Here is a 56,837-nt window from a genome sequence, read left to right as displayed (position 1 = left end):
ACGACTACGTCTGGCCCCGCCGGACCACGCAGGCCGCCTACCGGTACGCCCGGGGCAGTGGCGGCCGGGTGGTCGGGCACCATTTTCTGCCGCTGGAGACCCACGACTACGCCGAGGTGCTGCGGCGGATCGAGCACAGCGACGCCGACGCGGTGCTGATGCTGCTGGTCGGGGCGGACGCGGTGCGGTTCAACCGGGCCTTCGCCCGCTCCGGACTGGATCAGCGGTGTCTGCGGCTGAGCACCCTGATGGACGAGAACATGCTGCTGGCCAGCGGTGCGGCCAACACCGCGCGGCTGTTCAGCACGGCCGGTTTCTTCGCCGGCCTGGTCACTCCGGAGAACCTGGACTTCCACGGCGCCTTCGCCCGCCGGTTCGGGCTGGAGGCGCCCCCGTTGGGCAGTCTCGGTGAGTCCTGTTACGAGGGGGTCATGTTGCTGGCCGCCCTCATCGCCAAGGCCGGCACGTTGGACGTCCGGGCGGTGGAGGCCTCCGCCGAGGTGGTGTCGTACGACGGGCCGCGCGGGGAGTTGCGGCTGCGTCGGCGGCATGTGCGTCAGCGCATCTACCTGGCCGAGGCCGACGGCCTGGATTTCACCGTGGTGGCCGAACTCTGATCCGACCGCAGGGCATCGACCGGAGCGTGATGCGACCGTGCCTTGACAGGTCCGGAGATCGGCCACATAAGATACTTCCTGCGTGAAGTATCCGGCGTGGAACCGGATCTCGCCCACCGTTGGACGACAGTCGACAATGCACTGTGGCCGACGGCCGAAAAATGTATGCCGGTAGCCCCTGAGCCGATTTCTCTTCGGCGGGCGCCGGCATTTTTTGCGTCCGCTGGATCGCCGTTACCTGACAGCGGAAACAGTCTATTGAGGATTGGGAAACATCCGCGCAACGAAACGGATCGAAGCTTTCCCTGCCCGATATCCGAATCGGCGCCCGGTCGGTGTCCACCCGCCCGCCGGGCACCGCGATGTTTCACCGGACCGCACCGCAAAACCGCAGCTCGACACCCTCGACCCGGGACCGGCGCTCGTTCCCGGGCAACTGACTCCACGCCTTGAGGTGCGACGCAGGGAGATTTGATGACACTGTTGCGGGGACGACGCATCCTAGCGGGTGCCATGACCCTGGTCGCCGCGGCCACGCTGGCCGCGTGCGGCAGTAAAACCACCGACGAGAAGGTCTCCTCCGGCGTCACCGCCGACACCTCCGGCGACACCGTCAAGGTGGGCCTGCTCAATTCCCTGTCCGGCACGATGGCCATCAGTGAGGTGACCGTCCGGGATTCGATCATGTTGGCGATCGAGGAAATCAACGCCGCCGGTGGGGTGCTCGGTAAGAAGATCCAACCGGTTGGTGAGGACGGCGCCTCGGACTGGCCGACCTTTGCCGAGAAGGCCGAGAAACTGATCCGCGAAGACCGGGTGGCGGCCGTGTTCGGCTGCTGGACCTCGGCCAGCCGCAAGGCCGTCAAGCCGGTGTTCGAGAAGAACAAGGCGCTGCTGTTCTACCCGGTGCAGTACGAGGGACTGGAGCAGTCGCCGTACATCTTCTACACCGGGGCGACAACCAACCAGCAGATCGTGCCCGGCCTGGAGTACCTCAAGGCGCAGGGCACCAAGTCGATCTACCTGGTCGGCTCGGACTATGTCTTCCCGCGTACCGCAAACAAGATCATCAAGGCGTACGCCGAGGCCAACGGCATGAGCGTGCTGGGGGAGGACTACGCCCCGCTGGGCTCCACCGAGTTCGGCACGATCACCAACAAGGTGAAGTCCTCCGGGGCGGACGCGGTCTTCAACACCCTCAACGGTGACAGCAATGTCGCGTTCTTCAAGGAGTACAAGTCCGCCGGGCTGACCGCGGCCAGTATGCCGGTGGTGTCGGTGTCGATCGCCGAGGAGGAGGTCAAGAGCATCGGCACCCAGTACCTGGAGGGCCAGCTGACCGCCTGGAACTACTACCAGACCACCCCGGGGGCGGCCAACGAGAAGTTCGTCGCCGCGTACAAGGCCAAGTACGGGGCGGACAAGCCGACCAGCGACCCGATGGAGGCCGCCTACGTCTCGGTCTACCTGTGGAAGGCGATGGTCGAGAAGGCCGGCACCTTCGAGGTGGAGCAGGTCCGCAAGGCCTCCGACGGCATCACCTTCGAGGCACCGGAGGGTCTGGTCACCGTGGACGGGGCCACCCAGCACATCGCCAAGACCGCCCGGGTGGGCAAGGTCGGCCCGGACGGCCTGATCACCGAGGTGTGGAACTCCGGCAAGCCGATCACCCCGGACCCGTACCTCAAGAGCTACCCCTGGGCAGGCGGCCTCAGCTGACCGGTCCTGGTCCGGTCGGCCCAGCGCCGACCGGACCGACCCCACCCGGGCCGCCGGCAGGCCCGGCCCGGGTGGGCTCCCCTCAGCAGTACGGAGTAACCACCGTGACAGTTCTCATCGGCCAACTCTTCACCGGCGTCAGCATCGGAGCGGTGCTGCTGCTCATCGCCCTCGGCCTGGCCCTCACCTTCGGCCAGATGGGGGTGATCAACATGGCGCACGGCGAGTTCATCATGGCCGGCGCGTACACCACCTATGTCCTGCAACAGGTCATCACGGCGGCCGGCTGGTCCCTGCTGATCGCCCTGCCGGTGGCCTTCGTGGTGGCCGGGGCGATGGGGGTGCTGCTGGAGTACCTGCTGATCCGCCGCCTCTACGCCCGCCCGCTGGACACCCTGCTGGTCACCTGGGGTGTCTCACTGATCCTGCAACAGCTGGCCCGGGACATCTTCGGCAGCCCCAACGTGCAGACCCGCGCCCCGCAACTGCTCACCGGCAACATCGCTCTGCCCGGCGGGATCACGGTGGCCAACAACCGGCTGTTCATCCTGGCCCTGGCCGCCGCCGCGGTGGCCGCCCTGACCGTCGGGCTGCGGGTGACCCCGCTGGGCCGCCGGATCCGGGCCGTGGTGCAGAACCGCGACCTGGCCGCGGTCTCCGGCATCCCCACCGCCCGGGTGGACCGGATGACCTTCTTCATCGGCTCCGGCCTGGCCGGGGTAGCCGGGGTAGCGCTCACCCTGCTGGGCCCGATCGGTCCCACCATGGGCACCAACCTGATCATCGACGCCTTCCTGGTGGTCGTGGTCGGCGGGATCGGTCAGCTCAAGGGCACCGTGATCGTCGCCTTCGCCCTGGGCGTGCTCCAGGCCACCGGCGAGTACCTGACCACCCTCAGTGTCGCCAAGGTGATGGTCTTCATCGCCATCGTCGCCTTCCTCCAGTGGCGGCCCCAGGGCATGTTCACCCTGCGAACCCGGAGCCTGGCATGACCACCGTCGCCCGTGATTCCCGTACCGTCGTCGATTCCACGCCGCCACCGGCCAAGCCGGCGGCCGGACCGTCGCGGCACCGCTTCCGGGCCGCCGCCGGGTTCGCCTTCGGTGCCGCGGTGCTGTTCGCCGTGGCGCCGCTGGTGCTGTCGGACTTCCGGCTGTCCCTGCTGGCCAAGTATCTCTGCGTGGCCATGGTCGCGGTCGGCATCGGCCTGGCCTGGGGGCGCGGCGGAATGCTGGCCCTCGGCCAGGGGGTGTTCTTCGGCCTGGGTGGCTACGCGATGGCCATGCATCTCAAGCTCGCCGACGCGGGACCGGGCAACATGCCCGACTTCATGCTGCTGTACGGGCAACTCGACGAGTTGCCGCTGTGGTGGCGCCCCTTCGCCAGCCCCTGGTTCGCCCTGCCCGCCACGGTGCTGCTGCCGATGGGGGTGGCCTTCGTACTAGGGTCCCTGGTGTTCCGGCGTAGGGTCCGGGGCGCCTACTTCGCCATCCTCAGTCAGGCCCTGGCCGCCGCCATGGTGATCCTGCTGATCGGCCAGCAGGGCACCACCGGCGGCACCAACGGCCTCACCGACATCCAGGGCTTCTTCGGCTACGACCTGGACGACCCGGTCAACCAGCGGATGGTGTACTTCATCATCGCCGGTACCCTGCTGGCGCTGCTGGCCCTGGCCCGGCACCTGATGCAGTGCCGCTACGGCGAACTGCTGGTGGCCGTACGCGACGGCGAGGAACGGGTCCGTTTCCTCGGGTACGACCCGGCGGTGGTCAAGCTCGTCGCGTACGTGGTGGCCGCCGGCATGGCCGGGCTGGCCGGTGCGCTGTTCGTGCCCGCGGTCGGCATCATCTCCCCAGCAATGATCGGGATCGTCCCGTCGATCGAGTTCGTCATCGGGGTGGCCGTCGGTGGGCGGGCCACCCTGCTCGGCCCGGTGCTCGGCGCGGTGGCGGTGGCCTGGGCGCGTACCGCCCTGTCGGAGCGGTTTCCGGGCGGCTGGACGTACCTTCAGGGTTTGCTGTTCGTGGTGGTGGTGGCGTTCCTGCCCGGCGGCCTGGCCTCGCTGATCGGCCTGCTCCGGCGGGACGAGGGCAAGCGGCGGTTCGGCCGGCTGCGCCGGACCCGCCGCCCGGAAGGGCAGGTGTCGTCATGACCGAGCAACTGCACGGGCTGTACGTGCGGGATCTGCGGGTGAGCTTCGACGGCTTCACCGCGGTCGACGGGGTGAGCCTGGAGGTGGCGCCGGGGGACCTCCGGTTCCTGATCGGTCCCAACGGTGCCGGCAAGACCACCCTGGTAGACGCGGTGACCGGGCTGGTCAAGGCCACCGGCTCGGTACGCTTCGGCGAGCGGGAACTGCTCGGCCGCCCGGTGCACCGGATCAGTCGCCTAGGGGTGGGGCGCACCTTCCAGACCTCGACGGTGTTCGAGGAACTGACCGTCCTGCAGAACCTGGACATCGCGGCGGGGGCCCGGCGTGGCTGGGGCACCCTGCTGCGCCGCCGACACGGCATCCCCGATGAGGTGGCCGAGGCCCTGGAGGTGATCGGCCTGGCCGGTCGGGCCGACCAGCTCGCCGGCACCCTGGCCCACGGCCAGAAGCAGTGGCTGGAGATCGGCATGCTGCTGGTGCAGGATGCCCGGCTGCTGCTGCTCGACGAGCCGGTGGCCGGGATGAGCCACGAGGAACGCGACGCCACCGGTGAGCTGCTGGAGCAGGTCAGCCGGGATCGGACGGTGGTGGTGATCGAACACGACATGGACTTCCTGCGCCGGTTCGCCCGGACGGTCACCGTGCTGCACGCCGGGCGGGTGCTCAGTGAGGGCACGGTCGCCCAGGTGCAGGCCGACCCCCGGGTGCAGGAGGTCTATCTAGGCCACCCGGTCGAGGGCGGCCCGACCCCTGTGGAGGCATGATGTTCAGTCTGCGTGGGGTGCACGCCGGCTACGGCCGCAGCCGGGTGCTGCACGGCGTCGACGTCAGCGTGCCGGACGACGGGGTGGCCACCGTGCTGGGCCACAACGGGGCCGGCAAGTCCACCCTGCTGCGGGTCGCCGCCGGACTGCTGCGCCCCAGTGCCGGACGGGTCGAGTTCGACGGCGAGGACATCACCCGGCTCGCCCCCCACCAGCGGGTCGCCCGGGGCCTGGCGTACGTGCCGCAGGGTCAGCAGTGTTTTCCGCACCTGACGGCGGCGGAGAACCTGCGCCTGGTCGCCGACGGCCGCCGCGACGGTGCGGCGGCCACCGCCGAGGTGCTGGACCTGTTCCCGGCGCTGCAACCGCTGCTACGCCGGCGGGCCGGGCTGCTCTCCGGCGGGCAACGCCAGCAACTGGCCATCGCCCGGGCGTTGATCACCCGACCTCGGATGCTGATGCTCGACGAGCCCACCGAGGGCATCCAGCCCTCCGTGGTGGCCGAGATCCAGGACCGGATCGTGGCGTTGATCGCGCAGACCGGCTTCAGTGTGCTGCTGGTCGAGCAGCACCTCGGGTTCGCGCTGAAGGTGGCCGACCGCTACCACGTCCTGGAGTCCGGCCGGGTCACCTCCGCGGGGGAGGGCGGCGGCCAGGCCGAGCACGATGTCCGGGCGGCGCTGGCCGTGTAGAAGGCTGATCGACTCCGTTTCGCCGTAGTGGCGGTGTTCGGCCGGGGCTGTCACCGCCATCGGGTCGAAACGGCGGACATCCACTTCCGCTGTCGACCACTACCGCATAAGGTGTCCCGTGGAAGCGCTCCCACGGTCTGTCGGGCAGGGCCGTTGTGTCGACGTTCCTCGTCACCCACCACAGAGGAAGTCGCATGTCCGCACGGAGAAAACTCCAGGCCCTGGCCACCACGGCCGTGGTGCTGCTGGGCCTGGCCGCCGCCACCCCCGCCGCCTCGGCGGCCCCCACGGCCGGCACCGCGAGCGCCGCCGCCCCGGCCAACGACTGGCTGCGTACCGACGGCAACAAGATCGTCGATGAGGACGGCAACCAGGTCTGGCTGACCGGGGCCAACTGGTTCGGTTTCAACGCCACCGAACGGGTCTTCCACGGCCTGTGGTCGGCCAACATCGAGAACATCACCCGCCAGATGGCCCAGCGCGGCATCAACATCGTCCGGGTGCCCATCTCCACCCAGTTGCTGCTGGAGTGGAAGGCCGGCCAGGCGATCCGGCCGAACGTCAACACCTACGTCAACCCGGAGCTGGAGGGCATGAACAACCTCCAGGTCTTCGACTACTGGCTGCAACTGTGCGAGAAGTACGGCCTGAAGGTCATGCTCGACGTGCACAGCGCCGAGGCCGACAACTCCGGGCACACCTACCCGGTGTGGTGGAAGGGCACCATCACCTCGGAGCTGTTCTACCAGGGCTGGGAATGGGTCACCGCCCGCTACCGCACCAACGACACCATCGTCGCGATGGACATCAAGAACGAGCCGCACGGCACCCCCAACGACCCGCAGCGGGCCAAGTGGGACTCCAGCACCGACCAGGACAACTTCAAGTACGCCTGCGAGACCGCCGGCAGGCGGATCCTGGCCATCAACCCGAACCTGCTGATCCTCTGCGAGGGCATCGAGGTCTACCCCCGTCCCGGGGCCACCTGGAACTCGCCGAACACCAACCCGGACCGCAGCCCCAACTACTTCTACAACTGGTGGGGCGGCAACCTGCGCGGGGTCGCCGAGCACCCGGTCGACCTGGGCGCCCACCAGGACCAGCTGGTCTACTCCCCGCACGACTACGGACCGCTGGTGTTCGAGCAGCCCTGGTTCGCCGGTGACTTCGACCGGGAGTCGCTGACCAACGACGTGTGGCGGCCGAACTGGTTCTACATCCACGAGCAGAACATCGCCCCGCTGCTGGTCGGCGAGTGGGGTGGACGGCTGGGCCAGGACGCCCGGCAGGACCGCTGGATGGCCGCGCTGCGCGACCTGATGATCGACAACGGCATCCACCACACCTTCTGGTGCCTCAACCCCAACTCCGGTGACACCGGGGGTCTGCTGCTCGACGACTGGAACAGCTGGGACGAGACGAAGTACAACCAGATGCTCAAGCCGGCGCTGTGGCAGCACAACGGCAAGTTCGTCGGCCTGGACCACCAGGTGCGCCTGGGTGGTGCCAACTCCACCACCGGCATCAGCCTGGCCGAGCGGTACGCCGACGGCCCCGACCCGACGGACACCACCGCCCCGACCGCGCCGGGCCAGCCCACGGCCACCGAGGTGACCGCCACCGCCGCCACGCTGAACTGGGCCGCCTCCACCGACAACGTGGGCGTCACCGCCTACGAGGTGCTGCGGACCACCAGCGGCTCCGGTGGGGCCGGCGTGGTCACGGTCTCCGGCACCAGCTACCGGGCCACCAACCTGACCGCCTCGACCAGCTACACCTTCACGGTACGGGCCCGGGACGCCGCCGGTAACGTCTCGACGGCCTCACCCCCGCTGACCCTGACCACACCGGCCGACAACGGCGGTGGTGGTGACCAGGGCTGCGCCGCGACCTACCGGGTGGTCAACTCCTGGCAGGGCGGCTACCAGGCGGAGGTGACCGTACGCAACCCCGGCACCACGGCGATCAACGGCTGGACGGTCAGCTGGACCGCCCCGGCCGGCACCACCATCTCGTCACTGTGGAACGGGCGGTTGACCACCTCCGGCACCTCCGTGACGGTGCGCAACGAGCCCTACAACGGCCAACTGGCCGCCTCGGGCAGCACCACCTTCGGGTTGACCGGCAACGGATCGGGCGTGCCGAGCGCGCTCACCTGCGCGGCGTCCTGACCCGGTGAGCCGGGACCTCTGCCCCACCCGCCCCCGGGTGGGGCAGAGGCCGTCCGGAAAAGCGGTCCTCCCGGACGGCCCCGCGCGGCCCGGGCCTGGGTGGGCCGCGTCTAGGCCAGCCGGATGGCGTCACCGTCGACGGTGACGTTAGCGGCCGGCAGTGGAGCCCGGGCCGGTCCACTGCGTACGGAACCGTCGGCGATGTCGAACACGCTGTTGTGACAGGCGCAGGTGATGACGCCGCCGTCGACCGAGGTGACCGTGCAGCCCTGGTGGGTGCAGGTGGCCGAGAAGGCCTTGATGTCGCCCTCGGTGGGCTGGGTGACCACCACCCCGGCCGAGGCGAAGATCGCACCTCCGCCGACCGGGATGTCGGCGAGGGTGGCCAACGCCGGGGGAGCCGGGCTGTCGTCCGGGGCACCGGATCCGGAAGGGTCGGCGCTGCCCCCGGGAGCGGTACTGCCCCCGGGAGCGGCGACCGGTGGCGGGGCCGCCGCCGGCTGGCCGTACGTCGCGCAGCCGGTCAGTGCGGCCACTCCCGCCGCGCCGGTGCCGGCCAACAACGCCCGTCGCGACCGGCAGCAGCCGGCCTGATCGTGGTTCATCTCTGCCTTTCGAAGATCAGAACTGGATGCCGAAGGTGGTGAAGTACCACACCGACGAGGTCAGGAAGATGCCGATCAGGGCGACGAAGACCACCCCGCCGACCACCGGCAGCACCCAACCGGCCAGGCCGCGTTTGGGCAGGGTGAGCATCTTGGTGGCGAACGCACCGAAGAAGAAGCAACCCAGCAGGGAGTGCATCAGGGTACGGGTGTCGTAGCCGTCGAAGCCGAGGGCGTACAGGCAGTGCACCGCGACCGGTACGGTCAGCAGGAAGGCGATCCGCCCCGACCAGCGGTGCGCGGCGCCGGCCCAGGAGGGGGAGAACCCGCCGAGCCGGCCCCACATGGACAACGCCGACAGTAGTTGGATCACCGCGAAGAAGGCTGCCCCGGTGCCCAGCCACACCTTCACCGTCAGGGGTGAGGAGAAGCCGGCCACGTTGACCGCGATGCCGGTCGGGGTGTGGGTGCGGCCGTAGACCCCCAGGGCCACCGCCACCCCCGCCCCGACCACCAGCGGCACCACCATGGAGGGACGCCGTCGGGACTCGCTCGGTGCCGGGCCGAATTCGCGGATCACCTCGATGTCGGGTGCCGACGGGTGGCGGGGCACCGTGCGCACATTGCCCTGACGGTGCTGGGACATCACCGCCCTCCGGGGATTACCGGCTCGGCGACGATGGTCACGTCGTTGACCACGGTGCTGAAGAAGGCCGGGTCCAGCGGCGGAGCAGGGATCGGCTTGCCGTTCCAGGTGACGATGCCGATCTGGGTACCGTCCGGCAACATGATCCAGCCGCCGTCGATGCCGGCCTTGCGGCCCTCCTCGGTCACCCGGTAGATCGCCGGGGCGGTGCCCTCGCCGGACTTGACGACCGGCTCGTCGGCCTCCTCGTCGGCCTTCTTGTCGTCCGGCCGGGCGGTGAACTTCCAGCGCCGAACCCCCACGATCATCTCGCCGCTGGCGCTGTCACCGCGGATGATGCCGGTCAGCTTGGCGTCCTTGCCGGTCAACTCGATCTTGCCGTCGCGGACCGTGCCGGACAGCCACAGCTCCATGCTGCGGCCGTCGCACACGTACGCCTCGGCCTTGCCGCCCTTGACGGTGATGGCGATCGTGGCGCCGTTCTCCAGCTGGCCGATCCAGTTCTGCTCGACCGAGGGGGCCTCGGTGTCCTCCGGCGACTCCTCCGGCCCGTCCGGCGGCTGGATGTTGGCCGGTCGGCTGCTGTCCGGGTCGGGTTGTTCCTCCTCCACCGGGGCCTCGTCGTCGACGTCCACCTCGTCCTGCGGCGGTAGGGCGACAGCCGACGGGGCGCTGTCGGCGCTCGGTTGGGTGCTCGGCGGTGATGCCTGCGCACTCATCGTGAACAGCACGGCAGCCGTCACCGCCCCCGACAGGAGGGTGAGCAACGGGGTCAGGCGCTTCATGGGCCACTCCCTTCGCCATCAGGTACGGCAACGGAAGTGGATCGGTTCAACACCGGCCGGGAAAGGTTCCCACCGATGCCGGAGTGCTCAGACGGTGATCCGGGTGACCGGTCGGCGGGCGGGGGCTTTGCGGGGCCCGGCGGAGCGGGCCCGCACGGCCTCGGCCGGGGTCACGTCGACCCGTACCACCTCGCCCGCGGCGGGATCCTGGGCACGGAGCTGGGTCAGGGCCTCGTCCAGGCTGGCGAAGATCGGGAAGACCCCGTCGAGCTTCATCGTGTGCAGCACCGTACGGATGAAGCGGGAGGGGGCGGCCAGGCAGAGGCGCTGGCCCCGCTCGCGTACCTCCCGGTGGGCGCGGACCAGCAGACCCAGCCCGACCGAGTCGATGACCTGCACCCGGGCCAGGTCCACCACGACTGTCCCGGCCAGGCCGACAGCCGCACGCAGCGCGGCCCGCAGTTCCTCGGCGGCCTCGGCGCTCAGGGCAGCCGCCCCGGTGAGCGCGGCGACCTCCGCACCGTTGCCGGCACCGGACTCGGGCCCGCCACCCGGTGGCAGGGTGCTGCACCGGGGGCAGCGGTGCGGACCGGTGGCGAACGGGGAGCCACTCCAACCGTGATCGGAGACCAGGGTCCAGACGACCTCGGCATCGGGCAGCACGGCGGCCATACCGGTGGTGGTGTCGCCGCACATGTCGCAGATCAGGGTCATCAGGTTGTCGTCCGGTACGACGGTCATCCTGTTTCCTCTCCGGTACTGGCGGTGCGAGGGGACGGGACAGGGATCTCGGTGCCTTCGGCGGTGGGGCGGATCCGGTGCGGGGCTCAGCGGGAGTCTGAGTGTTCCTTGCTTGCGGTGGCAAGCACGATCACCACGCCGGCCGTGGCCAGACCGGCCTGGCCGATCAGGCCCAGCAGGGTGAGCCCACGGAACCCGAGGAGCCAGGCGCTGATGGCGCCGAGCAACGCGGCAGCGGCACCGATGGTCATGGTGAGCCAGACCGGGACGTTGGACCGGCCGGGAACGATGAACCGGCCGAGCACACCGGCGGCGAGGCCGACGGCGACGGCTGCGACGATCCCGGGGACGGTCATGCTGCTCCTAGTCCTGGCAGTGGCGGGGTCCGCCGGCTCAGTTCCGCGCGGTGACGGCCGCCCGGCCGTACACCCTCGGGTGACCGGTGGCATCCACGGCCGGGTCGCCGGACCCGGCCCCAGGGGCGGCGGTCACGGCAGAGGCCGGCCCGCCGTCGGTGTGCACCGACAGGATCTGGTGCAGCCGGGCGGTCTGGAGGATGCGGGTGATGCGGGGGTTGGGATCGCGTATCGACAGCACCCCACCGGTGCGGACCAGTCGGCGGTGTACGTCGAGCAGCAACCCGATGCCGGCCGCGTCGATGTGTCGACAGCCGGAGAAGTCCACGATCACCTGCTGGGGTTGCAGGGCCAGCAGTCGGTCGAACACCGCGCCGGTCTCCGGCAGGCAGGCCAGGTCGAACTCCGTGATGGCCACCTCCACCAGCGGCACGGTGCACTCGGGGCGTCGTGGCGTGGTCACGTCGCTGCCCCCTCTCCGGCGCTCCCCAGGTTGGTCTCACCCTGCCCAGCGGGGTTGGCGGGCATTGCGCGGACGTATGACAGTTGCGTGACAAAACACCCTTGCGGCGGTGGTGGTTGGTCGGTCGGCGAGGGCTTGGGGATGATTCCCGGTATGACAGCGGTACTGGTGATCGAGGACGACGACCGCATACGGCTGGCTCTGCTGCTCGCTCTGGAGGACGAGGGCTACCAGGCGCAGGGTGCGGCCACCGCCGAGGAGGGGCTGCGGGTGCAGCGCCGGACCCCGGCCGACTACGTCCTGGTCGACCTGATGCTGCCCGGAATCGACGGCTTCGAGTGCATCCGTCAGATGCGGCGCGACGACGACGTGCCGATCGTGGTGGTCAGCGCCCGGGACGACACCCACGACATCGTCGCCGCCCTCGAGGCCGGCGCCGACGACTACGTGGTCAAACCGGTGGCGATCAAGGAGTTGACGGCCCGGCTGCGGGCCCTGCGGCGGCGGGCCCGCACGGTGAGCCCGGTGGAGGAGCCGGTGCCGGTGCTGGTCTTCGGCGAGCTGGAGGTCAGCCCCGAGGCCGGGGAGGTCCGCCGGGCGGGTGAGCCGGTGGCGGTCACCCGTACCGAGTTCCGGCTGCTCTGCGAGCTGGCCGAGCACGCCGGGCGGGTGCTGTCCCGGCAGCAGCTGCTCAGCCGGGTCTGGGGGTACGACAGCGGGGACGAGCGGCTGGTCGACGTGCACGTCGGCCGACTGCGCCAGAAGATCGAAGCCGACCCGGCCAACCCCAAACACCTGGTCACCCTGCGCGGGCTCGGCTACAAGCTGCAACGATGAGACGTCTAGGACTGCGCGCCCGGGTCACCACGGCCTTCGCCGTCGGTGCCCTGCTGCTGTCGGCCTCGATGGCCCTGGTCTCCTACGAGCTGACCCGCCGTACCCTGCTCGACGAGCGGGAACGCGCCGTGCTGCGGGCGGCCTACTATGACGCGGCCGTGGTCCGGGCCGGACTCGACACCGACAACCCGGACGCCGGAGAGGCCCTGCGGACCCTGGACACCGGCACCAGCCGGCGGGCGGTGCTGCATCTCAACGGCGACTGGTACGGCCGGGCCGCCGACAACGGCCTGACCGCCGCGATCCCCGGGCGACTGCGGGAACTGGTCAGCGCGGGGGAGCCGGCCGTGCAGCGCATCCGCGTCGACGACCAGCCGGTCCTGCTGGTCGGGGTGCCGTTGTCGGAGTCGGCATCGTTCTACGAGATCGCCTCCCTGCGGGAGCTGGAGCAGACCTTCCAGGTCCTGGCGTTGGCGCTGACCGCCGTGGCGATCATGGTGGCCGGCTCCGGGGCGGCCCTGGGCTGGTACGCCACCCGACACGGCCTGCGTCCCCTCACCGCGGTCGCCAACGCCGCCGAGCGGATCGCCGCCGGTGACTTCACCACCCGGCTGACACCGGACACCGACCCGGACCTGAACCGGCTGTCGACCTCCTTCAACCGGATGGTCGACGAACTGGCCCAGCGCATCGACCGGGACCGGCGCTTCGCTGCTGATGTCAGCCACGAGCTGCGCTCCCCGTTGCAGACCCTGGCAGCGGCGGCAAGCGTGCTGTCCCGGCGCCGGGACAACCAGGACGAGCGGACCGCCACTGCGGCCCGGCTGGTGGCCGACGAGATCGACCGCTTCCAGCAACTGGTCAACGATCTGCTGGATCTGGCCCGCAGCGACCAGTCGGTGCACCGGCAGCCCGTGGACGTGGCTGAAGTCGCCCGGCAGGCGTGCCGGGACCGGGGACTGCCGGAGACGATCGTGCAGGTGGCTGCGGACACCCCGGCGACCTGGCGGGTCGACCAGCGTCGGGTGGCGCAGGTGCTGACCAACCTGCTCGACAACGCCGAACGCCACGGCGCCGGTGCCGTGGGGGTGCAGTTGTCGCGGACGGGCGACACCGGCATCGTCGAGGTCGACGACGAGGGGCCGGGGGTGCCGGTGGAGGACCGGGAGGCCATCTTCGACCGCTTCGTCCGGGGCCGGGCGGCCAACTACCGGGGCGACGGTGACGGCACCGGCCTGGGGCTGGCGCTGGTCGCCCAGCACGCCGCCGCCCACGGGGGCGGAGCCTCGGTCGGGGACCGCCCGGAGGGTGGCGCCCGGTTCCGGGTCACCCTGCCCGGGAGTGTGTCATGACCGGCAACCGGGCCGGAGTCGCCGTGGCGGCCCTGCTGCTGGCCCTGGTCGCCGCGTGCGGGGTGCCCGGTGAGGATCGGCCTCGTGCGGTGACCCCGCCCCCCGGCCCGCTGCCGTCGACGGCCACCGCCGCCCCGACCACGGCGGAGACCGGCGCGGTGACCGAGGTGCTCTACTTCTCCCGCGACGACAAGTTGGTGCCGGTGACCCGCCGCATCGACGAGGTGCCCGCGGTCGAGGTGCAGTTGCGGGACCTGCTGGCCGGGCCCACCCAGGCGGAGCGCGACGACGGCCTGACCAACGCGCTGACCGGGGCGTTGAGCAACGCCGAGGTGGAACTCCTCGACCGGCAGGCCCGGGTCACGGTCACCGCCACGGTCGCCGAGACCGGGAGCACCCACGAGATGCTGGCCTACGGGCAGATCGTCTGTACGCTGACCGCCCGCGCCGATGTCAACACGGTGGTCTTCCTGCGTGATGGTGCCCCGCTGAGCGTCCCCCGGGGAGACCACTCACTGTCACCTGATCCCCTGACCGCCGCCGACTACGCGGCCCTGATCACCCCGCGGTGAGGGGGCCATGACGGATTTCCCCGGCTGTCCGGGGGCGGGCCGGCGTCGTGTCGGCGGGGTGGGCCGGTGCCGCACGCGGACAGCGACGACTCGTATCCTTTCCGCGAGTCGTCGTCGTGGCTGACGAGCAGAGAAAGGGACAAGGTGTGAACGATCAGGCCGAGACGTTGGAGTTCCAGGCCGAGGCCCGTCAGCTGCTGCAGCTGATGGTCCACTCGATCTACTCGAACAAGGACGTGTTCCTCCGCGAACTGATCTCGAACGCCTCCGACGCGTTGGACAAGTTGCGCCTGGCGGCGTTGCGTGACAAGGACCTCGCCGTCGACACCGATGACCTGCACATCACCATCGAGGTCGACCGGGAGGCCCGCACCCTCACCGTGCGGGACAACGGCATCGGGATGACCCGTGAGGAGGTCGTCTCCGTGATCGGGACGATCGCCAAGTCCGGCACCGCCGAGCTGCTGCGCCAACTGCGCGAGGCCCAGGACGCGGGGGCCTCCCAGGAGCTGATCGGGCAGTTTGGGGTCGGCTTCTACGCGGCGTTCATGGTCGCCGACTCCGTCGAGCTGACCACCCGCCGGGCCGGCGAGAGCGGTGGTACCCGGTGGGAGTCCACCGGGGAGGGCACCTACACCATCGCCGCCCTGGAGACCGCGCCCCAGGGCACCGCGGTGACCCTGCACCTCAAGCCGGCCGACGCCGAGGACAACCTGCACGACTACACCGCGGAGTGGACGATCCGCGAGATCGTCAAGCGGTACTCCGACTTCATCGCCCACCCGATCCGGATGGCCGTCGAACGTCCCGGCACCGACGGCGCCGAGGCCACCACCGAGACGGTCACCCTGAACTCGATGAAGGCGCTGTGGGCCCGCCCTCGGGGCGAGGTGGAGCCGGCGGAGTACCACGAGTTCTACAAGCACATCGGCCACGACTGGGCCGACCCGCTGGAAACCATCCACATGCGGGGTGAGGGCACCTTCGAGTACGAGGCCCTGCTGTTCATCCCGTCGCACGCGCCGATCGACCTGTTCTCCCCGCAGGGCCGCCGGGGTGTGCAGTTGTACGTCAAGCGCGTCTTCATCATGGACGACTGCGACGCCCTGATGCCCAACTACCTGCGCTTCGTCAAGGGCGTGGTGGATGCCCACGACCTGTCGCTGAACATCTCCCGGGAGATCCTCCAGCAGGACCGGCAGATCCGGGCCGTACGTCGTCGGCTGGTCAAGAAGGTGCTGGCCACCGTCAAGGACCTCAAGACCGGGCAGCCCGAGCGGTACCGCACCTTCTGGACCGAGTTCGGTGCCGCCGTCAAGGAAGGGCTGATCGACGACACCGACAACCGGGACACCCTGCTGGAGATCCTGTCGGTGGCCTCCACCCAGGACCCGGCGGAGCTGACCGACCTGGCCGGCTACGTCAGCCGGATGAAGGAGGGTCAGAGCGACATCTACTACGCCACCGGCGAGAACCGGGCCACCATCGAGAACTCTCCACACATGGAGGCCTTCCGGGCCAAGGGCTACGAGGTGCTGCTGCTCACCGACCCGGTCGACGAGGTCTGGGTGGAGCGGGTCGGCAGCTACGACGGCAGGACGCTGCGCTCGATCGCCAAGGGCGAGGTGGACTTGGACACCGAGGAGGAGCGCACCGAGGCCGAGGCGGAGCGGGAGCGCCAGCGCACCGAGTACGCCGACCTGCTCACCTGGATGGGCGGGGTGCTGGCCGACTCGGTCCGGGAGGTACGCCTGTCGTCGCGGTTGACCACCTCCCCGGCCTGTGTGGTCGGTGACGCCCACGACCTGACTCCGACCCTGGAGAAGATGTACCGGGCGATGGGTCAGGAGCTGCCGAAGGTCAAGCGGATCCTGGAGATCAACCCGGGTCACCCGCTGGTGACCGGGCTGCGCAAGGCGTACGAGCAGGATGGTGCCAACGACTCCCTGGCGGAGACCGCCGAGCTGCTGTACGGCACGGCGTTGCTGGCCGAGGGCGGTGACCTGACGGACCCGTCGAGGTTCGCCCGGATCCTCGCCGACCGCCTGGCCCGCACCCTGTAGCCGCTGGATCGTCTGCGGACTGAGTGTCCGATTCGGGGTCGGGTGGCCATGGTGTGGCGGCACACCCACCCGACCCCGAATCGGATGGCCCTGCCAGCGGCGATGGACCGCCGCCCTCGACTCGGTCCTGCCTGTGGCACCACACCCACTGTGAACTACGTGTAAGTCAGCTGTCCGTTATAGATCTTTCATCTGCTTCAGCCGTCGATTTCTAGCCGACCGGTGAAAAGATCGTCACCAGTCCGCGTCCACAGAGGACCAACAAACGAACCGGGATGCTCCGACGGGCGCGACTTTGCCATCCGCTTGCCCGTTGTCGACGACATTGGCACACACGTACGGTTACGACGCCAGCCGCTCGGGTGACCAGTCGGACGAAAGTCAGGGCAATCGCAGCTGGGCTGGCGGAACCGAAATCCATGCCATGCAGTAGCGAAAGTTGGGCAATATGAGGCGTTTTGTGGCGGTAATGGCGGTCTTGGCGGTGGCCGCAGCGGGATGTGGGCAGGCCGAGACGTCCAGCTCGCCGGCGTCCACGCCGACCGCATCGACGAGTTCGGCACCCCCCACCGCGGCATCCCCCAGCGCTGCCCCGTCCGCGGCGGCGATCGACACCTCCATCAACGAGGAGCCGGTGGACGGTTCGGACCCCGCTGCCGTGAAGACGGTCGACGTCAAGGCGCAGCCGGCGGCGCAGGTCCCAGCCGCCGCCTCGGGGTACTACAAGCTCAAGACGGTGTTCCGCGGCGAGGACGAGTGCCTGGAAGGCAACCGGATCGACGGCAACTCGACCCTCGCCGGTGCCGCGTTCCAGGACACCTGCCAGGACGTGGACGGGCAGGCGTGGAGTTTCACCAAGCGCCCGGACGGCTACTACACGCTGCGGACGAAGTTCCTCGGCGAGGAGAAGTGTCTGGAAGGCAACCAGCGCGCCGGGAAGGTCCTCGGCGGCGCCGCATTCCTCGACACCTGCCAGGAGGTCACCGGCCAGCAGTGGAAGTTCGTCAAGGCCGGCGACAACCTCTTCCGGCTTCAGACGAAGTTCCGGGAGAAGGAAGGTGAATGCCTGGAAGGCAACCGGCTCGCGCCGGAGTCCGTCCTGAAGGGCGCGGCGTTCATGGACAAGTGCCAGAACGTCACCGGCCAGCTCTGGTACGTCACCGCGATCCCCGCCTGACGCCATTGCCCCGATCGGAGGGGTCCGGACCGCGGTCCGGACCCCTCCGCGCTGTGCTGCCGGCCGGCACCGCAGGGTCCAGGCCGCGCAAGCTGGGCCGTTCAGGTGGGCACGATCCGTCGGGCCTCGGCCGAGACCTCCGCGGGGTACGGCGGGTCGGCGTCGAGGATGCGGTGGGCGATGCCGGTCCGCAGCGCGGCCACCCTGATGCCGCCCGTGCCGTCCGCGACGACGTGGTCGGGGTCGACCTCCGCGAGGGCGGTCACCGCGACCGCGTAGATCTCCCGCACGGCATCCTGGGGTGGGTTTTGCAGCGCCATCGTCAGTTCGCCGGAGGTGATCCGGCTGCGCAGTCGGGTGTCCCAGAGGTGGACGAAGGATGCGATGTCGGCGACGAGGGCGAGGTCACCGAGTTGTCGAGCCTCGGCGGTGACCACGGCCAGCCAACGCCAGGGTCGGTCGATGCCGAGGTCGCCGGTCTGGTGGATCAGGCGGACATTGCGCATCAGTTCATCGAGATCGGCGACGCCCCCACCGGCCTGGACCACCGCCGTACCGGCCGTGCACATCCGGTCGTCGTCGCCGAGGCCGGCGAGGAAGGCGCTGACCACCTGCCGCGCGGCCGCCAGGTCGCCCGGTGCCAGGGTAGGTGGTGGCGGATACGGCAGTTCTGGCGGTGACTGCTGCGGCAACTGCCGGCGCCGTCTGAAGATGCCCATGTGACCACTCCGTCTCGTTCCGGTCTGCCGTCCACTCGTGGTGGGAACAGGGATTCTGACGGCGGGTGCCCGGCTGGAAACCCACCGTTCTGTCGATTGTCAGTGGATCATCGGCTGCTCCACAGTCGATCTACAGGTGCTACCGTCCCACATGGACGAAGCCGTGCCACCGCACATCGGAGAGCCCAGGTGACCGACGCATCCCCGCTCAGCGCAGCCATCCAGAGCGACATACCCCACTCCGCTCGACTGTGGAACTACCTGCTCGGCGGCAAGGACAACTTCGCCGCTGACCGGGAGGCCGCCCAGCAGGTACTGGCCTACATGCCGGAGCTGGTGCAGTCGGCCCGGTTCAACCGTGATTTCCTCGGCCGGGCGGTGCGACACCTGGTCGGGGAGGCCGGGGTCCGGCAGTTCCTCGACATCGGCACCGGGCTGCCCACCGCGAACAACACCCACGAGGTGGCCCAGTCGGTCGCTCCGGACACCCGGGTCGTCTACGTCGACAACGACCCGATGGTGCTGGTGCACGCGCGTGCCCTGCTCACCAGCGATCCGCGGGGCGCTACCGACTACATCGACGCCGACGTGCGCCAGCCCGACCACATCCTCGCCGAGGCCCGGCGCACCCTGGACTTCACCCGGCCGGTGGCGGTCATGCTGCTGGGCATCCTGAACTTCGTGGTCGACGATGCCGAGGCCAACCGGATCGCCCGGCGGCTGATCGAGGCCCTGCCCGTCGGGGGGTATCTGGTCATCTCCCATCCCACTCGGGAGGTCAACCCCGAGGCGGTGGACCGGGCGATGGAGTCCTGGCGGGCCGGGGGTGGCGCCGAGATGGCCGTGCGTACCCCGGCGGAGATCGCCGGCTTCGTCGAGGGCCTGGAGATCCTCGAACCGGGCCTGGTCACCTGCTCCCAGTGGCGGCCGGACGGCAACGACACCACCCCGGTCTCCGAGTACGCGTTGGTCGCCCGCAAGACCGGCTGAGGCGGCCCTGCGGCTCAGGCTCCGGTCGGTGTCGGCCACGGTGACCGCGTGCCGTCCCGACCGGGTCGGGTCCGGCCCGGCCGGGACAGGCGGCCGGAGGCCAGAGCGGCAGCGGCCAGGCAGACGACGGCGGCCAGGACCAGCGGCATCCGGGCACCCAGCAGTACGGCGGCGGCACCGAGCGGAGTGGCCAGCGCGATCGGCCCGAACATGATCGTGTTGGCGGTCGCGGCGGCACGACCCAGTAGTTCGCCCGGGCTGTGGGTCTGGACCGCGGTGACGGCTGCGACGAGCGCCCAGGGCAGGCCGACACCGGCCACCACCGAGGCGGCCAGCACCGCCGGCCACCACGGTACGCAGCGACCCAGGCAACTCGCCGCGAACAGGGTCGCACCGACCACGGCCACGGTGGTCGGGTCGAACCGGGTGATCAGCCGGCCGACCACCAGCCCGCCGACGATCGAGCCGGCACCCTGGGCGCTGAGCAGCACCCCGAGAAAGGTCGCCGGCAGGCCCAGCTCGACGGTGACGATCTCGTATCCGGCGGCCGTGGTGAGGGCCTGCATCCCGATCGCGGTAGCGGCCAGGGTCACCGGCCGGCGGATCGACGCCGAGCCGAACAGGACGGCCAGACCGGCGCGGGCGGCGCCACCTCGGCTTCCGGTGACCGGCGGGGTCCGGGTCAGGCGCAACGCCGCGTACCCGACGGCCACCAGCAGCGGCAGGACGGCGGCCAGCAGGGCGACGAGGTGTCCACCCCGCCAGGCGTACAGACCGGCCCCGGCCAGCGGGGCGACGAGTTTGACCCCCTCCTGGGCGCTGGACCGCCAACCGTTGACGTGCCCGAGTGCAGCGGGGGAGAGGGCGGCGGGCAGGATGGCGCTCTCTCCGGCGTCGATGACGACATAGCCGACGCCGTACGCCCCGCAGACGGTGAACAACAGCCACAGCTGAGCGGGTCCGTGCACCGCCAACAGGGTGGGCAGCACGGCGGCCAGGGTCAGGTTCGTCGCGATCAGCAGCCCTCGGCGGGGCATCCGGTCTACCAGGGCGCCCAGCCACGGGCCGGCGAGGGTGGGGGCGTACACGCAGATCCCGGCGAGCGCGGCGAGCCCGCTGGACCCGGTGAGGTCGAGAATCCAGATGCCGGCGACCAGGGCCATCGCGCTGCCGCCGAAGCCGGACACCACGGAGATGGCCACGAGCAGGGCCGCGTTGCGCCGCATCACGCCTCCAGGATTGAGTCGATCTGACTCATAGCCTCGATCCTGAGCCCGGCGGAGGCAAGACTGGCAAGGGGCCGTCAACGAAGCATTGACAGGCCGGTGTGCAGTTCGGCGGTGATGATGCGGACCGCTCCGGGCAGTCCGTGGCCTGCGTCTGTGAGGTCGGCGGCGACATGCCGGGCCAGGTCGTGCAGAGCGCCCGGTTCGGCGTCCAGGGCGAGCAGGACGGTGTGCCGGGTGAGGTTGGCGCCCGGAAACCTGCCGTCCCACCGGCGGTCCGCCTCGATCCAACGATGCAGTCCGGTGAGCGTGGCGCGCAGCCCGGCGACCTCGCCCGGCCAGCGCCGGTCGGCCACCGCGCGGCGGGCCCGACGGCCGGCGGCAAGCCGCTGACGCCGCTGTTCGGCGGCCTGGCGGCTGCTCAGGCCGAGGGCCTCGGCCACCTGGCGCCAGGTCGCTCCGCCCTGCCGGGCCTGGTCGATGAGGTCCAACTCCTGCTCGTCCAGGCATTGACGGGCTGCCGGGAGGTCGGCCAGTCGGTGCAACGGATCAGGCACCCGTCAACGCTACATTGACGGGCGCTCGCGTCGCCGCGCGCTGTCCGCGACGCCGCGACCGGTCGATCACCGCGCGGGTCAGATTGTGCGGCCGACCGGTTCCCACGCCGGGGCAGGCAGGAGCTGTCCGTGACACCGCGAGAGGGCAGGCGCTGTCTCGCAGCCCGCCCCTCGTGAGCGGCGCGACTGCGACTGAGGCGTGGCTCAGGCGGCGGCGGAGTCGCCGCGTGACTGCTCGCCCGGCCACGAAGGCAGGGTGTACGGCGCGGGCCAGGTGGTCTGCCGCTCGGGGGTCTGCGTCGAGCCGCCCTGGGCGAGTTTGAGGGCCCGCTGGGCCTGCTCCCAGGGCCGGCAGGGCCACTCCTGTCCGGCGCACAGCAGGTGCTCGCAGCCGCCGTCCTCCGCAGGAGCGTGCGCATCGGCGACATCCAGAGCGAGCCGCCACAGCAGCGGATCGGTAACCTGCTCCGGGCGTTCATGGGTGTGACTGGGCCGATTGCCGGCATTGTCGGACACGGGTGATCCCCCCTTGCACTCAAGCTTCCTTGCTCTTGCCTCTCCAGTCTGCACGCAGGTCAAACACCTCGCCTTGGACGGTTGGCCGAGGTGGGGGTGATCACCCGCCCATACTTCGGGACGATTGACAGATGACCTTCAGCGGGTGAAAGTTGTCCGCGACCTGATCACTCCTACTGGTCCGGTGTGTGACGCTGCGTAGTCGGTGATGCGGGCGGTGTACACATCGGACGCCTTCGCCGAGGCGACCTGGGGAGTCGTGTGCGGCCGAAGGCAGTCGCCTAACCCCCACCGCACACCGAGAAGGGGCGACAAGCCTCATGTCCGAATTCCGTACCAGTACCCGGTGGCGACGCCGGGTACCCATGGCGGCCGCGCTGGCGGCCGGCGCCGCGGTGCTGCTGCTGGTCAACCCGGCGGCCGCCGTCGTGTCCCAGAACGCCACCACCGGAGTCAGCGAGGTGCCTGAGGACCTCGGCCGGCTGGCCGACGAACAGGCCAACGTGGTCGAGGTGCTGCTGGCCGACAAGGACGAGTTGGATGCGCTGGTGGCCACCGGCGTCGACCTCGACCACCACGTCCACCAGAGCGAGGACGGCATCGTCGTCCACGCAGTGGTGACCGGCAACGAGGTGGCCACTCTGACCGCCGCCGGATTCACCTTCGGCGAGGTGCTGCACACCCCGGCCGACTCCGCAGCGCGGATCGCCGAGCGCGAGGCGACCATCGCCGCCCACCTGGCCGACAACCAGGAGTTCATGCAGGGTGGCGAGGGGATGGCGGCCCGGGCCGCCGCCTCCGACGTCAAGATCATCCGGGCGGACTACTACACCAACGGCACCGACGAGGTGCTGTCGGTGGAAGCGAAGTGGGCGGGCGGCCAGGACGCCAACACCGCCCTCACCGTCTCCCGGGACAGCGGGCCGGGCACCGAGATGGGCTCCGGCGGTACGCAGAACATCAACCGCTTCATGGACGCCGGGGTATACATGTACCACCGGGGTGCGTCGATCGTGACCAGCCGGCCGGAGTACGTGCAGATCACCAGCCCGACCGGTGACGTGGCGGTGGCCAAGGTCAAGGAGTGGCTGCCGATCTCCGGTGACGCCCCCGAGGGCCCGGGCTACCAGAAGGACTTCGTCAACAGCTACCTGACCCCCACGGAGCTGTACGACCGGATCCACACCCTGGCCGCCCAGTACCCGGCCATCTCCGAGATCGTCGAGCTGCCGCACAAGACCAACGGCTACCGGCGCAAGGCACAGGCCGTGCTCGGCAGCGGCAACGCCAACCGGGTCGGCATCGACTCGCTGGCCTGGGGCCACGAGGGCGGCAACGACATCTCGGTCGAACTGGTCGACCCCGGTGCCGCCGACTCGGCGCTGACGGTGACCGTCACCGGCAACGACGTGCGGGTCAGCCTGGCCACCGACGCCTCCGGCGCGGTCACCAGCACCGCCGCGCAGGTAGCCGCCGCGCTCAACGCGGAGGCGGGCACCCTGCTCAAGGCGTACACCTATCGGGGTAACGAGGGCGCCGGGGTGGTCGCGCCGGCCGCGCCGACCAAGCTGTCGGACGGCCTCTCCGCACCGGAGTCGGTCTCCCGCGAGCCGCACTCCGTCTACGCCATCCGGATCGGCAAGCACCGCGACGGCTCCAAGCTCGGCGTCCTGGCCTACGCCCAGGAACACGCCCGTGAGTGGGTGCCGCCGCTGGTGACCATCGAGACCGCCGAGCGGCTGCTGCGCAACTACGAGCAGGACGCCAACACCCGCGACCTGATCGACAACCTGGACATCTGGATCGCTCCGTCGGTCAACCCGGACGGTGGTCACTTCTCGTTCTACGACTTCAACTCGCAGCGCAAGAACATGACCAACCACTGCACGCCGGAGACGAACGGGGACTTCCTCGGCCGTACCTCCTGGGGTGTTGACAACAACCGCAACTACACCGAGTACAGCCTCTTCGACGGCTACTCGGGCGCCTCGCACTCCTGCACCAGCGGCTCGTACGCCGGGCCCAGTGAGCTGTCCGAGCCGGAGAACAGGAACGTCGACTGGCTGGCCTCCCGGCCGAACATCAAGTTCTCGATGAACCTGCACTCCTCCGGCAACTACTTCATGTGGTCGCCCGGCGCGTACGCGACCCCGGGTCGGATCTCGGCGCCGCGGCCGACCCTGGCCGAGGAGTCGCTGTTCTGGGGTGCCTCGTCGCGGATCCTCACCGCGATCAAGCGGCACCGCAACCTGGCCGTCACCCCGGCGCGGACCGGTCCGGTCGCCGACGTGCTCTACTCGGCGGCCGGCAACTCCGGTGACATGCTCTGGTACAAGTACGGCATCTACGCCTGGAACTTCGAGGTCGGCACGTCCTTCCAGCCGCCGTGGGAATCGGCCAAGGAAGAGACCATGGAGTTCTCCAACGGTCTGGTCGAGATGCTGCGGGTGGCCCGCGACTACGACACCGACACGGCGGCCCCGACCAGCACGATCACCGTCGAGCCGAGCGCCACGGCGGGCATGGTCGACGTCACCTTCGACACCAGCGAGCCGGCCGCGGTCTTCTACACCGTCGACGGCAGCCGGCCCACCCTCGAGTCGACCCTCTACGGCTCGGCCGGCGTGCGTGAGGGCGGGGAGACCCTGACCCTGCCGAACGGCACCACGGTGAACTGGTTCTCGGTGGACTCGAAGGGCAATGTCGAGAACGGCTACGTGCCCGACGGCACCGGCACCAACCACAACACGACGAAGGCCTGGGACCCGGAGGCACTGCGGGTCACGGTGACCACCCAGGTGCGGTGTGTGGCCGGCAAGGCGTACGTCGCGGTGCAGGCGCACAACCAGAACGACGCGGCCGTCAGCATCTCCCTGGAGAGCAGCTACGGCACCAAGGCCGCCGTCAACGTCGCGCCGGGCGCGAGCACCTTCCAGCAGTTCAACACCCGGTCCGGCACGGTCTCGGAGGGCTCCGCCTCGGCGCACGCCACCGGTGCCCTCGGCGGCGAGACGGTGACCACCACGGTCACCAAGGGGTACGCGGCCGTCAACTGCGCCGACCCGCGGCCCGCCCAGTAACTGACAAGCGACGACGGAGAAATTGATGAACACATGGAGCCGTAAGCGGCTGCTGGCCGCCGGTGCGTCCGGTGCCCTGCTGGCCGGGGTGGTGGCGGTGGGTTCGCCCGCCTTCGCCGAGCCGGGTGACGAGGCCGGGGTGGAGGTGACCGTCGAGATCGAGGAGATCCGGGAGCCGGGTGTGCTCGCCATGACGGTCGCCGCCGACTCGGTGACCCTGACCGAGGACGGGTCGACGCTGCTGGTCCGCCAGTTCACCGGCAACCTGCCGACGGTGACGGTCACGGACACCCGTACGCCGGACGAGGTGCCCGAGGGTGCCGCGTGGGCGGTGCTGGGTAGCGCTACCGATTTCGTCGGGGACGCCGACCAGGACCCGATCGGTGCCGGGCACCTGGGTTGGAAGCCGAAGCTGATCGACGGTGGGGACACCGGTCTGGTCAGCGAGGGTGAAGAGGTCGTCACCGTCCTGGACGAGCCGACTCAGCCGGGTAACAACGTGGGTCTGGTCGACCAGGAACTGCTGGTCTCGACCTTCGACTCCGGTGCGGTGACCCCTGGCGAGTACACCGTCGACGCGGATCTGTTCCTGCGTACTCCGGCGGATGTCGAGGCCGGTGCGTACACCTCGACGCTGACCCTGTCCCTGTTCGAGTAGGAAACCGACGATGAGGGCCGCCCGCCCCGGGCGGCCCTCATCCCGGTACGGCGACACCCGCCCACCGGCAGCGGCCGACATCCTGGCCGTTACCGGTGGGCCCCGGCGCGGCTCGCAACCGGTGCCCGCCATGATGGGACCGTGAAAATCCTGTCCATCCAGTCCTCGGTCGCCTACGGCTACGTCGGCAACTCGGCCGCCGTGTTCCCGCTGCAACGGCTCGGGCACGAGGTCTGGCCGGTGCTGACGGTGCACTTCTCCAACCACACCGGGTACGGCGCGTGGCGCGGCCCGCTGCTGGCCCCGGCCGATGTCGCCGAGGTGATCGCCGGCATCGCCGACCGTGGTGTCCTGGGCGACGCCGACGCGGTCCTCTCCGGCTACCTGGGCGACCCGGCGATGGGGTCGGTGATCCTCGACGCGGTGAGCCTGGTCAAGACCGCCAACCCGGACGCCGTCTACTGCTGCGACCCGGTCATGGGCGACGTCGGCCGGGGCATGTTCGTCCGACCGGGCATCCCGGAGTACCTGCGCGACGTGGTGGTACCCCGAGCCGACATCGTCACCCCGAACCACTTCGAGTTGGAGTTCCTCGCCGGTCGCCCGACCGAGTCGATGGATGATGTGCTGGCGGCGGTCGACGTGGTCCGGGCGACCGGACCACGGCACGTCCTGGTGACCAGCGTGCTGCACAGCGCCGTGCCGGAGGGGTCGCTGGAGGTGGTGGCGGTCTCCGACGAGGGCGCCTGGGCGGTGACCACCCCCCTGCTGCCGATCTACCCCAACGGCGGTGGTGACGTCACCGCCGCGCTGTACCTGGCGCATCTGCGCACCAGCGGCTCACCGGCCGTCGCGCTGGAGCGGACCACCGCCTCGATCTTCACCGTGCTGGAGGCGACGATGGCCGCCGGTACCCGGGAACTCCAGTTGATCGTCGCCCAGGAGGCGATCGCCGACCCGCCGACCCGCTTCCCGGCCCGTCGCCTGCGGTAGCCGCTCAGGCCGGAGGCCACCGCCCCGGGATGGGGAGGTGGCCTCCGGATCGTTCGAGTGCTCCGACCGCCACCGCCGGAGACCAGCCGATTGGTGATCACCTCGGCGGGCCGGTGCGGTGGCGGCCGATCAGGCTAGCGGCAGGAGTTCAGCACGCCCACCACGCCGACACCCGGGTTCTTCAGCGGCAGCTTGGTCGACGAGGCCGGGCAACGCGGCACGGTCACGTCGTAGATGCCGCGGCCGAACGTGGCGGCGGTCAGCTGCCGGCTCGGCTCGTGGTAACGCAGGTACATCACCGGAGCCTGCGGCAGGTTCTTGCCGAGGTTGGCCCACTCCCCGCCGTTCCAGGCGGAGAGGAAGACACCGACGTCGGTGCCGACCATCAGCAGACCGTCGGAGGTCGGGACGATCGAGTTGACCGGAGCGTCGGGCAGGCCCTGCCCGATGTTGATCCAGGTCTGCCCACCGTCGCGGGTCATCAGCACGTGCGCCCGGTCGCTGCCGGAACGGAAGGCCGAGAAGGTCGCGTACGCGATGTTGGCGTCCTTCGGGTTGACCGCGATCCGGGTCACCCAGGTGCCCGGCAGCTGCGCCGAGTCGACCTCGGTCCAGGTGGCGCCGAGGTCACGGGTCCACCAGACCTTGCCGTCGTCGGTGCCCACGTAGATGGTGTTGCTGTCGCTGGGCGCGACGGCGACCGTGGTGATCGTGCCCCACGGGTAGCCGGACGGGTCGTTCGGGCCACCGTTGGTCAGGTCGGGGCTGATCGGGGTCCAGGTACGACCGTTGTCCGTCGACCGGTTGAGGATGTTGCCGGCGTAGTACATGACGTTCGGGTCGTTCGGGTCGAACAGCAGCGGGGTCAGCCAGTTACGCCGCTGCGAGGTGGTCTGGTTGGTGCCGATGGTCTGCCGCGGGGCGAAACCGCCGTTCTCCGACCGGTAGCAGGAACCGTACTGGCTGCACCCGAAGACGATGTTCGGGTTCTCCGGGTGGATGATGGTCTGCAGACCGTCACCACAGCCGATGGCCTGCCACGGGCCGAGGCGGCCGTTGTAGCCCCGGTTGCAGCCGTTGTCCTGGGCGCCGGCGACCTTCAGGGTCGGGTCGGTCTCCGCCACGTCGACGGTGTAGAACTGGGTGTACCGCTCGTCGGTGGCCTTCACCCAGCCGCCCGCGCCGTTCTGCTCCGAGCGGTAGACGCCGCCGTCGTTGCCGAGGTAGACCCGGCCCGGCACCTTCGGGTCCCAGCGCATGACGTGCTGGTCGGCGTGCGGACCGCGCACCGAGGAGAAGCTCTGCGCGCCGTTGGTGGAGCGCATCAGGTTCACACCCATCAGGAACAGGTGGTCGGCGTCGGCCGGGTCGACCCAGATCTTGCCGAACCACCAGCTGAAGGTCGACTGCGAAGCCTGGCTCGTGGTGACCGGCATCTGCGTCCAGCTGTCACCACCGTTGTCGGAGCGGTAGAACGCCCGGAACGGGCCGATGGCGGTGCCCACGTAGGCGTAGAGGCGCTGCGGGTTGCTCGCCGCGACGGCCAGGCCCCAGCGGCCCTGGTCGGCGTCGGTCGGCAGACCGTTGGTCATCCGCTGCCAGGTCTCACCGCCGTCGTTCGAGCGCCAGAGGCTGGAACCGGGGCCACCGTAGGTGCGCTGGTGCGGCTCGCGCAGGTGGTCCCACATCGCCGCGTACACCCGGTTGGGGTTGCTCGGGTCGATGATCACCTCGGTGGCGCCGGTGGTGCCGTTCAGCGGGGCGAGCACCTGCCGCCAGTTGTCACCGCCGTCCTCGCTGAGGTAGACGCCGCGCTCACCGCCGGGGATGAACAGGTTGCCGCTGGCCGCCGCGAAGATGCGCTTCTCGTTGGTCGGGTCGATGGCGAGCCGGCCGATGGCGTGGCTGTCGGTCAGACCGACCCGCTTCCAGGAGCCCCCGCGGTCGGTGGAGCGGTAGATGCCGTCACCACCGAAGGTGATGGAACCACCGCCGGGCTGGGCCTCACCGGTGCCGGCGAACAGGACACCGTCGCTGGTCATGGCCAGCGCACCGATGGGCTGGGACCAGCTGTCCGGCCAGACCGGGGTGAAGACGTCGCCGGCATCGCTGGACTTCCACACGCCACCGGAGGCGGCGGCGATGAACAGCTGGTCCGGCACCTGCGGGTCGACCACGAGGTCGGGGACCCGGCCACCGATGTTCAGCGGCCCGAAGAAGTCCCACTGCTGGTCGCCGAGCTTGCGGTAGCTGTTCTTGGTCCGCACGGCGAGCTGCTTGGCCTCGCCCCGGGCGTTGGCGTACTGGGTGGCCGACAGGCTGGTGCTGCCATCACTCAACCGCTGGGCGGTCATCCACTCGTCCGGCACCTCCATCGGGCCGGTGGGCAGGTTGGTGGCCAGCGACGGTTCAACAGCGGGGGGTGGGCTGGACGACGCGGCCAACGCGACCGTGGCGAGCAGCCCGACCACAGCTGTCGCCGCCAGTCCGCGATAGTGCCTCGCGAACGTAAGTTTCATGGGGGTCTCTCCTGATCCGGACACGAACGGTCCTTGCTGCGCACGCTAGATCGCTGGTCGGTGCCAGTCACCGAGCATCTGTCGGGAGAACCCCCGGTCCGGTTAGGACATCTGTCGAGAGGTCATCCGCCGCTGCGGAACTCGGGCAGACCGGCGTCCTCGGAGTCCGGCCCCACCACGACCGTCAGGCTGGAGCCGTCCGCACAGAGCGCCGAGGCACGAAGGTACATCCGTCGAGCCTCGGTCCGGGCCAGCACCTCGGTCTCGAAGACCTCGTCCTCGACGCGCAGCACCTCCAGGTCCGTACGCTGCTCGTAGTGGGCGCGAACGTCCAGTGGAGACATCCGCAGGGTCGCCTCCACGGTGGTCAGCACCCCCTGCCGCACGACGTCGGTGACCCGGGAGCCTTCCGGCAGGGCCAGACCCGGTACGTCGGCCTCGACCTCCGGATCGTCCATCGGCACCCGGTCACAACTGGGCAGATTCGCCAACAGGTCGCGACCGCCGCCGGTGGGCGCCGCCGAGCCGTCACCACAGGCGGCCAGCAGGGGGAGGACGACGACGGTGGCGACCAGTACCCGCAATCTCATCGCAGCAGGATGCCAGCTCATCGCAGCACCCGCCAGCGTCGTACGACCAGCAGCAGCACGATGATGATCACGGCAGTGATCAGCATCAACAGGATGGTGACCAGAGAGCCGTAGGCGAAGCCGGAGAACTCGAAGACCTGGTCGAAGATGTACACCGGCAGGTACAGGGTGGCGTTGGCGGGCCGCCCGTCGGTGAGCACGTACGCCGGCACGAAGTTCACCTGGAGGGTGAGGATGATGTCCCGCACCGCCAGCAGCACCAGCACCGGGGCCAGCAGGGGCAGGGTGAGCCGCCGCAACTGTCCGAACGGGCCACACCCCTCCAGGGTGGCCGCCTCGTACAGTCGGCCGTCGAGCAGCCGACGGGCGGCCAGCACCACCACGAACCCCTCACCGATCGGGAAGGCCAACATCAACACCACCCCGATACGGGCCGTGGTGGGGTCGGCCAGCCAGTTGTAACCCTCGTGACCGAACAGCCCCAGAAGTTGGTTCAGCGGCCCGTACAGCGGGTTGAGCACCCACAGGAACAGCACCGCCAGGGCCACGTCCGGGATGACCGTGGGCAGGTAGACCGCGGTGCGGAACCAGCGGCCACCCGGGCGGGGGGCGGCGAGCAGCAGACCTAGTCCCACCGCGGCGATGAACCGCACCGGTACGGCCAGCGCCACATGGAACAGGGAGGCTTCCAGGCTGTCGAGCAGGAACCGGTCGCCGAACATCCGGCGGATGTTGTCCAGCCCGATGAACTGGGGGTCCCGGGTCAGCCCGGTGTGGTCGGTGAAGGCGTACCCGACGTTGAGCAGCGCCGGCACCGCGACCAGCAGGGCCACCGCGATGGCGTACGGGGCCAGGAAGGCCCAGCCGGTCAGGGGTCGGCGGGGCCGGGTCATCGTCGTCGGCCGGTGGTCGCGTCGAACCGGTGCAGCCGATCGGCGCGCAGCCGCACCTCGTCCCCGGGAGCCACCCCGGGGCGGGGGCCGGTGCGCACGATCAGCCGGGTGCCGTCCGGGCAGCGGGTCGACAGGTTGGCCTCGCTGCCCAGCGACTCCACCGCCTCGACGATGGCGGTGACCGGTCCGGCGTCGTCGAGGGCCAGGTCCTCCGGCCGTACGCCGATGGTCAGGGTGGCGTCGCCGCCGAGCACTCCGCCGCCGGGCACCAGGTTCATCGGCGGGCTGCCGAGGAACCCGGCGACGAAGGTGTCGGCCGGCTCGTCGTACACCTGCTGGGGTGGGCCGACCTGGCGGATCCGCCCCTCGGCCAGCACCACCACCCGGTCACCGAGGGTCATCGCCTCGTGCTGGTCGTGGGTGACATGGATGGTGGTGGTGCGCAGTTCCCGGTGCAGGGCCAGCAGGTCGGTGCGGGTGGCGAAGCGCAGCGGCCCGTCCAGGCTGGCCAGCGGCTCGTCCAGCAGGTAGACACTGGGGTCGCGCAGCAGCGCCCGGGCCAGGGCCACCCGCTGACGCTGGCCGCCGGACATCTGATCGGGGTAGCGGTCCAGCAGGTCACCGATGCCGAGCCGCTGCGCGGCGGCCTCGGCCCGCTGGACCGCCTCGGCCCGACGCACCTTGCGCACCCGCAGGCCGAAGGTGAGGTTGTCCAGCACACTCAGGTGCGGAAACAGGGCGTAGTCCTGGAAGACCATCGCCACCGCGCGCCGGGGCGGCGGGATGGTGGCCACGTCGACGTCGTCGACCAGGATCCGGCCGCTGTCCGGCCGGTCCAGTCCGGCGATCAGCCGAAGGATGGTCGACTTACCCGATCCGGAGGGGCCGACCAGGGTGATCAACTCCCCGGCGGCCACCTCCAGGTCCACGCGATCGACGGCCGGCTTGCCGCCGTACGACCGGGTCAGGGCCTCCAGCCGGATGACGCCCTTCACTTGCCCGCCGAGAACAGCGGACGGATCCGGTCCTCCAGTTGGCGCAGCCCGGCTTCGCGGTCGATCCGGCCGTAGAAGACCTCGGCCAGCAGACTGTTGCCCTCCTTCTCCACCCGCGACCAGCTACCGGTGCGGGGGGTGGCCCGCAGGTGCGGCGCCGCGTCGAGGTACACCTGCGAGGAGCGGGGCGGCTTGGCCGGGTCCAGGAAGACGGGGGAGTTGGCCACCTCAAGACGGGACGGCACGGTACGGCCCGACTCGGCCAGGGTGTGCTGCCCGGCGTTGCCCATCGCGTACTCGATGAATCGCCAGGCCGGCCGGTGGTCGTCCAGTCCGGCACTCATGCAGTACGCGTCGCTGTGCAGGATGGAGGCCGGCTGCCCGCCGGGGGCCACCGGCAGCGGCGCGACATCCCAGGTGAAGTCCGTGATGGTGCGCAGGGTGGGCACGGCCACCCGGCTGTTGAGGTACATGCCCAGCGTGCCGCGCATGAACCGGGCCTCGCTGGACTCGCTCTGCTCCTCGGCGTCCGGCGGCACCACACCGTGGCGCAGTTGCAGGTCGAGGAACCAGTCCACGGCCGCCCGGGAGGACGGGTTGTCGGTGAGGGTCAGCCTGCTCGGCTTGTCCGGATCGTCGACCAGCTCACCGCCGTTGGACCAGACGAAGGGGGCCAGCCGGGGCAGCGAGGGGTCCACCCCGACCCCGTACCGGCCGTCGCGGGTCAACGCCTTTGCGGCGGCGAGGAAGTCGTCCCAGGTCCAGCCCGCCTTCGGGGCGGGCACCCCGGCGGCGGCGAACAGGTCGGCGTTGTAGTAGACGACGAGCGAGGACAGGTTCTGCGGCAGGCAGGTCAGCTCCTTACCGTCGAACCGGAAGGCGTCCAGGGCCTGCGGGCTGAAGTCGCTCTCCTTGATCGCCTCGCTGGAGTCCAGGTAGGACTGCGCCGGCTCGATCGCCCCCTGGGCGGCGAACTGGCCGTAGCGGCGGTAGTTGAGCAGGAACACGTCCGGCGGCTGACCCCCGGCGAAGGAGGTGGTCAGCCGCGCCATCAGCTCGTCCTGGCTGGCCACCGGTGACAAGTTGACCGGTACGTCGGGGTTGGCCGCGGTGAAGTCGGCGACCATGGTCCGGTAGCCGGCGATCTCCTCGGCGTCACCGAACAGCACGACGGTGATGCCGGAGTCGTCGGCCTTGTCGTCACCGGAGGAACATCCGGTGACGATCAGCGCCGTCGCCAGCAAGGTGGCGCAGGTGCGCCGCCAGAGGGAGGTCATCGTCTTCCTTTCGAGCGAAGCGCCGCCAGGGGATCGTCGGCCAGCAGGATCCGTTGGGCGAGCAGGAACATCAGGACGCAGGGCGCGGTGGCGATCACGCTGCCGGCCATCAGCAGCGGCCAGTCCGTCGGGTTGAGCAGCAGCAGGAACCGTAGCCCCAGAGGCCAGGTGTAGCGGTCGCCGCTGGTCAGATAGAGCAGGGGGTCGATGAAGTTGGACCAGTGGAAGGTAAAGGCCAGCACCGCCACCGCCAGGGTCGCCGGCTTGACCTGGGGCAGGGCCAGCCGTCGGAAGATGGTCAGCCAGCCGGCGCCCTCCAGCCGGGCGGCCTGCAACTGGCTGTCCGGTATGCCGCCGAAGCTCCAGGCGTACAGCAGGATCAGGAAGGGGCTGACGGCCAACGCCGCCGGTGCCAGCAGGGGCAGGTAGGTGTCGACCGCCCCGAAGAGGCGGAACACCTCGAACCGGGTGGCCCACACGGCGGTGACCGGCACCAGCAACACGACCAGCAGGGCCAGCAGGGCCCGGCGGCGGGCGGCCCCGGACAGCAGCCGCAGCCCGAAGCCGGTCAGCGCGGCCACCAGCACGGTCAGCGGTACGGCCATCGCCACCACCAGCGCCGAGTTGGCCAGATACCGCGCCAGCGGCACCAGTTCCGGCAGCCGGGTGTACGCGGCCGTGGTGGGATCGGCCGGCCACAGTTCCAGGGTGCGCGGCGGCGGGGAGCCGGCCGGCCGCAACGATCCGACCACCATGAACCACAGTGGCGCTACGAAGATCACCGCGAAGATGGCGGGCACGACGAACCGCCCGAGCCAACGCCCGACCACCGCGCCACCCCCCTCAACTGCCCCTTTGCCGAACCTAGAGATCAACTGGCCGTCGGTCATCGGGCACCTGTCGGAGATCCCCGCGCCGGGATGCTACGTGTGTCGCAGGCGCCTCACTCCTCGGGCCGATGCTGCCCGGTCAACCGGGCCAGCTTGAGTCCCAGGTGCAGACACAGCCGCTCGTCACCGTCCTTGAGGTCGGTGTCGGCCAGTTCCTCGATGCGTTGCAGTCGGTAGTAGAGGGTGGTGCGGTGCAGCCGCAGCCGGGCCGCCGTGGCATGGGCGTTGCCGGCCTGGTCCAGATATCGCTCCAGAGTGGTCAGCAGGACCTGACTGCCCGGGGTGGCCAGCAGTCGGGCCAGCCCGGGATGCACGTCGGCCACCGTCAGCTGCTGGTCGCTGAGTCGGGCCAGGGCCCGGTAGCTGCCCAGAGCGGACCAGAAGACCACCCGGCCCAGCGCGGGAAGTTGCGCACCGACCCGGGCCGCGTGCAGCGCCTCGACGTACGACTCGGCGGCGTCCGCCAGCCGCGGCCGAATCTGCCCGACCCCGACCACCGTCCGTTCCACCGAGCCGAGCGCCCGGGTGACGTGCTGAAGATCCTCGTCGAGTTGGCGGGCGGCGGCCTCCGGGGCGGGCCGCCCCGCGACCGGCTCGGCCGGCAGCAGCAGCACCCCGTGGTCGTGCCGGATCAGGTGCAGGGCCTCCCTGATCCCGGCCCGTCGGCGGGCGGCCACCAGGGCCTGTTCCAGGGCGATGCGGGCCAACTCGTCCGGCTGCCGGTGCGCGGGGGCGACCAGCCGGGCCACCAACGCCGTCCGGGGCCCGTCGGCGGCGATCATCCCCGCCTCCAGCAGGGCCCGGGCCGCCTGGTCGCGGGTCTCCGGACTGTCGGCGAGCAGGGTACGGGCCGCCTCGGTCTCCCGTTGCGCGGCCAGTTCACCGAGCAGATTCTCCCGGTACAGGGCCAGGGAGAGTTCCTTGAGCAGGCCGGTGGCGGTCAGGTCGACATCGGTCATGGTGCCGTCGGGATCGATGAACCAGACGTAGCCGAGCAGCAGTTCGTGGTGCCGCACCGGCACACACAGCCGGGGCAACATGCCCAGGTCCGGCCGCGCCGGAGTGCGTACCGGCCCGCGTGCGTCGGCCAGCCCGAGGTCGCGTACCCAGGCGACGACCTCCGGACTGCTCTGCCGGCGCAGGATCGAGGCCCGGCGGACCTCGTCGGTCAGCCCGTTCTGCTCGCTGTACACGACGACCCGTTGCCGACGGTCCTCGATCAGTGCGGGACGTCCGGCGTGGGCGGCGACGGCGTCGACGATGCGTTGCAGTTCGCCCCGCACCAGCCCCCCTCTCACGTTGTGGATTCCTGGCGGGCGGCAGAACCGCCCCGCGCACCGCCGCCATGATCAGAATCCTGTCTACACCCGGGATAGGCGTAGGACCAGGCTTCTTCGTTACAGTTATGCGTATCATTCTCGCGTTGGCTGTCACATAGGCTTGTCGTGATGAGCCGACCGCCGACCCGTGCTCCCGGTGACCTTCGGGTTCACCTGCGACGGGCACGCGACCACATGGACCGCCACCACACCCAGCCGCTGGACCTCGCCGCCGTCGCGGCCGTCGCCGGCATCAGCAAGTATCACTTCCATCGGTTGTTCACCATCACGTACGGCCTCTCGCCGGCGGCGTACCTGTCGCAACGGCGCATCGAGCGGGCCCAGGACCTGTTGCGAGCCACCAACCTCACCGTCACCGAGGTCTGCTACGCGGTCGGCTTCGCCAGCCTCGGCTCGTTCAGCAGCCGGTTCCGGGAACTCGTCGGCGAGTCACCCAGCGAGTTCCAGCGCCGCTGGGCGCAGGCCGGTGCGCCGCGTATCCCGGGCTGTTTCGTGTTCATGTGGGGGTTCGCCGAGCGGCGCGGTGACGCCGCAAGCTAGGAGAAGCCACCACCGCACCGATGGGGCCTAGCCTGGCCCGCATGATTACGAACGTCTCGCTGACCACCGTTTTCGTCAAGGACATCGACGCCGCCAAGGCCTTCTACACCGAGGTGCTCGGGTTCGTCGAGCGCACCGACCTCACCATCGGCGACGGCTCCTACCGCTGGTGCACGGTCGGTCACCCCAGCCAGCCGGAGTTGGAGGTGCACCTCCAACTCCCCGGCCCGCCGCTGTCGCCGGAGGTGGCCGAGATGTTCGGCCGGGCCCGGGACGAGGGCAGTCTCTTCGCCCTCGGTCTGGCCGTCGACGACTGCCGCAAGTCCTACGAGGAGTTGCGCGCCAAGGGCGTGGAATTCCTCCAGGAACCGGCGGATCGCCCGTACGGGGTGGAAGCCGTGGCCCGCGACAACTCCGGCAACTGGCTGGTCCTGGTCGAGCACAAGGAGTTCAGCCCGGCTGACTTCGACTGACCAGCGCACCTGGCCGCCCGCCTCGCCCGACGCTCCATCCCGTCCGGCGGGGCGGGCCGCTACCGGTCGGCACGGCACGCGGACGGATGTCGACAACGGTAAGTATCAATACCCTGGTAGTCATGCGGGTGTTCGACATGATCGTCGACGAGCGGCACCGGGCAGCCGACCTTCTGGAGGGTCTGACGGCCGAGCAACTCCGCCGGCCGAGCCTCTGCGCGGGCTGGAGGGTGCACGACGTGGCCGCCCACCTCACCACCTACCTGCGCTTCGGCCAACTGAAGATCTACGCCGCGATCGTCACCACCGGGGCCGACTTCGACCGCTTCAACCTCCGGCTGACCCGCCGGGCCGCCCGCCTGCCGATCGAGGAGATCGTGGCGAGGTTGCGGCGGCACGCGACCTCCCGCACCACCATCCCGCGCTCCGGGTACGACCCGGTCCTGACCGACGTGCTGCTGCACGACCTGGACATGCGGGTGCCCCTGAACATCGCCCGCGACACCCCGGAGGAGCGGCTCCGGGTGGCCTTCCGGCACCTGACCGACCAGCCCTCGCCCGGGTACGCGATGGGAGACCGGCTGCGTGGCCTGCGACTGGAGGCCACCGACACCGGTTGGACGTACGGCAGCGGGCCGGTGGTCCGCGGCCGTGCCGAAACCCTGCTGCTCGGCATCGGCGGCCGACCGTGGGCCTTCGACCACCTGGACGGCGAGGGGTTGACCCTGCTGCGGTCGCGGGTGCTCAACCGGACCCGACCGGGGGTGCTCGGGCGCCTGATGGCGCCGCTGCGGGTGCTGGCCAGCCCGCCACCATCCGCCCGACGATCCCGGGAAGCCGGGGCGCCCGAACTGTCCTGAGTAGGGTCGCCGGCGCCCGCCGCAGCCTGGTCGCCGCCGGCGCTCAGACCGTGTTGCGGTAGCCGACGCTGAGGACCCGCCGGGCTGCCTCCTCGTAGAACGTCGGATCACTCGGGGCGAAGGTGCCGAGGCCATCGACATACCGGTTGACCATGCAGAAGGCCGCCGCGATGAGGACGGTGTCGTGGATCTCCTCATCGGTGGCACCCTCGGCGCGGGCCGTCTCGACCAGCTCCGGGGTGACGTCGCGGCCACTACGCTGCACAGCCCCGGCGATGTGCAGCAGGGCACGCAGCTTCGTGCTGACCGGCGCGTTGTCCGGATCGGTGCGAACCTGCTCGACCAGGGGCATGCCCGCGTCGAGCAGTGCGGCGGCGAACGCCGAGTGCGCCGCGCAGCAGTAGGTGCACTGGTTCAGACCGGAGACGTACGCGGCGATCAACTCGCGGTCGGCGGTGGGTAGGCTGAGCGGCCCCCGCAACAGGGTCTCGGCCAGTTCCAACATCGGCTTGCCGGTCACCGGCCGGTACTTCAACGGGCCCCGGACCCCGGGGAACTCGTTCTCGTCCACGCCCAGGTCGATGTGTGCCATGACCTCACATCCTGATTCGATCAGCCGATGATATTTCGATGATCGGCACGGGGTCAGCGGTCCAGCACCGGCAGGTAGCCGCGGGTCGCGACCCGTCCGGCCGGGCCCATGTACCACTCCTGGTTGTCAGGTACGAGCGTGCCGAGGCCGTCGACGTACCGGTTGAACATGCAGTACGCCGCGGCGATGAGGACGGTGTCGTGGATTTCCAGGTCGGTGGCGCCTTCGGTGCGGGCGGCCTCGACGAGTTCGGTGGTGACCTCGCGTCCGCTGACCTGGACGGCAGCGGCGATGCGCAGCAGGGCCCGCAGCTTCGCCGAGATCGGCGCGGTGTCCGGGTCGGCACGCACCTGCTCGACCAGGGACATGCCCTCATCGAGTTGGGCCGCCGCGTATGCCGAGTGTGCCGAGCAGCAGCACCTCGACCAGCTCAAGCAACGGTTGGCCGGTCTCCGGTCGGAAGCGCAACGGGCCACGGATGCCGGGGAACTCGGCCTCGGGCACCCCTAGATCGATGTGAGCGATGAGGCACTCTCCTGGATCTCGAAGTCGATCGTTCTCGCCGTGCGGCGATTGAATCTAGTGAATAGATCGTGGCATCTCAAGGGTGTCCGGTGCGTCACCCGACAGCCGCACGCATTCGCCATCCAGGGGTCCTCAGCCGGCAGGCGCAGGACCCCCGGCGCCCTGGACCGGGCCGTCGATCATCCCGTAGCCGACGGGCCGGTCCAGGACGCCGGGGGCCAACCCCCGCTGCCGGGTGGCCCCGGAGCACCCGTCCGGCGGACCATGGTGGGTACCGCCTCGGGCCGGGACGGCAGGTGTGGCAACCCCTCGCAGGCCGATCTCACCTGCTCGTCCAGTGCAGGTGATCGCATCGGCGGCGATGGTACGGTGACCGGCGTACAAGGCGCGCACAATCGACGTACAACTGGCCAGCCTCGGGCTGAGGTGAATGATGCCGCTCCGCTTCGACCTGCTCGGCCCGTTGTCGGTGGTCCACCATGGTCGGACGCTCGATCTCGGCTCGGTGAAGCAACGGCTGGTGTTGGCCTGTCTGCTGTTCCGGCCGTGCGAGGCGGTCGCCGCGGAGAGACTGGTGGCCGCCCTCTGGGGAGACCAGCCACCGGTATCGGCCAACGCCAACATCCGCACCTACATCCGCGGGTTGCGGCGAGCCCTCCAGGACGGTGTCGACGACAAGCCGCGGATCGTGACCACCCACGGTGGATACCTGCTCCGAGTCGAACCGGACGAGCGTGACCTGGACCGCTTCGACGCCGCGACCGCCCGGGGACGGGAAGCCCTGACCAACGGCGACCCCGCCCGCGCCGAGGCCGAGTTGGCCGGAGCCTTGGCCCTGTGGCGGGGCCAGGCGCTGGCCGAGCTGCCGCTAGCCCCGCAGCTGTCCCGCTGGGTCGAGCAGTTGGCGGAGCGGCGGCTGCTGGCCGAGGAGGATCATGCCGAGGCGAAACTGGCCCTCGGTGCTCATGCGGAGGCGATCCCCCGGTTGCGGGCCCTGCTCGACCGGTACCCGCTGCGGCAGCGCGCCTGGACGCACCTCATGTCAGCGCTCTACGCCAGCGGTGACGTGGCCGGTGCGCTGGCGGCCTTCCGGCAGGTCCGACGGGCCCTGGCCGAGGAGACCGGGATGGACCCCGGGCCCGAGCTGATCCGTCTGCACGACGACATCCTGCACCACCGGCGACATCGGAACGGATCGTCGGCTACCGGCGGTCGGGGGGTCACGGCCATGGCCCGGGTCCGCCCGGCCCAACTGCCCTTCGTGCCACCCGGGTTCGTTGGCCGGGAACTCCAGCTGACCCGCCTGGACGCGGCCATCGACGACCGGGTCGATGGGCCGACCACTGTGGTCATCTCCGCGATCTGCGGCATGGCCGGCATCGGTAAGTCCGCGCTGGCGCTGCACTGGGCGCATCGGGTGGCCGACCGGTTCCCCGATGGACAACTCCATGTCAACCTGCGCGGGTACGACGACGGGGAAGTCGTCGCGCCCGCCGACGCCCTGCTCGGCTTCCTGGAGGCGCTCGGCGTACCCCTGGCCCGGATACCGAGCAGTCTGGACGCGCGGATCGGCCTCTACCGCAGCCTGCTCGCCTCCCGCCAGATGCTCATCGTGCTCGACAACGCGCGCGACGCCGAGCAGGTGCGACCGCTGCTGCCCGGTACCGGCCGCAGCGTCGTCGTCGTGACCAGTCGGGAGCAACTGCACAGCCTGGTAGCCGCCGAGGGTGCCCGACTGCTGGCCCTCGACGTACTGACCGCCACGGAGTCGACGCACCTGCTGCGCAGCCGGATCGGTGGCGATCGGCTGGACGTCGAACCGGACGCCGTGGCCGACATGATCGAGGCCGCCGGACGCCTGCCCCTGGCCCTGTCGATCGTGGCGGCCCGGGTGGCGACCCGACCCACCTTCACGCTGGAGGCCATCGCCGCGGAACTGCGTCCACCAGAGGCGCGGCTGGAGGTCCTGGCCGACGGCGACGTACGTCGGGTGTTCTCCTGGTCCTACCGGGCCCTGAGTCCCGTCGCCGCCCGCCTGTTCCGCCTGATCGGACTGCATCCGGGACCCGAACTGACCAGCGCCGCCGCGGCCGCGCTGCTGGGCTGCCCCACACCGGCGGTCGGCCCGGTGCTCAAGGAACTGACCCGGCTGCACCTGCTGACCGAGCACCTGACCGACCGATACGCCTGCCACGACCTGCTGCGCTCGTACGCCGCCGAGCTGACCCGGGGAGCTGACCGGAGCGCCGAGCGGCACGAGGCTCGCCACCGCCTGTACGACCACTACCTGCACAGCGCCTATCCGGCGGCCCGACTGGTCCAGCCGCAGTGGACACCCATCACCCCCGTGCCGGCCCTGCCGGACGTCATCCACCTGCCGATGGCCGACCAGGACGCCGCCCTGGACTGGTTCTCCACCGAACGCCGTGTGCTGCTGCGGGTGATCCGGCAGGCCGCCACCACTGGCTTCGAGGCGTACGCCTGGCAGTTGGCCTGGGCGTTGACCACCTTCCTGGCGCCCCGTGGGCTCTGGCACGACCAGTTGGCGGCCCAGCAGACCGCCCTGGCGGCGGCGGAATGCCTCGGCGACCTCAACGCTCAGGCCACGGCCAGTCGACTGCTGGGCCGGGCCGCCGCGCGGCTGGGCCAGCAGGACACCGCCGGCGACCACCTGCAGCGGGCGATCAAGTTGTACGAGCAGCTCGACGACGAGGACGGTCTGGCGCAGACCCTGCACAACTACACCGAGCACTGTTTCGTGCTCGGCCGGGTCGACGAGGCGCTGACCCACGGTCACGAGGCCCTGCGGCTGTACCGGCGGACCGGCAACCGGGCCGGGCAAGGGCGGGCCCTCAACGCGGTCGGGTACATCCACGCCGTTCGCGGTGACCACCTGCAGGCGATCGTCGACTGCACGGCGGCGCTGACCCAGCAGCGGCTCATCGACGACCGCAACGGCCAGGCGGCGACGCTGGACAGCCTGGGCTTCGCCTACCAGGGACTCGGCGATCATGCCCGTGCGGTGTCCTGCTACGAGCAGTCAGTGGAGCTGTTCCACGCCTCCGCGGACCGCTATCACCAGGCGGAGACCCTGGTTCGGCTCGGCGAGGCCCAGGCCGCGATGGGCAAGGCCGAGGCGGCGGCCGAAGCCTGGCGGCTGGCCGCTGCCATCTATGACGACCTGGGTGATCCCACGGTCGATGAGGCCCGCCGCAGACTCGCGGAACTCGGCCAGGCCGCTGCCGGCCGGAAATCGACCTAGCTTCGACCCGGTGGGTTCCGGCTCTCGGTGATCCCGCTGGGCCGGGCCGGAGGCGTCGCGGGGGAGTTGTCGATCGCCTGGAGCAGGGCGGTGGCCGATCCGGTGAGCCGCCGACCGCGCGGCCACACCGCGCGCAGGTCCCGGCGCAGGGGCAGGTCCTCCACCGGCACGATCACCAGGTGGCCGGTGGCCAGTTCCGTCTCCACGGCGTGCCGGCTCAGTACGGCCGGCGCGGTGCCGGTCATCGCCGCGCCCTTGACGGCGGCGTTCGACCCCAGGGACAGATGTGGCGGGGCGGGGTCCAGGTCCCGCAGGGCCACCTCCAGGGTCTCCCGGGTGCCCGATCCCTGCTCCCTGACCACCAGCCGGGTACGCGCCAACTCCGTCCTGCGCAGCGGGCGACGAAGGAGGGCCCAGCGGTGCTGCGGCGCCACGACGACGACCAGGTGATCGTGTCCGACGATCCGCTGATCCAGTCCCTCGGGCACGCTCGGCCCCTCGATGAACCCGATGTCGACGCTGTCGTCCGTGACCAGCATCCGGGCGACCTCGGTGGAGTTGACCACGGTCAGGCCCACCTGCACATCGGGTTCGCGCTGGGCCAGGCTGTGCAACCAGCGGGGGAGCAGGGCCTCGGCGACCGTCATGCTCGCCGCCACCCGCAGCCGCGCCGCCCGCGCGTGACGCATGGCGGTGAGGCTGTTGTGGAACTCGTCGGCGACGGTCAGCAGGCGCAGCGCCCAGGTGACCACGACCTGCCCGTCGTCGGTCAGCATCGAACCGCGCGGGGTACGGGTCAGCAGCGGCAGCCGTACCTGCCGTTCCAGCGCGGCCAGGCGCTTGCTGGCCGACGGCTGGGACATGCCCATGGTGCGCGCGGCCCGGCCGACACTGCCCAGCTCGGCCACCCGGGCCAGCAGGCGCAACGACACCAGGTCGGGAAGCACACTCATAGCCCCAGGCTATGACCTGCACCCCGGTGGACGGCTACTGGAGAGGGCCGGATCACGTGAAGCTGTCCCCTATGACGATCAAGGAGGCGACCAGCGTCGTTCCCGCCGCAGGTAGGGGAGGCCCCCGCCTGCTGCCGGGACTGCTCGTCGCCGCCGGCGCGGCCGCCGTCGGACATCTGGTGAATCACCGGTTCGGTGCCGCCAGCCCGCTGGTGGTGGCGATCGTGCTCGGTATCGCGCTGACCGCCTGCGGCGGCAACCGTCCGTGGTTGCAGCCCGGCCTGCGGTTCGCCGCCACCACCCTGCTGCGGATCGGCATCGTGCTGCTCGGCCTGCAACTGGTCCTGGCAGATGTCGTCGACCTGGGGGTCGGGCCGATACTCGTGGTGGTGCTGGGGGTGGCCGCCAGCTTCCTGGCCACCCGCTGGGCGGGCCGACGCCTCGGCCTCACCCCCGATCGCTCCCTGCTGGTGGCGACCGGGGTGGCCATCTGCGGCGCCTCTGCCGTGGCCGCGATGAACCAGGTCGGTGACGGTGAGGAGGAGGACGTCGTCACCGCGGTAGCGGTCGTGACCGTGCTCGGCACTGTCTCCATGATCGCCCTGCCCGCCCTGGGTGTGCTGTTCGGCCTCGACGAGGTGCTGCTCGGCCTGTGGGTGGGGGCGAGCGTGCACGAGGTGGGCCAGGTCGTCGCGGTCGGCGGGGCGGTCGGTGCCACGGCCCTGTCGGCGGCCGTCGTCGTCAAACTGTTCCGGGTGCTGCTGCTCGCCCCACTCGTCGCCCTGGTGGCCCTGGTCCGCCGATCCGGCACCAGGACCACCCACGGGGTACGCAAGCCCCCGCTGTTGCCCTGGTTCGTGGTCGGCTTCGTCGCGGCGGCGCTGCTGCGGAGCACCGGCTGGCTGCCGACCGGCCTGGTGGACCTGGGATCGCTGGCCGGCACCGTGCTGCTGGCCGCCGCCATGTTCGCCCTCGGCGCCGCGGTAGACCTGCGCGCGGTGGCCCGGGGTGGCCGGCAGGCCGTGACCGCCGGCGCGGTCGGCACCCTGGTCCTGTCCGGCGTCACCCTGGCGGGCCTGGCTCTGACCACCTGAGGCCGGATGGGCGGGTACGACCACGCCTGACCCGGGTACGTACCCCCGGCTACCGAGCTGTCAGGACTTTGCGCAGTTCGTGGACGGTGTTGAAGGCAGGGTTGGTGGGTCCTGCAGCGTCCTGCCACAGAAAGTGCCACTCGGAGTCAGCGGCCATGATCCGGTCGAGGGTCCGCGCCGCGAGTGGGGCCAGGTCGTCGGGCAGGTCGAGCCGACCACCGTCGAGCAGAAAGTCCGGTGCGTACGAGGAGGTGATCGCCGGCCCGCCGGGCTGCTGCGCGGCCACGATCGCGGCTGCGGCGATCGCCGCGCAGGCGACATCAGCGTCGAGGTAGCCCTCCTCACCGGCGGCCCGGCTCAGCGCCTCGCGGACCATCATCGGACGCTTGGCCACGTCGGCGTCGTCGAGAGCACCACACCAGTCAGCGGCGGTGTCGTTGTCGAATGGTCCGCTGTCCCACGTCCCCATGCCATCTCCCAAGATCGGTTGGTCGTCATTCTCACATCGACCGCCGACAAGATTCCCCGACCGGGCGGTGGCCGTCGTGCGGCGCGGAGGTGCACCCGGCCGGATGCGGTTCGTCAGGCGGAGGCGGTGGGCTGGCGGGGCAGCGATGAGGTGGCCGCAGTGGCGCGGTAGCCGGCGGACTGGAGGGTGAACAGTTCGGCGTACCGGCCGCCTGCGGCCATGAGCTGGTCGTGGGTGCCGGTCTCCACGAGACGGCCGTGGTGCAGGACGTAGATGCAGTCGGCGTGCCGGACGTTGGCCAGCCGGTGGGTGATCAGGATGGTGATGCCCTGTCCCTGCCGGTCGCGGATGGCCTGGAACAGGGCGTCCTCGGCGCGGGGATCGAGGGCGGATGAGGGTTCGTCCATGATCAGCAGGTCGGCGTCGCGCAGGAAACCCCGGGCGGCGGTGATGCGTTGCCACTGCCCGCCGGAGAGGTCCTGGCCACCGGCGAAGGTGCGGTCGAGCAGGGTCTCGTAGCCGTACGGCAGATCGGTGATCATGTCGTGGGCGACCGCGCGGGCGGCGGCGGTCTCGATGCGGGCCTGTTCCGGGACGGTGGTGATGTCGCCGATGGCGATGTTCGTGGCGGCGGTGAAGGGCCACTTGTGGTACTCCTGGGTGACGACCGCGATCCGGGCTCGCAGGGCGTCGGTGTCCCAGTCGGCCGCCGGGCGGCCGTTGAAGCGGATGGTGCCGCCGGTCGGGGTACGCAGGAGGGCGATCATGGTGGCCAGGGTCGACTTGCCGGAGCCGTTCTCACCGACGAAGGCCACCGTCTGCCCGTCCCGGATGCGCAGGCTCACCCGGTCGACGGCCGCAGTCTCCCGGTCGGGGTAGCGCAGGCTGACCGCCTCCACCACGATCTCCCGCAGCCGGTCCGGTGCCTCCGCACCAGGGGCGGCGGGCGGGGGCAGGTAGTCGGCGGCGCGGGTCATGAAGCCGGTGTAGTCACGGAAGTGCTGCCCCTCGGTGTAGACCCGGTCGGTCTGGAAGGTGACCACGGACAGGGACCGCTGCGCGGACTGGATGGCGATCACGCAGGTCGCGGCGGCGGCCAGGGGGATCTGCCCGTCGATGAGCAGCAGACCGAGCAGGACGTACACCACGGCGGTCGCGATCCCGCCGATCATCGCCCCGATGGTGGTGGTCGTGGTCACCCGGCGGGCCAGGGCCAGTTGGATGTCGGTCTCCACCCCCATGACCCGGTCGTACTGGTCGAGCAGGAAACCCCGCAGGCCGTAGGAGCGCAGTTCGGGGGCGGAGTCACGCTCGGCCATCAGGCGGTGCAGCAGCCACATCCGTCGCCGCCGCACCGACCCGGCGGCGTAGGTCCGGTAGCGCAGATGCCCGGCCCGCAGCGAGGCCCATCCGCTCGGCACGGTGGCCATCAGCAGAGCCGGCAACAACAGGGGGTGGATCACCACGACGGCGATCGCGACGGCGATCACCCCGGCCAGACCGGCCAGCAGGTTCATCGACGCCTGCACCAGGTCCGTGGTGGAGGCCGAGCCTCGGGTGGCCCGTTCCATGTCGTCGGCGAAGGCGTCCGCGTCGAAGGCCTCCAGCCGTACCGCCGTGGTCATCTCGAACAGCCCTCGTTCGACCTCCCGGTCGACCTTGGGGGTGAGGCCGTTCTGCGCGTACCCCATCGCGGTCGCCATGCTCGCGCGCAGGACGATCACCGCCGCCAGGGCGATCAGGGCCGGTAGCGCCGCGATCACCTTGTCGGGGGTCGGTCCACCGGCGAACAGTTCCACGAGCACCCGCTGTGCCGCGAGCAGCCCGAAGGCCGACATCACCCCGGCGCCGACCGTGGTCACCGCCACGATCGAGGTACGCAGCCGATCGGCCCGCCAGCTGACCACGATGGCGGCCCAGACCAGGCGGGGCAACTCGGAGAAGACCGCGAACAGGCTGGCCTGCGCCCGCGCCCGCACCCCGGTCTCCCACCACAGCTCCCGCAACTCCGGCAGTACGGAATCCTGCCGTGGCGACTCGGACCTGCGGGCACCATCCTCTGTAATGGACAAGGAACTACCTCCCGGGTCTGCGGCAGGCGACCGCTGCGGTGTCGTGCAGACAGGACTTCGTGGCACTGGGTGGCAGTCCACTCCCGCAGAGTAGTGGCCCGCTGTTTCGGCCAGCGCCATGCAACACCGGTCCGACACCGGGTCTCCGGCGGGTGAGCGGGCCGGGACAAAGCCCTTTGAGGCGTACGGTGTGCCTCGGTGGCCGTCGTCTTCGCTGCGGCAGCCGGAGGCTACGACCCCCGCCACGGTGCCCCGAGCGGGGGTACGCAGAGCATGTGGCCGCTGCATGACACCACCTGCGGTCCCGACCTGGTACCCGACTACGTCAACCCCCTGGTGGTGGGGTCGGCGATGCCGTTCCTGGCGCTCGCGGTGACCCTGACCAGCGTGAGGGTCAGGTCTCGTCGGGCCAGGCACCGGTGCACCGGCGCGGCGACATGAGGGGCGTTCGGTGTCGCGAACCGACCCCGACCGGGCGGCGTGGCCGTGGTCAGCGGAGGTCGACCTCGACGTGCTCTGCCGCCAGGAGGTCCAGTAACTGATCCAGACTGGTCGCCGGGGCCAGCAGACGTTTGTCATAGCCGGTGACGAGGTGTTCGCGGGCGACAGCCGAATCGTGCCACACCAGCCGGAACGGTATCCGCGCGCCGAATTCCCCTCTGAGACAGTCGTGGAGCGCGTCGAGGTTCCAGCCGAAGTACCCGCCGGGGCCGTTGATCGCCTCGCCGATCGCGCAGTAGAACCCTTCGATGTCGGTCACGTACCGCCCGTCGAGGTCGTAGGTGGTGCCGGGTGGCCGGTCGGCCGCATCGACCCGGTGGGCGAGCGCCACTCCGGCCCAGTGATCGCGCAGCTCGCGGTCGTAACCAGCCCACATGTTCCTCATTGCGGGCCGCCGGACGCGCCAACCTTCCAGGATGTCGAGGACCCCCAGCGGCAGAGGTTCCCGTGGGTCGCTGTCGACGGTCACGTCGAAGAGTCCGGCACCGAGGCACGACGGCTCGCCCGCGACGACCGTTCCGGAGACCACGGCGCCGCTCACCGGGCGGGCCGAGCCGTCGGCAGCTGTCATGTGCACCTCGGCGCGGATCCGGCGGCGACGCCGGGCGGCCTTGCTCGCGTTGCTGACCGCACCGAGCGCGGTGAGCAGTGGTGCTTCCGGTCGGCAACCGAGCAGCCTGATCTGCGGCACCGGCGGTGCGGCCTGCTCGCGGAACACGCCCGTGACGTCCCGGCAGGTGCCGTAGCGCGTGTCGTCCCGGCCGAGCAGGACGAACCCGGCGACGTCTGGGCGTACCACCGCGTCCGTGCGGTCGTAGAGGTGGACGAACCCGTCGAGTTCGATGTCCACGGCCCGCGGTGTCGTGCTCGGTCGTTGACCGAGTACGACGACATCCCCGAGATCCTCGCCCCACCAGGACGGCGAACTGCCCGGTGACCCGGGTGGTGCCGCCAGGCAGATGTCACCCAGCCAGGCACGTTCGGTGCCGAGCGCCTCGACGGGCAGCCGATCCAACAGCTCGGCGAGCGCTCCTTCCGGGGCGCAGCCGACAAGGGTGAACCGCTCCCGCTGCCGGGACGGCAGGTCGACGAACAACCCCTCGATCTCGGCGCACAGTGCCAACGGGATGTCGTCCTCGTCGGAGTCGTCGACGCCGATGCCGCCGACCAGCAGCCAGCGTGGAGCGACCGGATGCGCCCAGGCCCACCGCCGCTGCACCGGCGTACGCCCAGCCCCGGAATCGGCGTCCGTCGTCACCTCGCGACCCTATCGCCAGACCATCGGCCACAGGTGCCGGTTCGCATCGAGCAGGGGTGTCCAAAGTCGTGCTGCTCGAACAGTCGGAGAGTTGTGTGAGGATCTTGGGGTGAACAGTGGGCCGGGATGGCTTATCGGCAGCTGGTTGGCGGTGGTCGAGCATCCGGAACTGGTCGACGACGCCCTCGACCGGAACGACCCGTACGCGGGGGTCGCTCTGCTCGCTCTGACGCTGCACCATGAGGATTCCGAGGTGACCCTGCCACGGGTCAAGCGAGGGCTGAGATCCTCCAACGCGCAACCCGCGCCAATGCGTTGCAGTCGCTGGGCCATCACGCGCGCCTGCACGGCGCGCTCGACGCCGAGTGCGTGCATCTGCTGCGGGTGGCGTTGCGCGATCGAACCCTCCTGGGTGGATACACCCTTCGCGCGTACGCCGGCGATGCCGCGAGCGACGTGGGGATGTTCGTACCCCGGGCCGCACTGCCCCGATGGCTGCGCCGCCGGTTCGCCGGTCCGCTTCAGCCGACGACGACACGACGCTGCGGCGTCAGAGGTCGTAGCCGCCGGAGTCCGGCGGCGGCGCTGTCGGTGAAGCGGGACGGGTTGCCCGTCGAGGGCTCTACGCGCCCTCGACGATCGCAGCGATGATCGCCTGCCATCGTTGATCCGCGTCGGCTGTCTCGACCTGCTCCGGCAGGGGTGGGTAGGTGGGCGGGTAGCCGGCATAGACGAACAGCCGATCGACGAAACGGTAGTTCGAACTGCGCCGGTGAGCAGCGGCCTTCCAATCGTCGCGTACGGCACCGATCCTTCGCCGATCTTCAAGACGCAGCGCGTGCAGCAGTGCCACCGACCATTCCCGCCACCCAGGGGTGCCGGAGCGGGATCGCGCGATAGCGGCGGCCTCGCCGAGTATCGCGGTCACGGCAGGGCCATCGCCCACCAGACACACCGCTTTGGCGGCGAGGGATGTTCGCAGCGTCAACTCCATGCCGTGTCGGTCCGTCTTGCTGATCAGACTGTTGCATTCCGCGGCGGTGGTTCGACCGGCGAGGGCTGCCCGCCACAAAGCTGACGCCTCGTTCTCGATGGCGATCCGGTGTTTCCCCAGCGCGTGCAGGTGCCTGGCTCGCGCGGTCGGCCCGGCGATGGCCTCCGACAGATGCCCCCACTCGACGCTGGCCCGCGGCAGGTCTGCTCGCCAAAGCGACTGAGTAGGGATGCTCAGTGCGGACACCGTTCGCGGTCTCAGGTGTCGGCCCGGCGGGGTGGTGAGGATCATGGCATGGCCGATCTGCCGCACCGACCCCTCGCTCTGCGTACCGCTACTTCCCCGTTGCCGGCCCTGGCCGCACGCAGCCGGCAGGCCGTGCTGGCCCCCCTCGGCCGCACGGTCGCCGCGCTGAGCCGGCTCGTGGGCCGTCACCCCGCCGGATGGCGGTGGGTGGCGCGGCGGCACCACCCGGTCCTGGACGGTCTGGCCGCGGCCAACGCCCAGTCCGTCTGCGGACGGGCCGCCCGGCAGGTGCCCGCCTACCGGGCCTTCCTGCGCGCCCGCCCGGCCGGTGCCCGCCACCGGCTGGCGGATTTCCCGGAGACCGACAAGCTCGGCTACGTGGTGGCCCACGACGCGGCCGACCGCTGCTGGGGCGGGCGGTTGCCGACCCGTGGGGTGGTGGTAGACGAGTCGGCCGGTTCGTCCGGGCGGCCGTTCAACTGGCCCCGAGGGGACCGGGAACTGCGGGCGGTGCACCGGGACATCGTCGGCTACACCAAGCTGGTCTTCCCGATGCGCCGACCGTTCGTGATCAACGCGTACTCGATGGGGGCCTGGGCGACCGGGACCACGACCGGTGCCGCGATGGCCCGGATCGCGGTGGTGAAGAACACCGGCCCGGACCTCGGGAAGATCGTCGACACCCTCCGTGAGTTCGGTCCGGACTTCGACTACCTGGTGACGGCGTACCCACCGTTTCTGAAGCATCTGCGCGACCGCCTGGACGCCGAGGAGTTTCCCTGGTCGCGGTACCGCATCTTCGCCAGCTGCGGCGGTGAGGGGATGACCGAGGCGCTGCGCGACTATCTGGAGCAGCGGTTCGCGCTGGTCCGGTCGGCGTACGGGGCCTCGGACCTGACCATCGGCATCGGCGCGGAGACCCGGTTCACGGTGTGGCTGCGGCGGCGGTTGCAGAACGACCGGGCGCTGCGGGCCGAGTTGCTCGGCGCCGACGAGCAGCGGCTGCCGATGGTGTTCCAGTACAACCCGTTCGCCACCTACCTGGAGACCAACGAGCACCGGGAACTGGTCTGCACGGTCACCACCGAGGTGCTGCAACCCCGGCTGCGGTACAACATCGGCGACGAGGCTCTGCTCGTGCCGTACCAGCGGATCGTCGAGCTGGCCCACCTCGACCCGGTACGCCGGGCCGAGTTCCGCACGGCCGTGGCCGCCGAGCGGATGACCCTGCCGGTGTTGCTGCTGTTCGGTCGGCGCGACTCCACGGTCTCCTACCTGGGGGCCAACCTCTACCCCCAGGACGTGGAGTACGGCCTCTACACCGGCAATCCGTACGCCGCCGAGATCAACCGCTTCTGCCTGACCCTGGTGGAGGACGCGGCCCTGGAGACCCGACCGGTCATCCACATCGAACTGCGCCGTGCCCTGACGGCCGCGCAACGCGAAGCCCTCGCCACCGCCTGCCGCACCGGGGTACGCCGACACCTCACCTCGGTCTCGCGGGACTTCGCCCAGTCCCTGGTGGAGGACCCGACCGCCGGGGACCTGCGGGTGGAACTGCACGAGGTCGGCAGCGGCCCGTTCGCCGGCGAGCAGAAGATCAAGAACGTCTACCTGGTGAGGTGACCATGCGTACCCGTGACTTCTCCCGCGCCCCGGCGCAGGCCCGCGCCGGCGCGATGTTCATCGGCGCCACCCGCTACTCCAACCCCCTGGTCCTGCTGCGGCTGGCACCGGCCTGGATCCGGATGGTCCGGGACATGCGCCGGATGTCCGGCTACTGCTGGCACACCGTCTACTGGCAGTTCCCGTTGACCCTGGGCACGATCGCCTTCTTCACCGACCGGGAGGCGATGCTGCGCTTCGCCCGCACCCGCGAGCACCGCCGGTTGATGGTCTGGCTGACCGACGGCACCCGCAACGCGACCGCCGGCTTCATCCGGCTTTACACGGCCGCGCCGGACGGATACTCCAACGGCACCTGGCGTGCCGAAGGCCCGCAGATGGGGCACATCGCCACCTTCACCCCCATCGGGGCGGAGACCACCGGACCGGCGGTGCTGCGGTGACCCGGGCCACCCACCGCTTCGAGCGGGTGACCAGCCGCCGCACCCTGCGGGAGTTCCTCGCCCTCACCGACCGGTTGTACGCCGGTGAACCCCGGTACGTGCCCACCCCACGGCAGCAGATCCGGCGGTGGTGGCGCGAGGGGGTCTCCCTGTACGTGCTGCGGGATGCCACCGGCACGGTGGTCGGCCGCACCACTTTGCACACCGACGCGGCCTTCGACACCAAACTCGGCCGCCGGTGCCAACTCTTCGGGCTCACCGAGTTCACCGAACCGGCCGCCCGGCCGCTGTTCGACGCGATCACCGCGCACGCCGAACCCGACCGGGACCTGCTGTTCGGCCCGGTGGCGCTGCTACCCAACCAGGCCGGTGGGGTGATCACCTCCGGGTACGCCGAGCGGGGCTTCGTCGACAGCGCCTGGAACCCGCCGCACTACGTGACCGCCTACGAGGCGTACGGATTCCACCGCCGTTTCGAGGCCGACACCTGGATCTGCCCGGTGACCGCCCCGGGGCAACCGAAGCCGTCGGCATACATCAAATCGGACGGCGTAGGGCTCGAAGTGCACCGGGGGGACCTGCGGCGGCTCGACGACCAACTCGAACTGCTGCGCGAGATGCTGAACGCCTCCTTCGCCCAACTCGGCTACTACACCCCGATCTCCGAGCGCCAACTGCGCCGGCAGACCGACGGGCTGGGGTACCTGCTGGACGAGTCGCTGCTGCTCTACCTGACCCGCGATGGCGTTCCGGTGGCCTTCGTGCTCTGCGTACCGGACATCAGTGAGTTCCTGGTCGCCGTCCGCGGCAACCTGCACGTGGTCAACCAACTGCGGCTGGTGACCTCCGCACGTCGTTACCGGCGGGAAGCAGTGCTGATCATCAAGGGGGTCCTCCCGCAGTACCAGGGGCGTGGCTACCAGCGGCTGCTCTCCGCCCACCTGCACCACAACCTGCACATTGCCGGCTACACCACCCTGCGCAGCACCTATGTCGAGCGGGACAACCCGGCATCAGCCGCCCAGTACCGGCGGCTCGGCGGTCGTCCACTGCACGGCTACACCTTCTATGCCAAGGAGCGATAGGTGGACCTCGACGCTTTCCGCGCCCTCGAACCGCTGTGCTGGCGGGCCCCGAGCGCGCACAACACCCAACCCTGGCGGCTACGCTACGAGCCCGCCGGGATCCGGGTCGGATGGGAACCGGCCCGCACCCTGCCGGCCGGCGATCCCACCGGCCGCGACCTGCGACTGTCCCTCGGCGCCTTCGTCGAGACCTGCCTGATCGTCGCCGCCGACGCCGACCTGCACCTGACGTACGTCGCCGATCCCGGGGACCGGTGGGTGGGTTGGCTACGACCGGCCGAGGAGCCCTACCCGACCCCCTTCCGCACCACGGACGTGTGGGAGCGCCGTACCCACCGGGGTCGGTTCTCCGCCGGTCCGGACCCGGAGGCGCTCGCGGCGGTGGACCGGGAGGCCCGGCAAACTGGCGGTGAGGTACGGGTGGTGCCGCAGGCCGACCGCCTGGGTGCCCTGCTGCGCACCGCCGACCAGCACCTGTACGCGGACCCGGCGATCACCGCCGAGCTGCGCCGTTGGCTCCGGCTGGATCCCACCCATCCGAACTACCGCATCGACGGGCTAACCGACCGCTGCCTGGCCCTGTCCCGGCCCGCTGCGGTAGGACTGCGGGCGGGGCTGGCCGCGTACCCCCTGTTGCGTCCGCTGGGTCTGCCCCGGCTGCTAGCCGCTGCCGACGATCCCCTGGCCCGTGGCGGCACCGTGCTGGCCCTGATCGCCCCCGAGGGTCTGGACCAAGCCGGGCAGGTCGAGTTCGGACGGATACTGCTGCGCTGCTGGTTGACCCTGCACACCTCCGGGCTGGCAGCACACCCGCTGAGCCAGCTGATCGACGTCGCGGCCACCCGTACGGCCCTGGGCAGCCTGCTGAAGGTGGCACCGGAGCGGCTGGTGCATGTCACCCGGGTAGGCCGACCCACCCGGCCCGCGCCCCGGTCGGCGCGCCGAATCCCCAGCGACGAACCGGCCTGACCCGTGGGGAGCGGGTGCTACCGCTGTCGGGTGCGGGGATGCTGCTTCGCCGTCCGCTCGTTGCCGTGCTTGTACTGGCCGGTGACGCGGGCCATCAACTCCTGAGGATCCTCGGTTTCCACATCGGTCAGGAACCGGGCCGCGGCGGCACCGCGCAGCACGACGGCCGGGCGGCCATGATGCCGCACCTCCACGTCCCCGTTCTTGCGGACGCGATAGGGGAATCCCTCAGGGGCGCCGGACATGGCGGCATCTTCGCTTGCGGGCAACCCCGCACGCCATCGCGTTACGAAGCCCGATCCCGAAAAACCCGGCTGACCAGGTAGAAGGAAGCTGCGGTGGCTGACAGCCCAACAAGCCAGATGATGACAAGCCCGACCGCAGCCCAGATGGAGTGGTGGCCGGGGGCGAACACGACCTGGGTGGTCCACCCGAGTGCGAGCAAGCTTGCCCCCGGAAAGCAGATCAGCAGCGGTAGGTACCAGTCGAACAACTGGCCGGGCCGACGGTTTTCGGCGACCCAGCGCGACCAGCCCAGCCCTCCCGGTACTCGCGGACTCAGCTGATCCGTGATGTAGCGCGACGCCCACCGGATCGCAGACCGCTGGCCGACATAGCGCGCGCAAAGCAGATATGAGGTCAGCGGAACGATCAGCAGAAATCCCAGCGGAACGGGCTCGGACAGGCTCAGCCCTATGGTTGCACTGGTCAGTGTCAACTGGAGGGCCAAGATCTGCTGCTGGTATTTGTACCGTGAGTCCATCTCGGCGCGCAACGAGTTGAACTCGGCGAGCGCGCCGTCGTAGTCGCCTTCGGCCACGCGCCGTTCCTCCATCCCCGAGTCAACCATGTGGACGATCGCAACACGGCAGACGATCAGAATCAATACACCGATACGGGGTGCCGGAATGAGAGGTGCCGCGGATACCGTCCATAGTGCATCGAACTGTATCCCACAACCCATGGAACCTCGCCCATGATCTTTCTCAGCCTTGGCACCCACCTCAACGCGCAAACCTGGGCGGCGGCCCTCGCACGCCTACCGGATCGGCCGCTGAGCGGCGAGCGATTGTTGATCGATCTTACGGAGTTGGGGTTCGCCGATTTCGTGACGCTCGGCCACCTACTCGTCTTCGTCCGCGCGACCGTGGCGTCCGGCGCTGAGTGCCTCGTCCGACTGCCGAGCGCTGAGGTGCTGCCAAGCGGGACGGCGTCGGACTCCAGGGTCGCTCAGCGGCTGGTGAAGCGGCACAACTGCCGGTTGTATCTTGAGCAGACCGGTGTTGTTGATGCGCTGAGGCCCCATCTCGACAACGAGCAGGTCTCAGTGGCGGACGAACTCGAGGTCCACGTCGACGGCGATGTGATCGTGGCACCGCCTACGTCCGGGCGCCCGCACCGTTACCGTCGCATCCTGCGATACCAGTGGCTTCCTTGCAGCCGCTACCGCGATATCACCCGTGCAACTTGGACCACGGATGAGGAGCGGAGGCTGCGCGAACTCGGGGTGCCGGCGGAGAGCGCCGCAGCGGTGGCCCGCGGAATCATCCTCGAACTGCTCGAGAATGCGGCGCACCACTCCGGTGAGCCGGAGATTCTGCTCGGCGCGGTCGTGGTCGATCCACAGACCTACCGCCAACGGTCGCGGGACTTCGATCCCGCCCTCGTGGCCTTCGCTGAAAATGCCGCTGAAACGGACAGCCCCATGATCCGACTGGTGGTGGCTGACGTCGGCACGGGAGTCGCCAGCGGAATTGCGGCGCTTGACAAACGATCGGCTGGCTCGATTGATGCCGCCCAGGGCTTGTGGAAGGTCGGCCAGTTGGTCCGTGCCTACCAGGGATCATTGTTGCTCACCACCGCGGGACGGGCGGAAGGGCGTGCCTACTTCGGCGGTCAGCACCGGGAACTTGTCGGACAAGGGGCGGCGGAGTCTCCCGGCACCTTCATCGAGTGCGACGTCCTGGTTCGCCCCGGCGAAACCGTAGCCAACGACGCCGGGCAGTTGCCCACGCCGCGCCTGAACACTGCCGCGGACCGTCGTGAGTTGCAGTGTGTTGCGGTGTCGGTCGACTCGGAAGTCGGCCTGAACGCCGTTGACCAGGCGGCAATCCGGAGAGGACTGAGCGACAAAAACGGAGTAGTGGTGGTGGTCAACTTGCCGCACGGCGGCCAGGGCGGTCACGACGTCGACATTGGCCGAACCGTCAACCAGGCAATCGATATCGTGTCCAGTGCCGGGGGTGCCGGCACCGCTACGCTCGCCTTCCCTAGCGTCAATCGCCCGCTGATGGCCGTTGCGGTGGAGTACCTCAACGCCGAGCGCGACGAACGGGGTGGCGAGGTTCCGCCGCCAATCCTCGTGCTTGCCCCGGACAATCGTCACTACTGGGTCGGCGGAACGTCGACGCAGCGGCAGGTGCTGGCCCGTCTGTCGATCGCCACCGGTTCTTTGCCGCTTTCCGATCTGCCGACGGAGGAAGTCGACTCGCTCGTCGGCCTGGTGACAGTCGATGGTGATCGGGTCGCCCTGCGAACACCGCCCCAGACCGCAGTGGCCGCCATGGCCATCTGGGTGGGCAGGCAGTTGGCGTCGGCTATTGCCGAGCCGACGGACAAGTTGGGACCCGCAGCCGTCTGGCGCGGCAGGTTTCTAACCCCGAGCCTGCGACAGACCAGCCGTTGGTTCGACCCCGACGCATTGCTGTCCCGCCTCAACCTGTCCGCGGTAGCGGGCGTTACCCTCGCCGCCCACGCCGAGGGCTTTCTGGGGACGCCGGCTGATAGAGCGTCGACGACGATCCTGCGGCTGGCTCACACGCCGAAGGACATCGTCGTCGCGGTGGCCCGAGCCGTGACCGGCCGTGACGACTACCACGATTCGGTGCACGAGATCTCGGCGGGCAGCCGGCGCGCGCAGGTTTTGCTGGTCTCCGACGTCGTTTCCAGCGGTACCACCTTGATCGGAACTCTGACAGATCTGTTCGAGCGCGGGATGAAGCCGGTTGGGGTTGCCGCAGTCATCGACGCTCGTGCTGAGAGCGAACGCGTGGCCCTTCCTGAGCACATCGAACTGGCCGGACACCGTATCCCCCTGTTCAGCCTCGCTGTGGTGAACGTCGAAGCCGATGAGCCGGAGGCCGGCGAGCTGAAGCCGATCGATCCGGTACTGCGCCGACCAGAGTCTGTCGGCCGTCCGATTCCCAGGCAGCTCATCGACCAGAAAGCCTACTTGCGTGCGATGAAGCGCAACGCGGCGACCCGCCTCGGGCATATCGAGCGACCTGCCGACCGGCACTACACGGCGTACGTGGATCCCACTTTGCTCTTCCGTGAAGAGGAGTGGTCTCAACTGGTGCTGGGCACCCTGGTGGAAGAGATCGGGGCGCACCATCGGGCCAAATTTGATCAACGGAAAGCCAGGATAAGCGTCCTGTATCCGGAGGGCACCGCGGACGATCTCACCGCTGTCGCCTGGCTGGTGCGAGATGCCCTGCGCGACGCGGGCCTGCAGGTGGACGATCCGGTTCCGGTTCCTCGGGCCGCACACGCGGCGAACTGGCAGCTGCCTGAGTCAGTGTCACTGCCGACCGTGGAACACGCTGTCATCCTCGACTCGGGTGCCAACAGCGGCCGGACCATCCGACAATTGATCGGGCTGGCTGCGGACAAGGAATCCCTTGCAATCACGGTCGTCCTGTTGCTGAACGGTCAGAGTGACGGCGACGCTGTGAACCTTCAACGAATCGCCAAGCTGCGTCGATCTTCCTCGACCAGTCGCATCGATGAAGCCGATTTGTCGATCCACTACGTCGCCCGCACGGCCAGGGCTATTGCAAAGTAGAGTTACTGCTGGTCACGGTCGGTTTTCCGGTGGTCACGGCGCTGATGAGGTCGTGGGGTCGGTGGTTGGCTTCTCG

The 56,837-nt window shown here is 70.0% G+C and carries 53 protein-coding genes and 1 pseudogene (1 of these 54 running past the window's edge); 27 read left to right on the top strand and 27 right to left on the bottom strand.

Annotated features, from left to right (window positions below; genetic code table 11):
- The 7 genes from ABZ795_RS23250 to ABZ795_RS23220 form a co-directional block, all read left to right on the top strand.
- Positions 1 to 617, top strand: partial view of a substrate-binding domain-containing protein gene (locus ABZ795_RS23250; protein ID WP_357531855.1) — the 3' portion only. Its footprint begins 508 nt before the window's first position; only the last 617 of its 1,125 coding nucleotides appear in the window; the start codon falls outside the window, past its left edge; the stop codon is at positions 615 to 617.
- 474 nt (positions 618 to 1,091) lie between these two features.
- Complete coding sequence (urtA, locus tag ABZ795_RS23245) at positions 1,092 to 2,336, top strand: urea ABC transporter substrate-binding protein (protein ID WP_327025610.1); 1,245 nt, start codon at positions 1,092 to 1,094, stop codon at positions 2,334 to 2,336.
- A gap of 104 nt (positions 2,337 to 2,440) precedes the next feature.
- Positions 2,441 to 3,328, top strand: a complete 888-nt coding sequence (gene urtB / locus ABZ795_RS23240; RefSeq protein ID WP_327025611.1) for an urea ABC transporter permease subunit UrtB — start codon at positions 2,441 to 2,443, stop codon at positions 3,326 to 3,328.
- Complete coding sequence (gene urtC / locus ABZ795_RS23235) at positions 3,325 to 4,488, top strand: urea ABC transporter permease subunit UrtC (RefSeq protein ID WP_357531854.1); 1,164 nt, start codon at positions 3,325 to 3,327, stop codon at positions 4,486 to 4,488. The genes urtB and urtC overlap by 4 nt, the downstream gene beginning before the upstream one ends.
- Positions 4,485 to 5,252 (top strand): urea ABC transporter ATP-binding protein UrtD, encoded by a 768-nt coding sequence (urtD, locus tag ABZ795_RS23230; protein WP_357531853.1) that lies wholly within the window; start codon positions 4,485 to 4,487, stop codon positions 5,250 to 5,252. Before urtC ends, urtD begins: the two co-directional genes overlap by 4 nt.
- On the top strand, positions 5,252 to 5,944 hold the full coding sequence (urtE, locus tag ABZ795_RS23225; RefSeq protein WP_357531852.1) for an urea ABC transporter ATP-binding subunit UrtE: 693 nt from the start codon (positions 5,252 to 5,254) through the stop codon (positions 5,942 to 5,944). The genes urtD and urtE overlap by 1 nt, the downstream gene beginning before the upstream one ends.
- Positions 5,945 to 6,138: 194 nt before the next feature.
- Entirely contained in the window at positions 6,139 to 8,115 is a 1,977-nt protein-coding gene (locus ABZ795_RS23220) for a cellulase family glycosylhydrolase (RefSeq protein ID WP_357531851.1), read from the top strand.
- Positions 8,116 to 8,225: 110 nt separating this feature from the next.
- On the opposite strand, the gene ABZ795_RS23215 is transcribed toward ABZ795_RS23220, so the two are convergent.
- From ABZ795_RS23215 to ABZ795_RS23190, 6 genes are all read right to left on the bottom strand, one after another.
- Positions 8,226 to 8,720, bottom strand: a complete 495-nt coding sequence (locus ABZ795_RS23215; RefSeq protein ID WP_327025616.1) for a Rieske (2Fe-2S) protein — start codon at positions 8,718 to 8,720, stop codon at positions 8,226 to 8,228.
- Between the two features lie 16 nt (positions 8,721 to 8,736).
- Positions 8,737 to 9,249, bottom strand: a complete 513-nt coding sequence (locus tag ABZ795_RS23210; protein ID WP_357531885.1) for a DUF6529 family protein — start codon at positions 9,247 to 9,249, stop codon at positions 8,737 to 8,739.
- Positions 9,250 to 9,365: 116 nt separating this feature from the next.
- The gene (locus ABZ795_RS23205; RefSeq protein ID WP_357531850.1) at positions 9,366 to 10,151 is read right to left on the bottom strand and encodes a hypothetical protein; all 786 of its coding nucleotides are present in this window, start codon (positions 10,149 to 10,151) and stop codon (positions 9,366 to 9,368) included.
- An 87-nt stretch (positions 10,152 to 10,238) separates the two neighbouring features.
- Positions 10,239 to 10,892 (bottom strand): STAS domain-containing protein, encoded by a 654-nt coding sequence (locus tag ABZ795_RS23200; RefSeq protein ID WP_357531849.1) that lies wholly within the window; start codon positions 10,890 to 10,892, stop codon positions 10,239 to 10,241.
- Between the two features lie 86 nt (positions 10,893 to 10,978).
- Positions 10,979 to 11,248, bottom strand: a complete 270-nt coding sequence (locus tag ABZ795_RS23195) for a GlsB/YeaQ/YmgE family stress response membrane protein (protein WP_327025619.1) — start codon at positions 11,246 to 11,248, stop codon at positions 10,979 to 10,981.
- A gap of 37 nt (positions 11,249 to 11,285) precedes the next feature.
- Positions 11,286 to 11,711, bottom strand: coding sequence for an STAS domain-containing protein (locus ABZ795_RS23190; protein WP_327025620.1), 426 nt, complete (start codon positions 11,709 to 11,711; stop codon positions 11,286 to 11,288).
- A gap of 153 nt (positions 11,712 to 11,864) precedes the next feature.
- Here ABZ795_RS23190 and ABZ795_RS23185 point away from each other — a divergent pair, with 153 nt between their 5' ends.
- The 4 genes from ABZ795_RS23185 (at position 11,865) to htpG (ending at position 16,535) form a co-directional block, all read left to right on the top strand.
- Entirely contained in the window at positions 11,865 to 12,548 is a 684-nt protein-coding gene (locus ABZ795_RS23185; protein WP_327025621.1) for a response regulator transcription factor, read from the top strand.
- The gene (locus tag ABZ795_RS23180) at positions 12,545 to 13,900 is read left to right on the top strand and encodes a HAMP domain-containing sensor histidine kinase (RefSeq protein WP_327025622.1); all 1,356 of its coding nucleotides are present in this window, start codon (positions 12,545 to 12,547) and stop codon (positions 13,898 to 13,900) included. The genes ABZ795_RS23185 and ABZ795_RS23180 overlap by 4 nt, the downstream gene beginning before the upstream one ends.
- Positions 13,897 to 14,472 (top strand): GerMN domain-containing protein, encoded by a 576-nt coding sequence (locus tag ABZ795_RS23175; RefSeq protein ID WP_357531848.1) that lies wholly within the window; start codon positions 13,897 to 13,899, stop codon positions 14,470 to 14,472. Before ABZ795_RS23180 ends, ABZ795_RS23175 begins: the two co-directional genes overlap by 4 nt.
- Before the next feature lie 146 nt (positions 14,473 to 14,618).
- The gene (htpG, locus tag ABZ795_RS23170) at positions 14,619 to 16,535 is read left to right on the top strand and encodes a molecular chaperone HtpG (RefSeq protein ID WP_357531847.1); all 1,917 of its coding nucleotides are present in this window, start codon (positions 14,619 to 14,621) and stop codon (positions 16,533 to 16,535) included.
- Between the two features lie 381 nt (positions 16,536 to 16,916).
- On the opposite strand, the gene ABZ795_RS23165 is transcribed toward htpG, so the two are convergent.
- Entirely contained in the window at positions 16,917 to 17,156 is a 240-nt protein-coding gene (locus ABZ795_RS23165) for a hypothetical protein (RefSeq protein ID WP_357531846.1), read from the bottom strand.
- A 13-nt stretch (positions 17,157 to 17,169) separates the two neighbouring features.
- Here ABZ795_RS23165 and ABZ795_RS23160 point away from each other — a divergent pair, with 13 nt between their 5' ends.
- A complete protein-coding gene (locus ABZ795_RS23160; protein ID WP_357531845.1) occupies positions 17,170 to 17,712 on the top strand; it encodes an RICIN domain-containing protein in 543 nt (180 codons plus the stop codon).
- A 101-nt stretch (positions 17,713 to 17,813) separates the two neighbouring features.
- Here the strand turns inward: ABZ795_RS23160 and ABZ795_RS23155 are convergent, their stop codons facing one another.
- Positions 17,814 to 18,431 carry a hypothetical protein gene (locus ABZ795_RS23155; RefSeq protein WP_327025627.1) on the bottom strand — a complete coding sequence of 206 codons (618 nt, stop codon included), beginning with the start codon at positions 18,429 to 18,431 and terminating at the stop codon, positions 17,814 to 17,816.
- Positions 18,432 to 18,620: 189 nt separating this feature from the next.
- Between ABZ795_RS23155 and ABZ795_RS23150 the strand changes: the two genes are divergently transcribed.
- A complete protein-coding gene (locus ABZ795_RS23150) occupies positions 18,621 to 19,421 on the top strand; it encodes an SAM-dependent methyltransferase (protein WP_357531844.1) in 801 nt (266 codons plus the stop codon).
- A 14-nt stretch (positions 19,422 to 19,435) separates the two neighbouring features.
- Here the strand turns inward: ABZ795_RS23150 and ABZ795_RS23145 are convergent, their stop codons facing one another.
- The 3 genes from ABZ795_RS23145 to ABZ795_RS23135 form a co-directional block, all read right to left on the bottom strand.
- Positions 19,436 to 20,647 (bottom strand): MFS transporter, encoded by a 1,212-nt coding sequence (locus ABZ795_RS23145; protein ID WP_357531843.1) that lies wholly within the window; start codon positions 20,645 to 20,647, stop codon positions 19,436 to 19,438.
- 77 nt (positions 20,648 to 20,724) lie between these two features.
- On the bottom strand, positions 20,725 to 21,204 hold the full coding sequence (locus ABZ795_RS23140) for a hypothetical protein (RefSeq protein ID WP_357531842.1): 480 nt from the start codon (positions 21,202 to 21,204) through the stop codon (positions 20,725 to 20,727).
- A 204-nt stretch (positions 21,205 to 21,408) separates the two neighbouring features.
- Positions 21,409 to 21,720, bottom strand: coding sequence for a hypothetical protein (locus ABZ795_RS23135; RefSeq protein WP_357531841.1), 312 nt, complete (start codon positions 21,718 to 21,720; stop codon positions 21,409 to 21,411).
- A 320-nt stretch (positions 21,721 to 22,040) separates the two neighbouring features.
- Here ABZ795_RS23135 and ABZ795_RS23130 point away from each other — a divergent pair, with 320 nt between their 5' ends.
- From ABZ795_RS23130 to pdxY, 3 genes are all read left to right on the top strand, one after another.
- Positions 22,041 to 24,800 (top strand): M14 family metallopeptidase, encoded by a 2,760-nt coding sequence (locus ABZ795_RS23130; protein WP_357531840.1) that lies wholly within the window; start codon positions 22,041 to 22,043, stop codon positions 24,798 to 24,800.
- A gap of 25 nt (positions 24,801 to 24,825) precedes the next feature.
- Positions 24,826 to 25,458: a hypothetical protein gene (locus ABZ795_RS23125; RefSeq protein ID WP_357531839.1), complete on the top strand. Its 633-nt coding sequence runs from the start codon at positions 24,826 to 24,828 to the stop codon at positions 25,456 to 25,458.
- 141 nt (positions 25,459 to 25,599) lie between these two features.
- A complete protein-coding gene (gene pdxY, locus ABZ795_RS23120; protein WP_357531838.1) occupies positions 25,600 to 26,451 on the top strand; it encodes a pyridoxal kinase PdxY in 852 nt (283 codons plus the stop codon).
- Between the two features lie 134 nt (positions 26,452 to 26,585).
- Here pdxY and ABZ795_RS23115 read toward each other — a convergent pair whose 3' ends face one another.
- From ABZ795_RS23115 to ABZ795_RS23085, 7 genes are all read right to left on the bottom strand, one after another.
- Positions 26,586 to 28,970, bottom strand: a complete 2,385-nt coding sequence (locus ABZ795_RS23115; protein ID WP_357531837.1) for a glycosyl hydrolase — start codon at positions 28,968 to 28,970, stop codon at positions 26,586 to 26,588.
- A 122-nt stretch (positions 28,971 to 29,092) separates the two neighbouring features.
- Complete coding sequence (locus ABZ795_RS23110; protein WP_357531836.1) at positions 29,093 to 29,560, bottom strand: hypothetical protein; 468 nt, start codon at positions 29,558 to 29,560, stop codon at positions 29,093 to 29,095.
- A gap of 17 nt (positions 29,561 to 29,577) precedes the next feature.
- The gene (locus ABZ795_RS23105; RefSeq protein WP_357531835.1) at positions 29,578 to 30,453 is read right to left on the bottom strand and encodes a sugar ABC transporter permease; all 876 of its coding nucleotides are present in this window, start codon (positions 30,451 to 30,453) and stop codon (positions 29,578 to 29,580) included.
- Positions 30,450 to 31,448 (bottom strand): ABC transporter ATP-binding protein, encoded by a 999-nt coding sequence (locus ABZ795_RS23100; RefSeq protein ID WP_357531834.1) that lies wholly within the window; start codon positions 31,446 to 31,448, stop codon positions 30,450 to 30,452. Before ABZ795_RS23100 ends, ABZ795_RS23105 begins: the two co-directional genes overlap by 4 nt.
- Entirely contained in the window at positions 31,445 to 32,725 is a 1,281-nt protein-coding gene (locus ABZ795_RS23095; protein ID WP_357531833.1) for a sugar ABC transporter substrate-binding protein, read from the bottom strand. The genes ABZ795_RS23100 and ABZ795_RS23095 overlap by 4 nt, the downstream gene beginning before the upstream one ends.
- Entirely contained in the window at positions 32,722 to 33,555 is an 834-nt protein-coding gene (locus ABZ795_RS23090; RefSeq protein WP_357531832.1) for a carbohydrate ABC transporter permease, read from the bottom strand. The genes ABZ795_RS23095 and ABZ795_RS23090 overlap by 4 nt, the downstream gene beginning before the upstream one ends.
- 113 nt (positions 33,556 to 33,668) lie before the next feature.
- The gene (locus ABZ795_RS23085; RefSeq protein WP_357531831.1) at positions 33,669 to 34,913 is read right to left on the bottom strand and encodes a helix-turn-helix domain-containing protein; all 1,245 of its coding nucleotides are present in this window, start codon (positions 34,911 to 34,913) and stop codon (positions 33,669 to 33,671) included.
- A gap of 150 nt (positions 34,914 to 35,063) precedes the next feature.
- Between ABZ795_RS23085 and ABZ795_RS23080 the strand changes: the two genes are divergently transcribed.
- The 3 genes from ABZ795_RS23080 (at position 35,064) to ABZ795_RS23070 (ending at position 36,828) form a co-directional block, all read left to right on the top strand.
- Entirely contained in the window at positions 35,064 to 35,495 is a 432-nt protein-coding gene (locus ABZ795_RS23080; protein ID WP_357531830.1) for an AraC family transcriptional regulator, read from the top strand.
- A 41-nt stretch (positions 35,496 to 35,536) separates the two neighbouring features.
- Positions 35,537 to 35,968: a VOC family protein gene (locus ABZ795_RS23075; RefSeq protein ID WP_357531829.1), complete on the top strand. Its 432-nt coding sequence runs from the start codon at positions 35,537 to 35,539 to the stop codon at positions 35,966 to 35,968.
- Between the two features lie 122 nt (positions 35,969 to 36,090).
- Positions 36,091 to 36,828, top strand: a complete 738-nt coding sequence (locus ABZ795_RS23070) for a maleylpyruvate isomerase family mycothiol-dependent enzyme (RefSeq protein WP_357531828.1) — start codon at positions 36,091 to 36,093, stop codon at positions 36,826 to 36,828.
- A gap of 43 nt (positions 36,829 to 36,871) precedes the next feature.
- Here ABZ795_RS23070 and ABZ795_RS23065 read toward each other — a convergent pair whose 3' ends face one another.
- Complete coding sequence (locus tag ABZ795_RS23065) at positions 36,872 to 37,420, bottom strand: carboxymuconolactone decarboxylase family protein (protein ID WP_357531827.1); 549 nt, start codon at positions 37,418 to 37,420, stop codon at positions 36,872 to 36,874.
- Between the two features lie 53 nt (positions 37,421 to 37,473).
- Positions 37,474 to 37,945 (bottom strand): annotated as a pseudogene (locus tag ABZ795_RS23060) (carboxymuconolactone decarboxylase family protein).
- Between the two features lie 433 nt (positions 37,946 to 38,378).
- Between ABZ795_RS23060 and ABZ795_RS23055 the strand changes: the two are divergent.
- Entirely contained in the window at positions 38,379 to 41,207 is a 2,829-nt protein-coding gene (locus tag ABZ795_RS23055; RefSeq protein WP_357531826.1) for a BTAD domain-containing putative transcriptional regulator, read from the top strand.
- Here ABZ795_RS23055 and ABZ795_RS23050 read toward each other — a convergent pair.
- Complete coding sequence (locus ABZ795_RS23050) at positions 41,204 to 42,160, bottom strand: LysR family transcriptional regulator (protein WP_357531825.1); 957 nt, start codon at positions 42,158 to 42,160, stop codon at positions 41,204 to 41,206. The genes ABZ795_RS23055 and ABZ795_RS23050 overlap by 4 nt on opposite strands.
- Positions 42,161 to 42,231: 71 nt before the next feature.
- Here ABZ795_RS23050 and ABZ795_RS23045 point away from each other — a divergent pair, with 71 nt between their 5' ends.
- Entirely contained in the window at positions 42,232 to 43,254 is a 1,023-nt protein-coding gene (locus ABZ795_RS23045) for a putative sulfate exporter family transporter (protein WP_357531824.1), read from the top strand.
- 49 nt (positions 43,255 to 43,303) lie between these two features.
- On the opposite strand, the gene ABZ795_RS23040 is transcribed toward ABZ795_RS23045, so the two are convergent.
- Together ABZ795_RS23040 and ABZ795_RS23035 are read right to left on the bottom strand one after the other, a co-directional pair.
- Positions 43,304 to 43,723: a DUF4259 domain-containing protein gene (locus ABZ795_RS23040; protein ID WP_327025650.1), complete on the bottom strand. Its 420-nt coding sequence runs from the start codon at positions 43,721 to 43,723 to the stop codon at positions 43,304 to 43,306.
- Between the two features lie 113 nt (positions 43,724 to 43,836).
- Positions 43,837 to 45,795, bottom strand: a complete 1,959-nt coding sequence (locus ABZ795_RS23035; RefSeq protein WP_357531823.1) for an ATP-binding cassette domain-containing protein — start codon at positions 45,793 to 45,795, stop codon at positions 43,837 to 43,839.
- Positions 45,796 to 45,993: 198 nt separating this feature from the next.
- On the opposite strand from ABZ795_RS23035, the gene ABZ795_RS23030 reads away from it, so the two are divergent.
- Entirely contained in the window at positions 45,994 to 46,236 is a 243-nt protein-coding gene (locus ABZ795_RS23030) for a hypothetical protein (protein ID WP_357531822.1), read from the top strand.
- 49 nt (positions 46,237 to 46,285) lie between these two features.
- Here the strand turns inward: ABZ795_RS23030 and ABZ795_RS23025 are convergent, their stop codons facing one another.
- Positions 46,286 to 47,554: a barstar family protein gene (locus tag ABZ795_RS23025; protein WP_357531821.1), complete on the bottom strand. Its 1,269-nt coding sequence runs from the start codon at positions 47,552 to 47,554 to the stop codon at positions 46,286 to 46,288.
- Between the two features lie 622 nt (positions 47,555 to 48,176).
- Positions 48,177 to 48,860, bottom strand: coding sequence for a hypothetical protein (locus ABZ795_RS23020; protein ID WP_357531820.1), 684 nt, complete (start codon positions 48,858 to 48,860; stop codon positions 48,177 to 48,179).
- Here ABZ795_RS23020 and ABZ795_RS23015 point away from each other — a divergent pair.
- From ABZ795_RS23015 to ABZ795_RS23000, 4 genes are read left to right on the top strand one after another with little or no spacing between them, the layout of a single operon-like run.
- On the top strand, positions 48,843 to 50,420 hold the full coding sequence (locus ABZ795_RS23015) for a phenylacetate--CoA ligase family protein (RefSeq protein WP_357531819.1): 1,578 nt from the start codon (positions 48,843 to 48,845) through the stop codon (positions 50,418 to 50,420). The two genes, ABZ795_RS23020 and ABZ795_RS23015, sit on opposite strands and share 18 nt — an antisense overlap.
- A gap of 2 nt (positions 50,421 to 50,422) precedes the next feature.
- Complete coding sequence (locus tag ABZ795_RS23010; protein ID WP_357531818.1) at positions 50,423 to 50,863, top strand: DUF4188 domain-containing protein; 441 nt, start codon at positions 50,423 to 50,425, stop codon at positions 50,861 to 50,863.
- Positions 50,860 to 51,948 (top strand): hypothetical protein, encoded by a 1,089-nt coding sequence (locus ABZ795_RS23005; RefSeq protein ID WP_357531817.1) that lies wholly within the window; start codon positions 50,860 to 50,862, stop codon positions 51,946 to 51,948. Before ABZ795_RS23010 ends, ABZ795_RS23005 begins: the two co-directional genes overlap by 4 nt.
- Complete coding sequence (locus tag ABZ795_RS23000) at positions 51,949 to 52,917, top strand: nitroreductase (RefSeq protein ID WP_357531816.1); 969 nt, start codon at positions 51,949 to 51,951, stop codon at positions 52,915 to 52,917.
- Between the two features lie 17 nt (positions 52,918 to 52,934).
- Here the strand turns inward: ABZ795_RS23000 and ABZ795_RS22995 are convergent, their stop codons facing one another.
- Both ABZ795_RS22995 and ABZ795_RS22990 read right to left on the bottom strand, forming a co-directional pair.
- Positions 52,935 to 53,162, bottom strand: coding sequence for a hypothetical protein (locus ABZ795_RS22995; protein ID WP_357531815.1), 228 nt, complete (start codon positions 53,160 to 53,162; stop codon positions 52,935 to 52,937).
- Positions 53,163 to 53,203: 41 nt separating this feature from the next.
- On the bottom strand, positions 53,204 to 53,737 hold the full coding sequence (locus ABZ795_RS22990; protein ID WP_357531814.1) for a hypothetical protein: 534 nt from the start codon (positions 53,735 to 53,737) through the stop codon (positions 53,204 to 53,206).
- 156 nt (positions 53,738 to 53,893) lie between these two features.
- Here ABZ795_RS22990 and ABZ795_RS22985 point away from each other — a divergent pair, with 156 nt between their 5' ends.
- Positions 53,894 to 56,761 (top strand): hypothetical protein, encoded by a 2,868-nt coding sequence (locus ABZ795_RS22985; protein ID WP_357531813.1) that lies wholly within the window; start codon positions 53,894 to 53,896, stop codon positions 56,759 to 56,761.
- The last annotated feature ends 76 nt before the right edge of the window (positions 56,762 to 56,837 follow it).

The sequence above is a fragment of the Micromonospora sp. NPDC047134 genome, from assembly GCF_040643455.1.
GTDB lineage: Bacteria > Actinomycetota > Actinomycetes > Mycobacteriales > Micromonosporaceae > Micromonospora.
This window is presented reverse-complemented; position numbering and strand designations above follow the sequence as displayed.

Excerpts from the sequence above, each read along its gene's own strand:
- ABZ795_RS23210 (WP_357531885.1), bottom strand. The coding sequence starts at position 9,249 with ATGGTGGTGCCGCTGGTGGTCGGGGCGGGGGTGGCGGTGGCCCTGGGG.
- ABZ795_RS23115 (WP_357531837.1), bottom strand. The coding sequence starts at position 28,970 with ATGAAACTTACGTTCGCGAGGCACTATCGCGGACTGGCGGCGACAGCT.
- ABZ795_RS23220 (WP_357531851.1), top strand. The coding sequence starts at position 6,139 with ATGTCCGCACGGAGAAAACTCCAGGCCCTGGCCACCACGGCCGTGGTG.
- ABZ795_RS23080 (WP_357531830.1), top strand. The coding sequence starts at position 35,064 with ATGAGCCGACCGCCGACCCGTGCTCCCGGTGACCTTCGGGTTCACCTG.
- ABZ795_RS23040 (WP_327025650.1), bottom strand. The coding sequence starts at position 43,723 with ATGGGGACGTGGGACAGCGGACCATTCGACAACGACACCGCCGCTGAC.
- ABZ795_RS23125 (WP_357531839.1), top strand. The coding sequence starts at position 24,826 with ATGAACACATGGAGCCGTAAGCGGCTGCTGGCCGCCGGTGCGTCCGGT.
- ABZ795_RS23180 (WP_327025622.1), top strand. The coding sequence starts at position 12,545 with ATGAGACGTCTAGGACTGCGCGCCCGGGTCACCACGGCCTTCGCCGTC.
- ABZ795_RS23200 (WP_357531849.1), bottom strand. The coding sequence starts at position 10,892 with ATGACCGTCGTACCGGACGACAACCTGATGACCCTGATCTGCGACATG.
- ABZ795_RS23195 (WP_327025619.1), bottom strand. The coding sequence starts at position 11,248 with ATGACCGTCCCCGGGATCGTCGCAGCCGTCGCCGTCGGCCTCGCCGCC.
- ABZ795_RS23175 (WP_357531848.1), top strand. The coding sequence starts at position 13,897 with ATGACCGGCAACCGGGCCGGAGTCGCCGTGGCGGCCCTGCTGCTGGCC.
- ABZ795_RS23095 (WP_357531833.1), bottom strand. The coding sequence starts at position 32,725 with ATGACCTCCCTCTGGCGGCGCACCTGCGCCACCTTGCTGGCGACGGCG.
- urtD (WP_357531853.1), top strand. The coding sequence starts at position 4,485 with ATGACCGAGCAACTGCACGGGCTGTACGTGCGGGATCTGCGGGTGAGC.
- ABZ795_RS23050 (WP_357531825.1), bottom strand. The coding sequence starts at position 42,160 with ATGAGTGTGCTTCCCGACCTGGTGTCGTTGCGCCTGCTGGCCCGGGTG.
- ABZ795_RS23045 (WP_357531824.1), top strand. The coding sequence starts at position 42,232 with ATGACGATCAAGGAGGCGACCAGCGTCGTTCCCGCCGCAGGTAGGGGA.
- ABZ795_RS23155 (WP_327025627.1), bottom strand. The coding sequence starts at position 18,431 with ATGGGCATCTTCAGACGGCGCCGGCAGTTGCCGCAGCAGTCACCGCCA.
- ABZ795_RS22985 (WP_357531813.1), top strand. The coding sequence starts at position 53,894 with ATGATCTTTCTCAGCCTTGGCACCCACCTCAACGCGCAAACCTGGGCG.
- ABZ795_RS23070 (WP_357531828.1), top strand. The coding sequence starts at position 36,091 with ATGCGGGTGTTCGACATGATCGTCGACGAGCGGCACCGGGCAGCCGAC.
- ABZ795_RS23145 (WP_357531843.1), bottom strand. The coding sequence starts at position 20,647 with ATGCGGCGCAACGCGGCCCTGCTCGTGGCCATCTCCGTGGTGTCCGGC.
- ABZ795_RS23215 (WP_327025616.1), bottom strand. The coding sequence starts at position 8,720 with ATGAACCACGATCAGGCCGGCTGCTGCCGGTCGCGACGGGCGTTGTTG.
- ABZ795_RS23075 (WP_357531829.1), top strand. The coding sequence starts at position 35,537 with ATGATTACGAACGTCTCGCTGACCACCGTTTTCGTCAAGGACATCGAC.
- urtA (WP_327025610.1), top strand. The coding sequence starts at position 1,092 with ATGACACTGTTGCGGGGACGACGCATCCTAGCGGGTGCCATGACCCTG.
- ABZ795_RS23055 (WP_357531826.1), top strand. The coding sequence starts at position 38,379 with ATGCCGCTCCGCTTCGACCTGCTCGGCCCGTTGTCGGTGGTCCACCAT.
- ABZ795_RS23205 (WP_357531850.1), bottom strand. The coding sequence starts at position 10,151 with ATGAAGCGCCTGACCCCGTTGCTCACCCTCCTGTCGGGGGCGGTGACG.
- ABZ795_RS23110 (WP_357531836.1), bottom strand. The coding sequence starts at position 29,560 with ATGAGATTGCGGGTACTGGTCGCCACCGTCGTCGTCCTCCCCCTGCTG.
- ABZ795_RS23010 (WP_357531818.1), top strand. The coding sequence starts at position 50,423 with ATGCGTACCCGTGACTTCTCCCGCGCCCCGGCGCAGGCCCGCGCCGGC.
- ABZ795_RS22995 (WP_357531815.1), bottom strand. The coding sequence starts at position 53,162 with ATGTCCGGCGCCCCTGAGGGATTCCCCTATCGCGTCCGCAAGAACGGG.
- ABZ795_RS23165 (WP_357531846.1), bottom strand. The coding sequence starts at position 17,156 with ATGGAGGTGTCGATCGCCGCCGCGGACGGGGCAGCGCTGGGGGATGCC.
- ABZ795_RS23065 (WP_357531827.1), bottom strand. The coding sequence starts at position 37,420 with ATGGCACACATCGACCTGGGCGTGGACGAGAACGAGTTCCCCGGGGTC.
- ABZ795_RS23130 (WP_357531840.1), top strand. The coding sequence starts at position 22,041 with ATGTCCGAATTCCGTACCAGTACCCGGTGGCGACGCCGGGTACCCATG.
- ABZ795_RS23105 (WP_357531835.1), bottom strand. The coding sequence starts at position 30,453 with ATGACCCGGCCCCGCCGACCCCTGACCGGCTGGGCCTTCCTGGCCCCG.
- urtE (WP_357531852.1), top strand. The coding sequence starts at position 5,252 with ATGTTCAGTCTGCGTGGGGTGCACGCCGGCTACGGCCGCAGCCGGGTG.
- ABZ795_RS23185 (WP_327025621.1), top strand. The coding sequence starts at position 11,865 with ATGACAGCGGTACTGGTGATCGAGGACGACGACCGCATACGGCTGGCT.
- ABZ795_RS23015 (WP_357531819.1), top strand. The coding sequence starts at position 48,843 with ATGGCCGATCTGCCGCACCGACCCCTCGCTCTGCGTACCGCTACTTCC.
- urtC (WP_357531854.1), top strand. The coding sequence starts at position 3,325 with ATGACCACCGTCGCCCGTGATTCCCGTACCGTCGTCGATTCCACGCCG.